The sequence below is a fragment of the Streptomyces sp. NPDC001415 genome, from assembly GCF_053597395.1.
In genome coordinates, this window is sequence record NZ_JBSFIE010000009.1 from 223,275 (window position 1) to 280,076 (window position 56,802).

Genomic DNA, 56,802 nt, shown 5'->3' on the forward strand with positions numbered 1-56,802 from the left:
CGGGTGGATGTACAAGGACCGGGAGCCCTCGTAGATGCAGTCGACCGGGCACTCTTCGATACACGCCTTGTCCTTGACGTCGACACAAGGCTGCGCGATGACGTAGGTCACGCTGTCGTTCCTCCTCGGTAGGGCGCGGCGGGCCGATCTGCGGCTCCGTCCACGTGGCGCGCGGGAGCGCGGCGTCGTCGATGCCCACACCTAGTATCTCCGGTTCGGGGCACGATCCGAACAGGAGGGGCGGAGAGACCTGTGGAATTCACCACCGGCGGACGGCTTGAGGTCCGGATTACGGCCGCCGATACGGGCAAACGCGTATCAGTCCGGCGCCTGAGCTCCAGCGGAACTCCGGGCTCCGTGTACACGGACACGGTCGGCGTCCTCACATCCTGGGACGACGGTGTGTTGTCGATCACACGAAAGAGCGGTGAGACGGTACGCATCGACGAGTCCACGCTGGTCGCGGGCAAGGTCGTGCCCGCGGCGCCGGCCCGTCGTCGCGGTCCGGCCGCCTCCTTCGAGGAGCTGGCGCCGGTCCTGGCGCGCGCCTGGCAGCCGGTGGAGAGCGAGCCTCTCGGCGAGTGGACGCTGCGGGCCGCGGCCGGTTTCACCCGCCGGGCGAACTCGGTCCTGCCACTGGGCGACCCGGGCCTCCCCCTGCCGGACGCCCTGTCCTGCGTACGCGACTGGTACGCGGCCCGCGGTCTCCCCGCGTACATCCAGGCCGCGACGGGCGCCGAGGGCACCCAGGAGCGGCTCTGCGCGGATCTTGAACTGGCGGGCTGGGAGCGGGAGGTGAGCGTCGAGGTGCGGATCGCGGCGCTCGCGCCGATCGGCGACCTGGACGCGGACGTGTCCCGGGTGCGCCTGGACCGTGCGGTCGACGAGCCGTGGCTGAGCCGCTACCAGCGCTCGGTGACCCCGGGCGAGCACGTCCTGAAGGTCCTGAACAGCGGCCCCTCGGTGTGGTTCGCCACGGTCCCCGGCGACGGGGCGGTGCCCGCGGCGATCGGGCGCTGCGTGGTGGACGGGCGCTGGGCGGGATTCATGGCGGTCGAGGTGGACCCGGCGCTGCGCCGCCAGGGCCTCGCGACGGCCGTGATGACCGCGCTGGCCCGCCGGGCCCTGGACGAGGGCGCCTCGGCCGCCTGGCTCCAGGTGGAGGCCGACAACGACGGCGCCCGCGCGCTCTACGAGGGCCAGGGTTTCGCGACGCACCACAGCTACCACCACTTCCGATCTCGCTGACCGGGTACGAGGCTGACATGAATCCGGAAGTCACCGACTGGCGGCGGGAGTTCGCCGAGGAGGCCCGCTCGGAGCGCCCCGACGTGGTGACGCTCTGCCTCCTGCTCGGCGCGGTCGCCGACCCCGCACTCGGCCAACGGGGCATCGACGCCGCCCACATCGAGCTCGACCGGCTCGCCGGGCTGCTCCCCTACGGCCTCGCGGGCTCGCGCCCCTGGGCCCTTGCGACGGCCGAGCTCCTCGGCGGCACCTGCGGCTTCCGGGGCAGCCCGGCCGACTACCAGCGCCTGGAGTCGTCCCTGCTGCCCGAGGTGCTTCGGCGCCGGCGGGGCCTGCCCATCCTGCTGTCGGTGGTCTGGATCGAGGTGGCGCGGCGGGCCGGGGCGCCGGTGTACGGGGTCGCGCTGCCCGGCCACTTCGTAGTGGGCTTCGGGCCCCGGCGGGACCGGGTCCTCGCCGACCCGTTCGACGGGGGCCGGCTGCTGACCGGCGCCGACGCGGAGCTCCTGGTGGCCGGGGCGACGGGCGCGCCGCTGGAGGAGTCGATGCTGACCCCGGCCGCCCCGCTGGACGTCATCCTGCGCATCCTGAACAACATCCGCGCCTGGGCCGCGGCCCGCCCGGAGCGCAGCGACGTCGCCCTGTGGGCGGTGGAGCTCTCCCTCCTACTGCCCTCACACCCGGCCCGCCTGCGCTTCGAGCGGGCGCAACTTCTGGTGCAGCGGGGTGACTTCCTCGCGGGGGCGGCCGAGCTCGACCGGTACGCGGACGTGGTGGAGCCGGTGGAGCCGACCACCGCGGAAACGATCCGACGCCGGGCTCGGGCGGCTCGGGCCATGCTCAATTAGCTGCGCTGGGGTGGGGCTTGTTTGGGCGCGGGCTCCCCGCTGTGGCTGTTTGCGCAGTTCCCCGCGCCCCTTAACCCTCTTTCGACCGCGGACCGTACGTGGTGCTCGCGCAGTTCCCCGCGCCCCTAGCAGCATGCGGCACAGGCATCTTCAGCCCATCCGGCGTTTACGGGGTCTGGGGCGGAGCCCCAGGAAAGCGCGGCACGCTTAGGGTCCCCCCATGAGCGACCGCCACCCCCGCACCATCCATCCCGTCCCCTACCACTCCCAATGGGCCTCCCCCGAGCTCGTGGAGGGCATCGTCACGGGGGACCTGGACGCGGCCCAGGATCCGTTGTGGCGGAAGTACGGGGCCCAGACCCCCGAGGAGTACGCCTGGTGGTCCTGGCGGCTGTGCGGAGTCGCCTGTCTGCGGATGGCACTGGAGTACTGGCAGGGCTCGGCGCCGACGCCTATGGAGCTCGCCGAGGAGTGCCTCGCGGCGGGCGCGTACGTCCGCCGAGGCGACGGCCTCGACGGGTTGATCTACGCCCCGTTCGCCGCGTACGCCCACGAGCGATGGGGACTGAAGGCGGCGGCCCGACCTCATCTGCCGACGGCCGAGATCCCTCAACTCATCACATCCGGGCATCTGTTGATGCTGTCCGTCCACCCCTCGATCCGTGAGCTCGCGCCGGCCCCGGAACGCCGGGGCGGGCATCTCGTGCTGGCGGTGGGGGCGACCGACGACGCCCTGGTCTTCCACAATCCGTCCGGATTCCAGGGCCGCTCCCAGGAGTTCGCCCATGTCCAGTGGGCCGACCTTGAGCGGTTCTACGCGGGGCGAGGGGTCGCCGTGGGGCCGGGGAGCGGGCGGCCCGGGCGCTGAACCCGCCGCATCCGGCCAACATCCGCGCCCGGCGGGAAAACCCTGCCGGAACGGAGATCAGCGGTCACAATCTGGTGACGCACCCTCAACTAGGCGTTCGCAACGGCCTGTTGGGGACGGCGCAGCCATGTCACCCCGACCTCGCCAGGAGTCACCTTGTCACGCCTCAGACCCATAGCCGCCCGCCTCGCCCCCGCGCTGCTCCTCCCCCTCCTCGCCACGCTCGGCCTCGCCGCCCCGGCCGGCGCCGACCCCGCGCAGGCCGACCTCTCCGTGACCCTGGACGCCTCCCCGAAGGGGCTCGGCATCAACGCGGCGACGTTCACCGCGAGTGTCACCAACGCCGGGCCCTCGGCCGTCAGCGCCGCCCGGGTGTGGTTCAGCTATCCGGCCGGGTTCACGGCTCCCTCCGCGTCCGGCTGCACGCTCGACAAGGCGAACCGGACCGCCGTCTGCGCGCTGGGCGCGATCCCGTCCGGCGCCACCGTCTCGAAGAAGCTGACGCTGCACGCCGGCCTCCTGGCGAGCGGCAGCCTCCCGGTCACGGCCGCCCTGGTCGACCTGACCCCCGCCGACCCGGACCCGGGCAACAATTCGGCGGTCCACGTCTGCTCGGCCCTGACCCTGCTCCTGGTCAGCTGCTGAACCCGCGGACCCCCGAGGTCCGGGTCGTGGATCACGGGGGTCCCACCGTGCACGATGGGTGTGGCGGATCTTCACCCCCGACGCGGGACGGGCTGGTACATGCAGACCAACACGGCCATGGCCGGGCTCCTGGCCCGCACCGATGTGTCCGGACTCGGGCCCGACGACGTCCCGGAGCTCTTCCGCGACGTCGTACGCCAGGGCTGGACGACGAGTGCCGGCGGGGCCCGGCTCCTCACGGCGCTGGTCGCCACGACCCACGGCACCTACGTCGACGCCGTACAGGAGGAGTACTCCGTCAACGGGCGCGGAATGAGCGACGAGGGCCTTCCCGCGGCCGGCCCCGAGCGCGCCCAGGGCCTGCTGCGCAGGTGCCTCGCCTATGCCCGCCTCGCCCTGCGCCGCGCGCACGACCAGTTCGGGGACACGCGCGTGAAGGGGTACGTCTCGCTGTCCACGGGCGGGTTCTACGAGGACACCGTCACCGCGTACGTCACCTTCTGCGCCGAGCACCCCGGCCTTCCGCGCTACCTCGGCCCCATCGAGGGCTACGAGGAAGAGGCCGTCGCCGAGCTCGCGTTGAGCGACTTCGAGAAGTGAGAGCCTGTGTCTGAACGGGCTGCGCTACAACCAGCCCTTCTCGCGGGCGATGCGGACCGCCTCCGCCCGGTTGCGGGCCGCCAGTTTCTGGATGGCCATGGACAGGTAGTTGCGGACCGTGCCCTGCGAGAGGCAGAGGGCGGCGGCGAGTTCGGCGTTGGTGGCGCCGTCCTGCGCGGCCCGCAGCACGTCGCGCTCACGGTCGGTCAGGGGGTTGGCCCCCTCGGCGAGGGCGGCCGCCGCCAGGGTCGGGTCGATGACCCGCTCGCCGTCGAGTACCTTCCGTACGGCCGTGGCCAGTTGGGCCGCCGGGGCGTCCTTGACGAGGAAGGCGGCCGCGCCCGATTCCATGGCGCTGCGCAGATATCCGGGGCGCCCGAAGGTGGTCAGGATGACGATCTTCACGTCCGGCAGCTCGCGGTGCAGTTGCGCCGCCGCCTCGATGCCCGTCATGCCGGGCATCTCGATGTCGAGCAGGGCCACGTCCACGGCGTGCTCGCGGGCCGCCGCGAGCACCTCGTCGCCCCGGGCCGCCTGCGCCACCACCTCCATGTCCGGCTCAAGGCCGAGCAGCGCGGCCAGGGCCTCGCGGACCATCGACTGGTCTTCGGCCAGCAGGAGTCGGATCATGATCCGGATACTAGAGGGGTCGTGGCCGGCTCCGGAATCAAGGGGATGCGGGCGACCAGCGTGAACCCCTTGCGGCCGGGTTCCGTATCCAGGACGCCGGACACCTTCTCCAGGCGTTCCGCGAGGCCGGTCAGGCCGTTGCCGGGGACCGGGGCCGCCGAGCCGGGGCCGGGCTTGCCGTCGTCCTGGACGCGCAGTTCGAGGAACCGGCCGTCAAGGGTCTGGCGTTCACCGATGGTGACCGCGCAGTGCCGGGCGCCGCTGTGGCGTACGACATTGGTGACGGCCTCGCGGAGCACCCAGGCGAGCACCTCCTCCTCGGCGGCGGGCAGGCCCTCGGGCGCGTCGGCCGGCACCTCGGCCTGGATGCCCGCGGCGCTCAACGCGGTGCGGGCGCCCGCGAGTTCGGCGGGCAGCGTGGCCCGCCGGTAGCCGCTCACGGCGGCCCGTACGTCGACGAGGGCCTGCCGGCTCACCTGCTCGATGTCGGCCACCTGCTGGGCCGCCTGGTCGGGGTGGCCGGGCAGCATCCGCCCGGCCAGTTCGCTCTTGAGCGTGATGAGGGACAGCGAGTGGCCGAGCAGGTCGTGCAGATCGCGCGCCATCCTCAACCGCTCCTCGTTGGCGGCCAGTTGGGCCACGGTGGCCCTGGCCTCGCGGAGTTCCACCGACGTACGGATCAGATGGCGTACGCCCGTCATCGCGAAGCCGCCCAGGATCGCGGGGATGACCAGACCCGGCACGACGTCGCCGACGTGGGTGGCGCGTACCCCGATCGCGGTCATCGTGGCGGTCGCCACCAGGATCGACCACGTGGCGAGCGCCATCGGCAGCGTGGCCCCGCACGACACCGACACGTACACGAAGAGCACGAGCCAGGACGAGCCGAGCGTGAGGGAGAGTACGACCGCCAGGGCCGCCAGGAAGCCGAGGAGGCTGTAGACCGTCGCGCGGGCCGGCGGGCGGGCGGTGTGGCGCAGGACCAGGGCCAGGTAGACCGTCACGAAGGTGGCGAGGCCCAGCCAGCCGAGGACGGTCGGCGCGGTGGTGTGGTTGCCGTCGAGCAGGTCGCCGATCGGGGCGCCCATGAAGGCCAGCCAGATGCCGACCCACATCAGCTTCTGCAGCGCCTGGCGGCGCGTCTCGGGGCTCAGCCCGATCCGCACCGCCGGGGCCTTGTGGCCCTGGTTCACGGGACTCACGCCTTCAGGGTGTCCTTCCGGTACAGCCATGCCGCGCCGCCCGCGAAGAGCAGGAAGTAGACGACGAGGATGGCGAGGTCCTTGCCGTGCGGGGCGTTGCCCAGCTCGATGGCCTGTCCAAGGGCAGCGTACGCGTGCGTGGGCAGCCACTCCGCGATGTTCTGCAGCCACTGCGGGAAGACGGTGCTGGGCATCCACAGGCCGCCCAGGATCGACATGCCGAAGTAGATGATCATCGTGATCGGGCGGACCGCGTCACCACTGGCGATGTAGCCGATCGCGACACCGAGGGCCGCGAAGCAGAGCGAACCCGCCCAGATGGCGACGGTCAGCGCGCCCCACTGCCAGGCCTCGAAACGCACGCCCTTGGCACCGGCCGCGACGAGGAACACCACCACGATGCACGGCAGGGTCACCACGGCCGCACTGGCGATCTTCGCCAGGACGTAGCCGCGGCCCGGCAGGGTGGTCAGCCGCAGCTGGCGCACCCAGCCCTTCTCGCGCTCCTTGGCGATCTTCTCGCTGTTGCCCATGAGGACGGCGGTGATCGCGCCGAAGGACGCCATCGAGACCATGTACAGGGCGGGGAAGGTGAGATCGGTTCCCTTGACCTTGTCGGTGCTGTTCTGCGAGGCCGCGAAGAGCAGGTAGAGCGCCGAGGGGTAGATCACCGAGAAGAACATGAACTTCTTGTTCCGCAGGGTGCGGGTGATTTCGAGCTTGATGAGGGTGTTCATGCGTTGGCCTCCTCGGCCGAGGTGATGGCGACGAAGGCCTGCTCAAGGCCGAGACCCGCGACTTCCAGGTTGCGCGGGTAGAGGCCGAGCCCGTACACCGCGTGCATCGTCGCGTCGGCGTCGTGCGACTGGATGCGGACGGTGCGGCCCGAGATGTCGATGGTGGAGAGGAAGGGGAGCTCTCGCAGGGAGGCCTCGTCGATGGCGCCTTCCAGGTCGAAGCTGACCCGGCGGGCACCCGCCTTGGCCTTGATCTCGGCCGCGGTGCCGTCGGCGAGGAGCTTGCCCTTGTGCAGGACGAGCACCCGGTCGGCGATCGCGTCGGCCTCTTCCAGGTAGTGCGTGGCGAACAGGACCGTACGGCCCTGGGCCGCCTGCTCGCGCATGGTCGCCCAGAACGCCTGGCGGGCGGTGACGTCCATGCCGGTGGTCGGCTCGTCCAGGACGATCAGGTCATTGGCCCCGGCGGTCGCGAGGGCGAAGCGGACGCGCTGCTCCTGGCCGCCGGAGAGCTTGTTGACCTTGCGGTCGGCGATCCCCGCGATCCCGGCGCGGTCCATGACCTCGGCCACCGGATAGGGCTTGGGGTGCAGGTCGCAGCCGAGCTTGACCAGCTCCCGTACGGTCACGTCCTCCATCAGGCCGCCGCTCTGCAGCATGGCGCCGACCTTGCCGGCGTTGATGGCCTGCGAGGGCGTCATCCCGAAGAGGCTGACCGTGCCGGAGTCGGCGTTGCGGAGCCCGAGCAGCAGGTCGAGGGTGGAGGACTTGCCGGCGCCGTTGGGGCCGAGCAGGGCGACCGTCTCACCGGGGTGCAGCCGCAGCGACAGGTCGGCCACGGCACGGACCTGGCCGTAGCTCTTGCTCACGTTCTCGAAGCTCACCACGGACTGTGCGGTCCGCTCGGCGGCAGGTGCTGTCTGCGTCATGCCCCAAGGTTCGCCCAGCCCCGGGGCACGTCGGCAGTGGCGAGCGTCGTGACTCCGGCATGACGAATGTCATGGCCCGCGGCGTGACACCCGGTGAGAACCCGGTGAGCCCCAGCGCCGCCGAGGGGCGCGGGGAACTGCGCGAGCAACCACGACGGCCCGCACCCGAAAGAGGGGTTGGGGGCGCGGGGAACTGCGTGACCAGCCACAGCCGGCCCGCAGTCGAACCCCCGCACCCCGCGGAGCCAACCGTACGAAGCGGAGCGCCTAGCTCGGGTTCAGATCGACCGTCGCCGTCCGCTCGGCCGGAGTCTTGCCGAGCAGCGCGGTCTTCATCGCGTTGGCCACGTCGTCCGCGGACACCTCGTGCTTCTGACCGCCCTGCGTGACCATGATCCCCTTGAACGTGGAGCCGATCAGCTCGGTGATGGCGGCCTTGTCGTAGACCTCCACCAGCTTCCCCCCGCTCGCCTTCATCGAGAGGATCTTGGGGAGCGACTTGGAGGGGCCGAAGGGGAGCGACTTCCCGCCCGCCTTGATCGTGACGATCCCGGACATCGCGGGCTGCGCGAACTCCTTCATCGCCCGGTCGATCTCGGCCTGGGTGATGGCGGGCTGACGGACCGCGACCGGCAGCGCGACCGGGTCCGCCTTGCCGGTCTGCACCATCGTCCGGTACGCGTCCTTCACCGAGATCATCGAGCGGTTCACGTCGAGCGACTTGCCCGCCTTGCCCGGCACGGCGACGGCCTTGCCCGGCACGAACTTGATCGTGCCCTCGGTCGCCGAGCCCGAGGCCCCGGCGAGGTCGGTCAGCGCGACCCCGAGCTTCTCCTCGTCGACCGGGATGACCGGTTCGGCGATCCGCTTGCCGCCGAACAGCGAGCCGATGACGGACACCGGGTTGTAGTCGCTGCCCGCGGCGGCCCGCACGGTGGCCTGGCTGTCCAGCGAGAGCCCCGCGATCTCGGGCTTCAGCTGCGCCTGCTTGCCGTCGACCGTGAGGTTCAGGGGCTGGTTGGAGCGCTTGCCGAGGGTCTGGTCGAGCTTGGAGACGGCCGCCTCCTTGGTACCGCCGCCGATGTCGACGCCGAGCACGGTCGTGCCCTTGGGGACCTCGGAGTGGTTCAGGACGAGGCCGGCGCCGTACGCGACACCGACCAGGGCGACCAGGCCGCCGCCGAGCAGGGCCAGCTTGGAGCGGCCCTTCTTCTTGGCGGGCGCCGGGGGCGTACTGGTGCGCTGCGGCGGGGCCGGAGGCTCGGCCTCGTCGAAGTCGAAGTCGGAGCCGGGGGGCGGCGTGAGGTTCGGGCCGCCGGGGCCGGGCGGGAACGAGGCGCCCCGGTGCTCCGGCGGGACGACCGGGATGCCGCTGGTCAGGGTGTCGCCGGAGACATGGCCGCCGGACGCGGGCGCCGCCGGGTTGACGGCCGGGTTCGCGAGCGGGTTGCCCACGGTGTGCGTGAGCGGGCTCGGCGCCGGGGGCTGCGGGGTGAGGATCGCCGTGTCGTCGGACAGGGCGGGGGCGGGGCTCTGCCCGCCGGGGGCGAAGGGGCCGCCGCCCGCACCGGGACCCTGCGCCGGGTTCCGGCCGAAGTCCTGGCCGGGACGTACGCCGTCGCCGCCGGGACGCGGTCCGTCGCCGAACCCCCTGTCGGGGCCCGGCCCTTCGCCGGGCCCACGGCCCAACTCCGGCCCCTGGCCCGGGAGTTGATCGGAGCCCGCGCCGAAGACCGAGCCCTCGGCGGTCCGGGAGTTCAGCTCCGCGCCCTGGCCCATGCCCGTGCGGTTGCCGACGGGCCGGACGGGCAGCGCGGCGTTCCCGGTGACGGGCCCGGTGGTCGGGCCGGACGGCGGACCGGGACGCGCCCCGTCCGAGCCGTCGACGCGGCCGGGTCCATCGGCGCTCGGGGTTCCGCCGACCGAACTGCCCGAACCGCCCGAACCATCCGAGAAGTACGGAAGGTCCGGCCGCGGGGTGCCGGCCGGCGGGGTCGCCGAAGGGGCGGGTGCCGCCGGGGCCTTGCGCGGGGCGAACCAGTTGCTGGGGGGCCGCTCTTCGGCGCCCGGCTCCTCGGGCTCCGGCTCGGGCGCCTTGGGCCTGGGCACCGAACCGGTGCGCTCGCTCACGCCTTCCGCGTCCGCCGGCTTGGCGGTGTCGCTCATCGGCGTACGCACCACGACCGGCGGGATCGGCCGCGAGCCCGGGATGTTGATCCGGATCCGCGTCGTCAGCGTGGTCTCGGTCTTCGGCTCGTCCGGCTCGGCAGCGGCTTCAGGAGCGCCCTGGCCCGCGGCCGACGGGGTTCCGTACGGCGGCGTGCCCGAGGGGTACCCGGTTGCGCCGCGCCCCTTGGGGCCGGAGGACGAACTCTCAGTTTCACGACTCAAGGCTGGTTCTCTCCCGATTGGCTCCGCCACCCGGTCTCGTTCTTGTGATGCCTCTGTACGGGCGGCTCGGCGGCGCGCACCACCATACTGGCCGCCGTCGTTCCGAACGGGGCGGGCCGGAGAGGGCGCGCCCCGTCACCTTCTACTGCGTCGTCGCGACTGCGCACGTCACTCGCCAAGTCGGGCGGCCGGACCGCCGGGTTGCTGGAATCCACCGATCGTGGCGCAGATCACAGCTGCAACCATCCCGCCGAGCAGGAAGACGTACGAGCCGGCTCCGGCGCCGAACACGAAGTCGCCTTCGGGGCGCGAGGCGGTCAGCAGGATGACGGCGACCAGCCAGCCGGCCGCGGGCGCCCCCACCCCGCCCCGGCCGCCCATGAGTTGCGTACCGGAGTAGAAGAGCCCGACGGCTCCGGCGAGGGACAGCGCGAGGCCGCCCGGGAACCAGGCCGTCTGCACGAGCGCCCCGGCGACGCCGACGAGTGCGCCGAGGGCGACGAGCAGCAGGTACAGCGCGATGCGCGCGGCGCCGCCGCCCGTTCTCGTGTCATCCATGGCGGTACGTTTACTCACTTGCCCACACCTTCAAACAGGTCGTGTTCGCGCCGCCCGGCCGGAACTCCCGGGGCGCCCGCCGCCAATTGGTAGTACTCGGTGGTGAAGATCGGCTGGCCCAGGTCGTTGGAGAGCGCGAAGTAGGGCCCCTGGACGACGATCTGGGTCTCGTGCGCGCGCATCGCGGCGCTCTTGGCGGCGGCGAACGCGGTGCCGTCGATCTCGGCCGTGATGTCCGGCTCGTCCACGACACCCGGTACGTCGTCAATGGCGGCGATGCCGGGGAAGTCCGTCTTCGCGGCGCGCAGCTCGGCGAAGGCGGCCTCGGCGACCGCGCGGGGCACGCGGTTCCAGTAGATCTTCGCGACGGTGTGCGGCTCGCCCAGGTCGCGGCGGTAGCCGGACTCGGCGGCGAGTTCGGCGGCGCGCATCGCGACCCGGTGGGCCTGGATGTGGTCGGGGTGCCCGTAGCCGCCGTCGGGGTCGTAGGTGACGAGGACCTGGGGACGCACGGAGCGGATCACCTCTACGAGGTACGCGGCCGCGTCGTCCACGTCGGTGTTCCAGAACGCGCCGGCGCGGCGGTTCTGTTCGACGCCCATCATCCCGGAGTCGCGGAAGCGGCCGGGGCCGCCGAGGAAGCGGTGGTCGGTGACGCCCAGTTCCTTCATCGCGGCGGCGAGTTCGCCGATCCGGTGGGCGCCGAGGCCGCCCTCCTGGTCGGGCGCGAGATGGGCGAGCTCCGGCGGGATGACCTCGCCCTCCTCGCCCAGGGTGCAGGTCACCAGGGTGACGTGCGCGCCTTCGGCGGCGTACTTGGCCATGGTGGCGCCGTTGTTGATCGACTCGTCGTCCGGGTGCGCGTGCACCAGGAGAAGACGGCGGGCGGGGAGTTCCGACATGGCCCCAGCCTACGAGGCCGGGGCCGGACCGCGCCCCCGCCGCCGGACCTCCGGCGGCGTTCGGGACGGGCTACGGGCGCTCGGGGGACGGCTAGAACTTGATCCCGCCGATCATCCCCGCCACGTTGCTGGTGACTTGGCTGATGGTCGGGGCGATGGACGAACTCGCCAGATAGAAGCCGAGCAGCATGCAGACCGCCGCGTGTCCGGCCTTCAGCCCGGATTTCCGGACCAGCAGGAAGACGACGATCGCCAGCAGCACCACCGCCGAAATCGAGAGTGCCACGGCGGTTCACCTCCATCTGTTCCGGTGGTCGGACGGACCCATCAGCGCGCATACAGCCAGCAGGTTCATACCCACTGAGCGCTACGGATCATAACTTTCCGTGGGAACGCATTGATCGGGGCACGGGCGCACGAGGGGCGCACGCGGCTCGTACCTGGGCGGGCCGCGCCGTGGCGGCTAGGTTCCCCTCATGACGACGACCGCATCCAGGCATCCCGAGGACCCCGGGCAGCTCTCGTTCCCCCGGCACTCAGCACGGACCCAGCGCTTCACCCTCGGTGCGCCCCGCGCCTTCACCGTGTCGCCGGACGGGGAGCGGATCGTCTTCCTGCGCTCGCCGTCCGGCACCGACCGCAGCAACGGGCTCTGGGTACTCGACCTGGTGCGCGGTGGTACGGAGCGGATCGCGGCGGACCCCGGCGCACTGCTCGGCGGTCAGGGTGAGCGGCTCTCCGCGCAGGAGCGGGCGCGGCGCGAGCGCAGCAGGGAGGGTTCGGCCGGAATCGTCGGGTATGCCACTGACGCGGCCGTCGAGCTCGCCGCCTTCGCGCTGTCCGGGCGGCTGTTCACCGCCGAACTGCGCGCCGGGACCGCCCGCGAACTGCCGGTGCCGGGCCCGGTGCTCGACCCCCGCCCCTCCCCCGACGGGCGCCATGTGGCCTATGTGGCGCGGGGCGCGCTGCGGGTCGTGGGGGCCGAGGGCGACGACGACCGGGCGCTCGCCGAGCCCGAGTCGCCCGAAGTGACGTACGGGCTGGCCGAGTTCATCGCCGCGGAGGAGATGTCCCGCTCGCGCGGCCACTGGTGGAGCCCCGAATCGGACCGCCTGCTCGTCGCCCGCGCGGACGACTCGCCCGTGCGGCGCTGGTGGATCGCCGACCCGGCCAACCCCGAACGGGAGCCCGTGCGGGTCGCCTATCCGGCGGCCGGCACGCCCAACGCCGAGGTGCGGCTCTTCCTGTACGCGCTGGACGGCACGCGTACCGAGGTCGTCTGGGACCGGGTCCGCCACCCCTATCTCGCCCGGGTCCACTGGTCCTCGGACGGGGCGCCGCTGCTGCTCGTGCAGTCCCGGGACCAGCGCACCCAGCTCCACCTGGCCGTCGACCCCGGCTCGGGCGCGACCCGGACCGTGCACGTCGACGAGGACGCGGACTGGCTCGAACTCCTGCCGGGCGTCCCGGCCTGGGCGCCCGACGGGCGGCTCGTCCGGATCGCCGACGAGGGCGGGGCGCGCGTCCTCGCCGTGGGCGACCGGGCCCTGACCGGCGGGCGGTTGCACGTCAGGGCGGTGCTCGACATCGGCGCGAGCGACGTCCTGATCTCCGCGTCCGCAGGCGTGAAGGCTCCGTCGGCCGCCGGTGCTCCCGAGATCGGCGAGATCCATGTGTACCGGGTCAATGAGCTGGGTACGGAACGCGTCTCGGACGGCGCCGGCGTCCACTCGGCCGTGCGGTGCGGGGCGATCACGGTGCTCAGCTCCGCCCGGCCCGACCGCCCGGGGACGGACGTCAGGGTGCTGCGGGACGGCAAGGAACTGGCCAAGATCGTCTCGTATGCCGCAACTCCCGGGCCCCCGGTGCGACTTCGGCTGACCGAAGGGGGCGCACGGCGGATCCCGTGCGCCGTACTGCTCCCGTCCCACTATCGCGAATCGGACGGACCGCTGCCCGTACTCATGGATCCGTACGGCGGACCGCACGGACAGCGGGTGGTGGCCGCGCACAACGCTCACCTCGCCTCGCAGTGGTTCGCCGACCAGGGCTTCGCGGTGGTCGTCGCCGACGGCCGGGGCACCCCCGGCCGCTCCCCCGCCTGGGAGAAGGCGGTCAAGAACGACTTCACGCTGGTCCTGGACGACCAGATCGAGGCGCTGCACGGCCTCGCGGGCACCTACCCCCTGGACCTCGGCCGGGTGGCGATGCGGGGCTGGTCCTTCGGCGGCTATCTGTCGGCGCTCGCCGTGCTGCGGCGGCCCGATGTCTTCCACGCGGGCATCGCGGGGGCACCGGTGACGGACCTGGAGCTGTACGACACGCACTACACGGAGCGGTACTTGGGGCTCCCGTCCGAGAACCCCGGGGTGTATGACGCCAACTCCCTTGTCAGGAACGGCGAGTTGACCCACCGGGCGAATCCCGCCCGCCCCCTGATGGTCATCCACGGCATGGCGGACGACAACGTGGTGGTGGCGCACTCCCTGCGGCTGTCCTCCGCGCTCCTGGCGGCGGGCCACCCCCATGAGGTGCTCCCGCTCACGGGCGTGACGCACATGACCCCGCAGGAGCAGGTCGCGGAGAACCTGCTGCTGCTCCAAGTCGACTTCCTGCGCAGGTCGTTGGGGCTCAAATAGTCCCGAGTGACGGCCGGCCGGGCCACGAAAGCGACCCGGCCGGCCCACGGCACCCGCACGGCCGTACGGTGCTCACCGTGCCATGTCCGTATATCGGCGCCGCGACCGGCATGTTGCCCTCGTGTTACGGAAATTGATGGCCATTTAGCATGAGATTCCGGATAAGCCGGGAGGCTGTCAAGCACGCGGCCGCACCGAAGAATGAAATCTTCGACCAAGTAAGGCGATGAGTTCACCTCGGCCTGCACCAACCTCTTGACTCGCACCGCCGCACGCATGAATGTTCCGGTCAACAAATGACGCGACAGCGCTGCTGAATCCTTCCTGTGCGGAGGGCAATGCGAAATGACGAGTTCCACAAGAGCTGCCATGGAGCCATCCGATCCACTTCCCGGAGAGGGTGACGCCCCCGGCCCGGCCGACGGTACCGAAGCGAAGTCAAGCGAACTTGTCGGACGCTCACCCGGGCGTCTCGCGTGGATCCGGTTCAAACGCGACAAGGTCGGAATCCTGTGTGCCCTTACGGTTCTCGGATTCATCCTGGTCGCCGTGGCCGCTCCACTCATATCCAAGGTGTACGGAAAAGATCCCTACCAGCTGTACGGGCAGGACCGCGGGCTCCTGAACAGCTACGGCATTCCGCTCAAGCCCAACGGCGGGATCGACGGCGACTTCTGGTTCGGCATCGAACCGAAGCTCGGCCGCGACGTGTTCACGCTTTTGATCTACGGCATTCGCACCTCGCTGCTCATCGCCCTCGCGGTCACCATGATCGCGGTGGTCATCGGCGTCCTCATCGGCCTGGTGCAGGGGTATCTGGGCGGCCGGGCCGACTACTTCCTCGGCCGGTTCTCGGACCTGATGCTGTCGTTCCCGCAGCAGCTGTTCTTCATCGCCTTCACCCCGGTGATCGTGGCCCTGTTCGTCTCGCCCACCGAGGAGGAGCCCGCCTACGTGCGGGTCGTGGCGCTGATCCTGGTGCAGCTGGTCCTCGGCTGGATGACGATCGGCCGGCTCATCCGTGCCCAGGTGCTCTCGCTGCGCGAGCGCGAGTTCATCGAGGCGGCGCGGCTCAGCGGGGCCTCGGGCGCGCGGATCATCCGCAAGGAGCTGCTGCCCAACATCTGGTCGACCGTGCTCGTACAGGCGACCCTGCTGCTCCCGGTCAACGTCACGGCCGAGGCGGGGCTTTCCTACCTCGGCGTCGGGGTCCACAGCCCCACGCCCGACTGGGGCCTGCTCTTCCAGTCCGGGGCCACGTACTACGACTCCGATCTCACCTTCATGTTCTTCCCGGGCATCGCGATGATCGTCTTCGTCGTCGCGTTCAACCTGCTCGGGGATTCGGTCCGGGACGCTCTCGACCCCAAGACCGTGCGCTGAAGCCGATCATCCTGACAGGCAGGAACTCATGAGAATAGACAAGGCGCGCCAGGTTTCCGCGGTGTTCGCGGTGGGGGCACTGGCGCTGACGGCCGCGTGCAGCAGCGGCGGGGCGAGCGACGGCGGCAAGAGCCCGGGCACGGGCAAACAGGCCACGGTGCAGAACTTCGGCGTGGGCACCAAGGCCGACTCCACCGGCCCCGCCGTCGCGGTCGACGGCGCGAAATCCGGCGGCACCGCCTACAGCCTCGACCAGGCCGGCTTCGACTACCTCGACCCGGGCCAGCAGTACGTGAGCGACCAGCTGTCGGTGCAGCTGCTCTACAACCGCTCGCTCACCGGCTACAAGATCGACCCGAAGAACGGCAAGACGATCGTGGTCGGCGACCTCGCCACCGACACCGGCACGCCCTCCGACGGGTCGAAGACCTGGACGTACACCCTCAAGGACGGGGTGAAGTTCGAGGACGGCACGCCGGTCACCAGCAAGGACGTCAAGTACGGCATCGAGCGGCTCTTCGCCGACTACGAGACGCAGGGGCCGCAGTACGTCCAGAAGTGGATCTACGGCACCGACTACCGCAAGAAGTACGCCGGTCCTTATGACGGCAAGGAGATCCCGGACTCGCTGATCTCCACGCCCGACGACAAGACGATCGTCTTCCACTTCCTGGAGCCGCACGCGGACACCCCGTACGCGATGGCGATGCCCAACATCTCGCCGGTCCCCAAGGCCAAGGACGACAAGCAGAAGTACAACAACCACCCGGTCTCCACCGGCCCGTACAAGATCGCGAGCTATCAGCCGGGCAAGTCGCTGTCCTTCGTGCGCAACACCAACTGGGACCCGAAGACCGACCCGATCCGCAACGCCTACCCCGACAAGTGGGAGTTCCAGCTCGGCATCCAGGAGCCGGGGCTCACCAACCGGCTCGCCGCGGACACCGGCACCGACAAGTACGCCATCAACATGGCGCAGTCGGCGGACCCCTCGAAGATGCAGACGCTGACCTCGGACCCGCAGTACAAGAGCCGGACGGTGAACGAGTACCAGCCCTACGTCGAGGTGTTCAACCTCAACACCAAGCGGATCACCAACCCGAAGGTCCGCCAGGCGCTGCAGTACGCCTTCCCGCTGCAGCAGGTCCAGCAGGCCATGGGCGGCGGCGCGCAGGGCGACCTCGGCACCTCGCTGCTCAGCCCGACGGTGGCCGGCTACAAGAAGTTCGACCCGTTCGGCAAGCTCGCCAAGCCCATGGGCGACCCCGACAAGTCCCTCCAGATCCTGAAGGACGCCGGCGTCACCACCCCGTACAAGATCTCGCTGGCCTACGCGAACACCCCGAAGTGGGACACCGTCACGCTGACCATCCAGAAGGCCCTTGAGAAGGCCGGCTTCCAGGTCGACCGCAAGGCCATCGACACGACCTCGTACTACACGGTGGTCGGCAAGGTGAACACGCAGTACGACATGTACCGCGCGAGCTGGGGCGCGGACTGGCCCAACGGGTCGACGGTCGTGCCGCCCACCATGGACGGCCGCAACCTCGTGGACGGCACCAACAACTACTCGTTCCTGAACGACCCGAAGATCAATTCCGAGATCGACCGCATCAACCAGATCACGGACCTGCCCAAGCAGGCGGCCGCGTGGGAGCAGCTCGCCGAGTACGCGCTCCAGACCGACGCGTCGCAGATTCCGTTCATGTTCGACAAGTACTACAACCTGTACGGTTCCGGCCTCGGCGGCGTCACCTACAACCAGGTCTATGGGACGATCAACCCGAACTCGATCTACGTGAAGCAGTAGCACGTGCGGCTCGGTTTCCCCGGCCCCGAACCCGGGCCGGGGAAACCGCATAGCGACGGAAGAGTCAGCCGATGTTCCGTTTCCTGGTGCGCCGTGTGCTCGGTGCCATGGTCATTCTGGTTCTGATCAGCATGATCACGTATTTCCTCTTCTTCTTCCTGCCGTCCGATCCGGCGCTGCTCTCCTGCGGAAAGCAGTGTGATCCGCAGAATGTCGCCCTGATCCGCAAGAACCTCGGGCTCGATCTGCCGATCTGGACGCAGTACTGGCACTACATGGTGGGCATATTCGCCGGCCGTCATATGCCGATCGGCGATTGCCCCGCGCCCTGTTTCGGCTATTCCTTCGCCAATCAGCAGCCGGTCTGGGGCACGATCGCCGACAGCTATCCGACGACGCTGACCCTGGCGGTCGGCGGCGCCGCGGTCTTCCTCACCGTCGGCGTCTCGCTCGGCCTGATCTCGGCCTGGCGCCAGGGCACCGTCTTCGACCGGATCGCCAGCGCCACCTCGCTGCTCGGGCAGTCGGTGCAGATCTACTTCATCGGACCGCTCGCGATCCTCTTCTTCTCCACCAAGCTGGGCTGGCTCGACCGGGGCCACGACGTGGACTGGGCGCACGACGTCTGGGGTTCGGTCAGCGGGATGATCCTGCCCTGCCTGGTCCTCTCGGTGATCTTCTGGTCCAACTACAGCCGCCAGACGCGGTCGTTGATGGTCGAGCAGCTCTCCGAGGACCACATCAGGGCGGCCCGCGCCAAGGGCATGTCGTCCCGCTACGTCTTCCTGCGGTACGCGCTGCGGGGCGCGATGGCCACCATCATCACCATCTTCGGGGTGGACCTGAGCGCGGTGCTCGGCGGCGCGATCATCACCGAGGTCACCTTCGGCCTGCACGGCCTCGGGCTGCTCTCGGTGGAGGCGGTGCTCCGCAGCGACCTGCCCCTGGAGATGGCCGTGATGCTCATCGGCGCCTCCCTCATCGTCGTCTGCAACATCGTCGTGGACCTGGCGTACGCCTTCATCGACCCCCGGATCAGGCTCGCCTGACGCCCGCAGACCTTCAGGAGAACCACCTGTGTCCACCCTGAGCCAGCCCCTCGCCGAACCGGCGTCCACACCGACGTCCTCGTTCCTCTCGGTCCGCGACCTGTACGTCCACTTCGCCACCGAGGACGGCACCGTCAAGGCCGTCGACGGCCTCTCCTTCGATCTGGAACGCGGCTCCACGCTGGGCATCGTCGGCGAGTCGGGCTCCGGCAAGTCGGTGACCAACCTCGCGATCCTGGGGCTGCACAATCCGCGCAACACCACGATCCAGGGCGAGATCCTCCTTGACGGGCAGGAGCTGACCGGCGCCACCGAGCGGCAGCTGAACCGGCTGCGCGGCAAGAAGATGGCGATGATCTTCCAGGACTCGCTGGCCGCGCTCTCGCCGTTCTACACGGTGGGCCGGCAGATCGCCGAGCCGTTCATGAAGCACACCGGAGCCTCCCGCCGCGAGGCGCGGGCGCGGGCCGTGGACATGCTGCGCAAGGTCGGCATCCCCCAGCCCGAGCTGCGCGTCGACGACTATCCGCACCAGTTCTCCGGCGGCATGCGGCAGCGCGCCATGATCGCGATGGCGCTGGTCTGCGACCCGGAGCTGGTGATCGCCGACGAGCCCACCACCGCGCTCGACGTGACGGTCCAGGCGCAGATCCTCGACCTCCTCAAGGACCTCCAGCAGGAGACCGGCGCCGCGATCATCATCATCACCCACGACCTCGGGGTGATCGCCAAGACCGCCGACCAGGTGATGGTGATGTACGCCGGCCGGTGCGTGGAGCGCGGCACCGTCAAGGAGGTCATGCACCGGCCCCAGCACCCCTACAGCTGGGGGCTCCTCGGCTCCGTACCGCGTCTGGACTCCTCGGTGGAGACCCCGCTGATGCCGATCCCCGGCGCCCCGCCGAGCCTGCTCTCACCACCGCCGGGCTGCCCCTTCCACCCCCGGTGCGGCTTCACCGGCGAGGTGGCGGAGGGGACCTGCGGCACCGTCCGGCCCGACCTGCCGGAGGACCAACGACGCGGCGCCGCCTGTCACTTGACGGTCCATCAGAAAGAGACCATCTTCACCGAACAGATCCGCCCGAGGCTGCGTTGACAAGGATGGCTGACAAGGATGCGGGACATCGCCATGAGTGAGAAGGCCACCAGTCTCGTCAAGCAGCGGGGCGGCGCGTCCGGCTCCGGCGGCACGGGCCCGTTGCTCGAAGTGACCGGGCTCGTCAAGTACTTCCCGATCAACATGGGCTTCCTCTTCAAGCGGCACGTCGGCGATGTGCGCGCCGTGGACGGGATCGACTTCAGCATCGGACGGGGCGAGACCCTCGGCCTGGTCGGCGAGTCCGGCTGCGGCAAGTCGACCACCGGCCGCCTGGTCACCCGGCTCCTGGAGCCCACCGCCGGAAAGGTCGTCTACGCCGGGCGGGACATCACCCACGCCTCCCGCCGGGACCTCGCGCCGATCAGGTCCGAGATCCAGATGATCTTCCAGGACCCGTACGCCTCGCTCAACCCGCGCCAGACGGTCGGCGACATCATCGCCAACCCGATGCGGGTCAACGCCATCAAGCCGCCGGGCGGCGTGGAGCGGCGGGTCCGCGAGCTCCTGGAGACCGTCGGCCTGAACCCGGAGCACTACAACCGCTTCCCGCACGAGTTCTCCGGAGGCCAGCGTCAACGCATCGGTGTGGCACGGGCGTTGGGCCTTGAGCCCAAGCTGATCGTGGCCGACGAGCCGGTCTCGGCGCTCGACGTGTCGATCCAGGCGCAGGTGGTCAACCTGCTCCAGGACCTCCAGCGGGAGCTGGACATCGCCTTCCTCTTCATCGCGCACGACCTGGCGATCGTGCGGCACTTCTCGCAGCGGGTCGCGGTCATGTACCTGGGCCGGATCGTCGAGGTCGGCGACCGCGAGTCGATCTACCGGCGCCCGCGCCACCCGTACACGCACGCCCTGCTCTCGGCGGTGCCCGAGGCCGTCGTGGACGAGGAGGGCGAGGGCCGCGAACGCATCCGGCTCGCCGGGGACGTGCCCTCGCCAGTCGACCCGCCGTCCGGCTGCCGGTTCCGCACCCGCTGCTGGAAGGCACGGGAGCGCTGCGCCACGGAGACGCCGCCGCTGACACGCATCGAGGGCAACCGGGAGGGGCACTTGACGGCGTGCCACTTCCCCGAGGAACCGACGATCACGGCACGGGACGAGGACGTGGTCCTCGACCCGGCGCTCGCCGCGATCGAGGAGGCGACGGACACCACCCCTTGACCGGAGCCTGAGCCTCCGCTCGGAGCGGGGCCCGTGGCCCGCGCACCCCAGTCACACCGCAGGCGCGGGGCCTTGATGTTCGGGTGCGGACCGTGCGTGGTTGCTCGCGCAGTTCCCCGCGCCCCTAGAGTGCTCGGCTTCGCCGTCGCCTCAAGGGGCATGCCGCCAAGGGGCGCGGGGAACTGCGCGACCAGCCCCCACCGGCCCGCGGTCGAAGGCGGGTCCAGGGGCGCGGGGAACTGCGCAAAAAGCCCCTACTCTCGGTCGGCATCCGTCGGAACCACCCGCTTCTCCTCCGCGAAGTGGCACGCCGAAGGGTGATGGGCCGGCCCCGCCGCCAGGCGGAACTCGGCCGGTACCACGAGCAGCGGCACCTCCAGGGCGCACCGCTCCCGCGCCTTCCAGCAGCGCGTACGGAAAGGACAGCCCGACGGCGGGTTCGCGGGCGAGGGCACGTCCCCGGTCAGAATGATCCGCTCGCGGTGCTCGCGCGCGGACGGGTCGGGGACCGGCACCGCGGAGAGCAGGGCCTGGGTGTAGGGGTGAGTGGGGTGGTCGTAGATCTGCTCGTCGCGGCCGATCTCGACGATCCGGCCGAGGTACATCACGCCGACCCGGTCGGAGATGTGCCGCACGATGGACAGGTCGTGGGCGATGAAGACGTACGACAAGGAGAATTCGTTCTGGAGGCGGTCCAGGAGGTTGACGACCTGGGCCTGCACCGAGACGTCGAGCGCCGAGACCGGCTCGTCCGCGACGATGATCTCGGGCTGGAGCGCCAACCCCCGTGCGATGCCGATGCGTTGGCGCTGGCCGCCGCTGAACTGGTGGGGGTAGCGGTTGATGTACTCCGGGTTGAGCCCCACCACGTCCAGGAGGTCCTGGACCTTCTGGCGGCGGTTGCCCTTCGGGGCGACCTCGGGGTGGATCTCGTACGGCTCCCCGATGATGTCGCCGACCGTCATGCGCGGATTGAGGGAGGTGTACGGGTCCTGGAAGACCATCTGGATGTTGCGGCGCACGGCCTTCAGGGCCCGCCCGGACATCTGGGTGATGTCCTCGCCCTTGTACTTGATCTGCCCGGCGGTCGGACGTTCCAGGTTGACCAGCATCTTGGCGACCGTCGACTTGCCGCAGCCGGACTCGCCGACGATGCCGAGCGTCTCGCCGGCCGCGAGGTCGAAGGAGACGCCGTCGACCGCCTTGACCGCGCCGACCTGCTTCTTGAAGAGGATGCCCTGGGTCAGCGGATAGTGCTTGACCAGGTCCCTGACCTCCAGAATGGCCTCAGCCATCGAGGGTCTCCTTCCAGAAGAAGCACGCGCTCTGCCGGCCGGCGGCCACGTCGAACAGGGGCGGCACGTCGGTGCGGCAGACGTCCTGGGCCATCGGGCAGCGCGGGTTGAAGGCGCAGCCCGGCGGGATGTGCATCAGGTTCGGCGGCAGGCCCTTGATCGCGTACAGCTCCTGGCCCTTCTGGTCCAGGCGCGGGATCGATTCGAGCAGTCCCTTGGTGTACGGGTGCGCGGGCTTCTTGTAGATCTCGTGCACCGGGGCCTGCTCGACGATGCGGCCCGCGTACATGACCGCGATCTTGTCCGCGACGTCGGCGACGACACCCAGGTCGTGGGTGATCAGGATGAGCCCCATGTTCAGCTCGCGCCGCAACTCGGCGAGCAGGTCCATGACTTGGGCCTGGACGGTGACGTCGAGGGCGGTGGTCGGCTCGTCGGCGATGATCAGCGACGGTTCGAGGGCCATCGCCATCGCGATCATGATGCGCTGGCGCATGCCGCCGGAGAACTGGTGGGGGTACTGGCCGACCCGCTCCTTGGCGGCCGGGATGCGCACCCGGTCCATCAGCTCGACGGCCTTGGCCTTGCCGTCCTTCCTGGACATGCCGCGGTGGACGGTGAACATCTCCGAGAGCTGGTCGCCGACGCTGAGCACCGGGTTCAGGGAGGACAGCGCGTCCTGGAAGATCATCGCCATCTCGGAGCCGCGGATCTTGCGCCGCTCGTCCTCCTTGAGCTTCAGGAGGTCCCTGCCCTGGAAGAGGATCTCGCCGCCGGCGATCCGCCCGGGCGGCATGTCGAGGATGCCCATCACGGCCTGCGCGGTGACGGACTTGCCGGAGCCCGACTCGCCGAGCACGGCCAGGGTCTCGCCCGCGTCCACCGAGTAGTTGACCCCGTTGACGGCCTTGGCGACCCCGTCCCGCGTCTTGAACTCCACCTGGAGGTCCCGTACTTCGAGCAGCATGGTCTGGCTCCTCAACGCAGCTTGGGGTCGAGGGCGTCGCGCACCGCGTCGCCGAGCATGATGAACGCGAGCACCGTGACCGCCAGCGCCCCGGCCGGCCACAGCAGCATGTGCGGGGCGTTGCGGATGTACTGGGAGGCGGCCGAGATGTCGATGCCCCAGGACACGGTGGGCGGCTTGAGGCCGACACCGAGGTAGGACAGCGTCGCTTCGAGCGCGATGTACGTACCGAGTGCGATGGTCGCCACGACGATGACCGGGGCCACCGCGTTGGGCGCGATGTGGCGGAGCAGCATGCGGGAGTTGGAGGCGCCGAGCGCGCGGGCCGCCTGGACGTAGTCGTTCTGTTTGGCGGTGATGACGGAGCCGCGGGCGATGCGGGCGATCTGCGGCCAGCCGAGCAGGATCATGAAGCCGATGACCGGCCAGACGGTGGCGGAGGTGACCACCGACAGGAAGACCAGGCCGCCGAGGACGACGGGGATGCCGAAGAAGATGTCGGTGACGCGGGAGAGGAGCGCGTCCCAGCCGCCGCCGAAGAACCCGGCGAGCCCGCCGACGAACGAGCCGAACAGGGCGACGCCGAGGGTGGTGCACACGCCGACGGTGACCGAGGTGCGGGCGCCGTAGACGGTCCGCGTGTAGACGTCGCAGCCCTGCCCGTTGTAGCCGAAGGGATGGCCGGGCTGGGAGCCCTGCTGCGCCTTGGCGAGGTCGCACTGGAGCGGGTTGCCGTCGGCGATCAGGGAGGGCCACAGCGAGATGACGACCAGGAAGAGGATGACCAGGCCCGAGATGATGAAGACGGGGTTGCGGCGCAGGTCGCGCCAGGCGTCCGACCACAGCGAGCGGGGTTTCTCGGACGGTCCTGTGCCGAGCGGGCCCCCAGGGGTCTTCTCAAGAGTCGCGGCCTCGCTCGCCGCGAGGTCCATCGCCCCGCCGGCCCCCGTCCCGGCGATCGCTCCGTCGTCGTACGGCTCAGGCATAGCGGATCCTCGGGTCGAGTACGGCGTACAGAAGGTCGACGATGAGGTTGGCGATCAGGAAGACCAGGACGAGCACGGTCACGAAGCCGACCACGGTCTGGGTGCTCTGGCGCAGGATGCCCTGGTAGAGCTGGTAGCCGACGCCGTGGATGTTGAAGATCCGCTCGGTGACGATCGCGCCGCCCATCAGGGCGCCGACGTCGGTGCCGATGAAGGTGACGACGGGGATCAGCGAATTGCGCAGCAGGTGCTTGGTGATCACCCGCCGCCGTGGCAGCCCCTTGGCGACGGCGGTACGGACGTAGTCGGCGCGCGAGTTCTCGGCGATCGAGGTGCGGGTGAGCCGGGTGACGTACGCCAGTGAGACGGACGCCAGCACGAGGCCGGGGATGAGGAGTTCGTTGAACGGGGCCTCGGGCTGGACCGTGGGTTTGATGACCCCCCATTCGACGCCGAGCAGCAGTTGGAGCAGCAGGCCCGTGACGAAGACGGGGATGGCGATGACGATGAGGGTCAGCATCAGGACGACGGTGTCGACGGGCCGGCCGCGCCGGAGCCCGGTGACCACGCCGAGGCTGATGCCGATGACGATCTCGAAGAGGATCGCCACGACGGTCAGCCGGATGGTGACGGGGAAGGCGGTGGACATCAGCTCGGTGACCTTCTGGCCGTTGAACGCGGTCCCGAAGTCGCCGGTGAACACGTTCCCCATGTAGGTCAGGTATTGCTGCCACACCGGCTTGTCGAGGCCGAACTCCTTCTTGAGCTGGGCGGCGGTGGCGGGATCGCAGGCCTTGTCGCCGCACAGGCCCGCGATCGGGTCCCCCATCACGTTCACCATCAGGAAGATCAGCAGCGTGGCCCCGAAGAAGACCGGGATCATCTGGAGCAGACGCCGGATCACATACCGTCCCATGAGGCCCTCCGCGGGTCGTCGGAACTCTCAACGGGCTTGGCCCGGCGCCTGGTTGAGCGCGCCGGGCGGAGTGCCCCGCAGCGTCAGCCGACCTTGATCTGGTCGTAGACCGGGACGCTGAACGGGTTCAGCGAGACGTTGGAGACGCGCGTCGAGTAGCCGGCGCTGCCGTTCTGATACCAGAGCGGGATGGCGCCCATCTGGTCCCTGAGGACCCCTTCGGCCTGCTGGAAGGTGGCGACCGCCTTCGCCTTGTCGGTCTCGGCGTTGGCCTCGTCGACCAGCTTGTCGAACTCGGCGTTGGTCCACTTGCCGTCGTTGGAGGAGGCGCCGGTGTAGTACAGCGGCTGGAGGAAGTTCTGGATCAGCGGGTAGTCCATCTGCCAGCCCGCCCGGAAGGGGCCGGACATCTTGGACTGGGTGATCTGGCTGCGGAAGTCGGCGAAGGTGCCGACCGGCCCGCCGACGCACGCCTTGTCGTTGCCCATGGCGTTGTTGATGCTGTTGCAGACGGCGTCGACCCATTCCTTGTGCGAGCCGGTGTCCGCGTTGTACGCGATCTTCAGCTGCCCGCCGGGGAAGCCGCCGCCCTCCGTGATGAGCTTCTTCGCCTCGGCGGGGTTGTAGCTGCACGCGTCCCCGCAGAGCCCGGCCTTGTAGCCGCCGGCCTCGCCGAGCACCGGCGAGGTCCAGTCGGTGGCGGGGGTGCGGGTCTTCTGGAAGATGGTGTCGGTGATCTGCTGCCGGTTGATCGCCATGGAGATGCCCTTGCGGACCTTGGCCGCGTTCGGGGTGTTCCAGGCGGCGTCGTAGTACGGGAAGGCGAGCGTCTGGATGATGCCGGCCGGGGTGTTGATGTACCGGTCGCCGAGGTCGGCCTTCACGTTCTTGAGCTGGGAGGCGGGCACGTCGTCGACGAGGTCGAGGTTGCCGGCCGTCAGATCGGTGTAGGCGGTGTTGTTGTCGGTGTAGACCTTGAGGTCGATGCCGCCGTTCTGCGCCTTGTCCTCGCCCATGTACCCGGCCCACTTGCGCATCGACAGCTTGGAGCCCTTGGTGTACGAGTCCACCGTGTACGGGCCGTTGCCGACGGGCTTGGACAGCCAGGCCGCGTGGTTGTCGAAGAAGGCCTTCGGCAGCGGCGCGAACGCGGGGTAGCCGAGGGTGTCGGGCCAGGTGGAGAACTTCTGGTTGAGCTTGACCGTGAACGTCTTGTCGTCGACGACCTTGAGGCCGGACATAGTGTCACTGGCCGGCGCGCCGCTCTTGGGGTGGATCTGGTCGTAGCCGTCGATGTAGGAGAACATCGAGGCGTTCTTCTGATTGTTCTTCAGGTTCGCGCCGTAGTTCCAGGCGTCCACGAAGGACTTGGCGGTGACCTTCTCGCCGTTGGAGAACGTCCAGCCGTCCTTGAGGGTGATCTTGAAGTTCTCCGAGTCCGAGGTCTCGATCTTGTCGGCGAGCATGTTCTTGGCCTCGCCGGTCTTCGGGTCGTACCGCTTGAGACCGCGCGTCAGCATGTCGAGGACCTTGCCGCCCTGGACCTCATTGGTGTTGGCGGGCTCCAGCGGATTCTGCGGGTCGCCCCAGGAGGAGCTGACGATCCCTTCGGCGCCACCGCCGCCGCTGCTCCCTCCCCCGCCGCAGGCCGTCGCCGCGAGGGCGACGACCACCGCACCTGCGGCCCACTTGGCGTGCGTGGCTCCGCGCATGGAGTCCTCCTAGAGTCCCATTCAAGTCCCAAGTCTCACTTAGGCCCAAATATCACCCCAGAAGTGGAGGTAGCGCACTTTTACCAGCGCCGTACGGGCGCAGAAACGGGTGGGCCCGCGGTTCCGGTGAGGAACCGCGGGCCCACCCGTGGGTGCTCGGTACTACTGAGCCGCGCCGACTACGTCCTTCTCCTCGGCGAAGTGGCACGCCGACTCGTGCGCCACCGGGCTGTCCAGACCCTGGAAGCGCTCCGGGATCGCGAGCAGCGGGACCTCGGTGGAGCAGCGGTCCTCCGCCTTCCAGCAGCGGGTGCGGAAGCGGCAGCCCGACGGCGGGTTGGCGGGCGAGGGGACGTCACCGGTGAGGATGATCCGCTCGCGGTGCTCGCGCGCGTCCGGGTCGGGGACCGGGACGGCCGAGAGCAGCGCCTGGGTGTAGGGGTGCGTCGGGTGCTCGTAGATCTGCTCGTCGGTGCCGATCTCGGCCATCTTGCCGAGGTACATGACGCCGACCCGGTCGGAGATGTGCCGGACGATCGACAGGTCGTGCGCGATGAACACGTACGACAGGTTGAACTCGTTCTGCAGCTTCTCCATCAGGTTGATGACCTGGGCCTGGACGGACACGTCCAGGGCGGAGACCGGCTCGTCGCAGATGATGATCTCGGGGTTCAGCGCGAGGCCGCGGGCGATGCCGATGCGCTGGCGCTGACCGCCGGAGAACTGGTGCGGGTACCGGTTGATGTACTCGGGGTTGAGACCCACGACGTCCAGGAGCTCCTGGACCTTGCGCCGCCGGTCGCCCTTGGGAGCCACCTCGGGGTGGATCTCGTACGGCTCCCCGATGATGTCGCCGACCGTCATGCGCGGGTTCAGCGAGGTGTACGGGTCCTGGAACACCATCTGGATGTTGCGGCGGACCGCCTTCAGGGCGCGCCCGGACAGCTTGGTGATGTCCTGGCCCTTGAAGAAGACCTCGCCGGCGGTCGCCCGCTCCAGCGTCATCAGGAGCCTGGCGACGGTGGACTTGCCACAGCCGGACTCGCCGACGATGCCCAGGGTCTCGCCCTGGTAGAGGTCGAAGGAGACCCCGTCGACGGCCTTGACGGCGCCGACCTGCTTGCGGAACAGGATGCCGCTGGTCAGCGGGAAGTGCTTGACCAGATTGCGGACCTGGAGGATCGGCTCGCCCCGGTCGACCGGAGCGTCGAGGATCGCCTCGACCTCGGTGGTCGTGGAGGCGTCCGCCTTGACGACGTCGGTGACGTTGGGAGTGGCGTCCACAGCCTCGTCCTTCTTGGCGAGCTCAGCCATGGATCGTCTCCTTCCAGAAGTGGCAGGCGCTGCCGCGGCCGACCAGGTCGGTGCCGTCCTTCTCGGTCACCGGCAGCAGGGCCGGGACCTCGGTACGGCAGATGTCCTGCGCCTGGGGGCAGCGCGGGTTGAACGCGCAACCGGCCGGGATCTTCAGGAGGTTGGGCGGCAGGCCCTTGATCGCGTAGAGGTCCTGGCCCTTCTGGTCCAGGCGCGGGATCGAGGCGAGAAGGCCCTTGGTGTAGGGGTGCGCGGGGCGCTTGTAGATCTCGTGCACCGGGGCCTGCTCGACGATGCGGCCCGCGTACATGACCGCGATCTTGTCCGCGACGTCGGCGACCACGCCGAGGTCGTGGGTGATCAGGATCAGGCCCATGTTGTACTCGCGCTGCAGCTCCGCGAGCAGGTCCATGACCTGGGCCTGGACGGTCACGTCGAGCGCGGTGGTCGGCTCGTCCGCGATGATCAGGTCCGGCTCCAGGGCGAGCGCCATGGCGATCATGATGCGCTGGCGCATACCGCCGGAGAACTGGTGGGGGTAGTCGGTGACCCGGGCCTTGGCGGCCGGGATCTTGACCTTGTCCATCAGCTCGATGGCCTTGAGCTTGGCGTCCTTGCGGGACAGGCCCTGGTGCACCTGGAACATCTCGCCGAGCTGGTAGCCGACGTTGAGCACCGGGTTGAGCGCGGAGAGCGCGTCCTGGAAGATCATCGCGATCTTCTGGCCACGGATCTTGCGGCGCTCCTCGTTGGACATCTTGAGCATGTCCTGGCCGTGGAAGAGGATCTCGCCCTGCGGGATCCTCCCCGGCGGCATGTCGAGGATGCCCATGATCGCCTGCGCGGTCACGGACTTGCCGGAGCCGGACTCACCGAGCACGGCGAGCGTCTCGCCCGCGTTCACCGAGTAGTTGACACCGTTGACCGCCTTGGCCACACCCTCGCGGGTGTGGAACTCCACGTGCAGATCACGGACTTCGAGCAGCGCGCCGGACTCGTCTCCGGAGGGACGCTGTGCCGGGACGTTGAGGGTCTTGTCGATAGTGGTCACGTCGTACGCCCTCCTCAGCGCAGCTTGGGGTCGAGGGCGTCGCGCACCGCGTCGCCGAGCATGATGAACGCGAGAACGGTGAGGCTCAGCATGCCCGCGGGGAAGAACAGTGCGTGCGGGGCCGTACGGATCACGCGCTGGGCCGACGAGATGTCGATGCCCCAGCTGATCGTCGGGTCCTGCAGACCGATACCGAGGTAGCTCAGTGTCGCCTCGGCGCCGATGTAGCCGCCGAGCGCGATCGTGGCGACCACGATCACCGGGGCGACCGCGTTCGGCAGGATGTGCCGGAGCATGATCCGGAACGTGCCGGCGCCGAGCGCCCGGGCCGCGGTGACGTAGTCGGCGGCCTTGGCGGTGATGACGGCGCCGCGCATGACACGGGTCATCTGCGTCCAGCCGAGCACCGCGAGCGCGAACACCACGGTCCACACGGTGCGGTTGGTGAACGCGCTGAGCAGCACCAGCGAGCCGAGCAGCAGCGGGATGCCGAAGAAGATGTCGGTGATCCGGGAGAGCAGGGTGTCGACCCAGCCGCCGAAGTAGCCGGCGACCATGCCGGTGATGCCGCCGACGATGGTGACCGCGGCGGTGACACAGATGCCGACTGTGATCGAGGCCCTGGCGCCGTAGAGCGTACGGGCGTAGATGCTGCGGCCCTGACCGTCGTAGCCGAACCAGTCGGGCTGGAACACGTGGCCCCAGTTGGGGGTGGTCAGGTAGTGGGTACGCAGATCACCGGCGCGCGGGTCCACCGAGGTGAACAGGCTGGGCGCGATGGAGATCGCGATCAGCAGCAGGATGAGCAGCGCGGAGATGACGAAGACCGGGCGGCGGCGCAGATCGCCCCACGCGTCCGACCAGAGGCTGCGCGGCTTGTCGACCTGGTCGGCCGGGGCGTTTACGGCCGCCGATCCGGGGACCGAGGTCTTCTCGATGGTGTCAGGCATACCGGATCCTCGGGTCCAGGACCGCGTAGAGCAGGTCGACGATCAGGCTGGAGAGGAGGTAGACGACGACCAGGACGGTCACGAAACCGACCACCGTCGCACCTTCCTTGCCGTTGATGGCGCGGTAGAGCGCGTTTCCGACACCCTGCACGTTGAAGATTCCCTCGGTGACGATCGCGCCGCCCATCAGGGCGCCGAGGTCGGTTCCGAGGAAGGTCACCACCGGGATCAGCGAGTTGCGCAGCAGGTGGCGGGTGATGATGCGGCGCTTGGGCAGACCCTTGGCGACGGCGGTGCGGATGTAGTCCGCGCGCAGGTTCTCGACGATCGAGGTGCGCGAGAGCCGTGCCACATAGGCGAGCGACAGCGAGCCGAGCACGATGGCCGGCAGCAGCAACTGGCTCAGGTCCATGGAGTCCTGGACGGTCGGCTTGACCCATCCGAGGCCGTCCGAGAAGACCGCCTGGAAGACGTAGGCGAGGACGAAGATCGGCACGGAGATCACCAGGAGGGTGACGACCAGGACGAGCTTGTCCATGAGCTTGTTGCGGCGCAGACCGGAGAGCACGCCGAGCAGGACGCCGAGGACGAGCTCGATGGTGAACGCCATGAGCGCGAGCCGGATCGTGACCGGCAGGGCCTGGCCCATCACGTCGGTGACCTTGCGGCCCGACATGGTCATGCCGAAGTCGAAGTGGGCCAGGTTGGAGATGTAGTCCCAGTACTGCTTCCACAGCGGCTGGTCCAGGCCCAGTTGGTGCTTGATGGCGGCGAGCTGGGCGGGGTCTGCCGCTTTGTCGCCCCACATGGCTTTGACGGGGTCGCCCGGCAGGGCGTACACCATCAGGAAGATGAGCAGGGTCGTCCCGAGGAATACCGGGATCATCTGGAGCAGTCGCCTCGCGACATAACGCCCCATGGTGCCTCCATAGATGGGTCGGCGCGACAGCGGCCGGATCGCTCCCCCAAAGAGTAGGGGGGAGTGTCCGGCCGCGTCTTCACTGTGCCTGCCCCGCGATTGCGGAGCTTGGGGGTGGGCCGGATGCCGACCTGGTTACTTCTTCTTGACCTCGACCTGGGTGAACACCGGGTCGCCGAAGGAGTCGTACTTGACGTTCTGGACGTTGTTCGACCAGCCCGCGTTGGTCTTGTAGTACCAGAGCGGGATGGACGGCATGTCCTTCGCCAGCACGGCCTCGGCCTGCTGGTACAGCGCGGTGGTCTGCTCGACGTTGGTCGCCTTGTCGGCGTCCTTCGAGAACTTGTCGAACTCCGGGCTGGAGTACAGCGAGTCGTTCGCCGAGGCGCCCGTGCCGTAGATGTCGCGCAGGAAGTTGGCGTTCAGCGGGTAGTCCTGCTGCCACGCCGACCGCATGATGCTGGTGACCTTGTGACCGTCGATCAGGTCACGGGCGGTCTTGAAGTCGGGCTTCGGGTCGCCGGTGCACTCGACGCCGGTGGCCTGGCGGATGGAGTTGCAGACCGCGTCCACCCACTCCTTGTGACCGCCGTCGGCGTTGTAGAGGATGGTGACCTTGTTGTTCGGGACGCCACCGCCCGCGGCGATGAGCTCCTTGGCCTTGGCCGGGTTGTACTTGCAGGCCTCGCCGCAGGTGTCCTGCTTGTAGCCGGCGACACCCGGGGCGACCCAGCCGTCGGCGGGCTGACGCGAACCCTGGAGCACCGTCTTGGTGATGGTGTCGCGGTCGATGGCCATCGACAGACCCTGGCGGACCTTGGCCTTCTCCGGGGCCTTCCAGCCCGCGTCGTACATGGCGAAGGCGATGGAGGTGATGCCACCCTGCGGCTGGTCGACGGCGCGGTCGCCGAGGTCGCCCTTGTACTTCGGCAGGTCGGTCGGGTCGACCTGGTCGAGCACGTCCAGGGTGTCCGAGGTGAGCTCCTTGTAGGCAGCCTCGGCCTGGGTGTAGTTCTTGAAGACGATGCCGCCGTTCTTCGGCTTGTCCTCGCCCTTGTAGCCCTCGTACGCCTTCAGCGTGACAGCCTTGTTGTGCTCCCAGCTGACGAACTTGTACGGGCCGTTGCCGACCGGGTTCTCGCCGTACTTCTTCGGGTCGGTGAAGAAGGCCTTCGGCAGCGGCGAGAAGGCGGTGTAGCCGAGCTTGTACGGGAAGTACGAGACCGGCGCGGTCAGGTCGACCTGGATCGTCTTGTCGTCGATCGCCTTCAGACCGGACATCTTGTCGGTCGTCGGGTCGCCCTTGCCCTTCTCGGGGTGGACGTCGGTGTAACCGGCGATGTCCGAGAACCAGTTGGAGTTGATCTGGTTGTTCTTGGTGTTGGCCGACCAGTTCCACGAGTCCACGAAGGACGAGGCGGTCACCGGGGTGCCGTCGTGGAAGGTCCAGCCGGTCTTGATGGTGATCTTGTAGTGCTGGGAGTCAGTGGTCTCGATCTTCTCGGCCATCTGGTTCCGCAGCTTGCCCGTCGCCGGGTCGTAGTCCGTCAGCCCGCGGAACAGGTTCTTGACGATGCGGCCGCCGCCGACCTCCATCGCGTTGGCAGGCTGCAGCGGGTGCTGCGGCTCGCTGCTCTGGTAGCTGTAGACGCCATTGGCGTCCACGGCTGCCGAGCCGGATCCCTTGCCGTCGCCACCGCCGCAAGCGGTGGCGCCCAGGGCGATGATTGCCGCTCCCGCGACCCACTTGGCGCTCGTAGCACCACGCATGGGTTTCCTCCTCATGAGTCCACTTGTCACTACAAGAGGGGTACTTCTACGCGCGCTGACACCCCTGACAGCGCTGTGACGTCAAGTACCCCGAGTGTGCTCGTGAGTCGGCACTCCCCACAGTGCGTGACCCATTGACCCGAGCTCAATGGAGCCAACTATTAAGTACGGCCGGGCTGTAAACCACACTTAAAGGGTCTCGTTTTGACAACATCAGTACCGGTCATCAGCCCGAAATCCGGACAAAATGAGCACAGACAGACACGCCCGAAACGGACCGTTAACACATCTTCCGGAGAGCGACGGTCGATATCCGAACAGCGTGCTCGTTAAAACAACTTGACCGTAGAGGGCTCCGGTCACCGTTCACGAGGCTCTTTGACAGTCCTTTGAACTTGATCGCCCGTGCGTGTGTACGCGCCCGCCCAAACCCGGCCGGCGACGCCGAAGGCCCGGCTCCGCGGCATACGCGAAACCGGGCCTTCGGGACGTGCGGGGTACGTCAGTTGCGCTTGGCGCGGGACGCGGTGCGGCCGCGCTCCTTGGCGTCCAGGACGACCTTGCGGATGCGCACGGCCTCCGGGGTCACCTCGACGCACTCGTCGTCGCGGCAGAACTCCAGGGACTGCTCCAGGGAGAGCTTGCGCGCCGGCACCACGTTCTCGGTGTTGTCGGCGGAAGCGGCACGCATGTTGGTGAGCTTCTTCTCCTTGGTGATGTTCACGTCCATGTCGTCGGCGCGCGAGTTCTCACCGACGATCATGCCCTCGTAGACCTCGGTGCCGGGCTCGGTGAACAGCACACCGCGCTCCTGCAGGTTGATCATGGCGAAGGGGGTGACCGAACCGGACCGGTCGGCGACGAGCGAGCCGTTGTTACGGGTCGTCAGCGTGCCGAACCACGGCTCGTGGCCCTCGTGGATCGAGTGGGCGATACCGGTGCCGCGGGTGTTCGTCAGGAACTCCGTACGGAAGCCGATGAGGCCGCGGGACGGGACGACGAACTCCATGCGGACCCAGCCGGAGCCGTGGTTGGACATGTTGTCCATGCGGCCCTTGCGGACGCCCATGAGCTGCGTGACCGCGCCCATGTGCTCCTCGGGGACGTCCACCGTGAGGCGCTCGACGGGTTCGTGGACCTTGCCGTCGACGAGCTTGGTGACGACCTGCGGCTTGCCGATGGTCAGCTCGAAGCCCTCGCGGCGCATCTGCTCGACGAGGATCGCGAGCGCGAGCTCACCGCGGCCCTGGACCTCCCAGGCGTCGGGGCGCTCGGTGTCCAGGACGCGCAGCGAGACGTTGCCGATGAGCTCGCGGTCCAGGCGGTCCTTGACCTGACGGGCCGTCACCTTGCGGTCCTTGACGGTCGCCTTGGCGTCCGCGCCCTTGCCGGAGCCACCGCGGCCGACCAGCGGCGAGGTGTTCGTGCCGATGGTCATGGAGATCGCCGGCTGGTCGACCGTGATCAGCGGCAGCGCGATCGGGTTCTCCGGGTCGGCCAGGGTCTCGCCGATCATGATGTCGGGGATGCCCGCGACCGCGCAGATGTCGCCGGGGCCGGCCATCTCGGCCGGCTTGCGGGTGAGCGCCTCGGTCATCATCAGCTCGGTGATGCGGACGTTGGAGATCGTGCCGTCCCGCTTGATCCACGCGACGGTCTGGCCCTTGCGCAGCTCGCCCTGCTCGACGCGGAGCAGCGCGATGCGGCCGAGGAAGTTGTCGGCGTCGAGGTTGGTGACGTGCGCCTGGAGGGGGGCGGCCTCGTCGTACTCGGGGGCCGGGACGTGCGACAGGATCGTCGAGAAGAACGGCTCCAGGTTGTCGCTGTCGGCCGGGACGGTGCCGTTCTCCGGCTTGGTCAGCGACGCGACGCCGTCACGGGCGCAGGCGTAGACGATCGGGAACTCGATCTGGTCCTCGTCCGCGTCCAGGTCCAGGAACAGGTCGTACGTCTCGTTGACGACCTCGTCGATCCGGGAGTCCGGGCGGTCCGTCTTGTTGATGCAGAGGATGACGGGCAGACGCTGCTGGAGAGCCTTGCGGAGCACGAAGCGGGTCTGCGGCAGCGGGCCCTCGGAGGCGTCGACGAGCAGGACGACCGCGTCCACCATCGACAGACCGCGCTCGACCTCGCCACCGAAGTCGGCGTGGCCCGGGGTGTCGATGATGTTGATGGTGATGACGTCGCCGCCATCCTTGGGGTGGTACTTGACGGCGGTGTTCTTCGCCAGGATCGTGATGCCCTTCTCACGCTCCAGATCGTTGCTGTCCATCATGCGGTCGTCGAGCGACTCGGCGGCGTGCGCGGCGAAGGCACCGGCCTGCTTGAGCATGGCGTCGACCAGGGTGGTCTTGCCGTGGTCGACGTGGGCGACGATGGCGACGTTACGGATGTCGTGGCGCGTGGGCATGCTGGCTAGCGCTTCTCTCGATCGTGGGATCAGGCGTCTGACGCGGTCGAGTCCTCGTCCGCCCGCCGGGCAGACAGGCCACGGCTGCCTCCCATGGTACGGGGCCGCCGCGCCGACGGCCTCCCGGGCCGATTCTGGCGATCTTGAGCAAGTAGCTACGTCGTGATTGAGCCTGGGTCAGGGGCGTACACGACCTTGCCCGCCGACAGGGTCGGCGGGCAAGTGACTTGAGCAGGTTCTGAGCTTGGGGCCGATCTGGCCTTCCGCCTCTGACCTGCTGGTTTCCTCTTCTGCTTCTTATTGTTTCTCGATTACTTCTTATTGTTCTTCGATCCGTCGTGCGCCGTTTCCGGCTTCTTGAACCCGATGTCCTGAAAGTGCGGGGCGGCGAAGCCGAAGGCACCGGCGTTGGCCACGTTCGGCTTCACGGCGACCAGCTGCGGACGCTGGAAGAGCGGAATCGAGCCGGCCGCCGCCCAGATCCTGGCGTCGGCCTTCTGCACGAGATCGCGGGCCTCGTCCTCGTCGAGCTCGGCGGCCGCCTGGTCGAAGAGCTGGTCGATGTGGTCGGTGCCGACCCGGCTGTAGTTCTGTTCGACGAGCAGCGAGCCGTCCGCGGCCGGCTCCGGCTTGGCGAAGATCGGCCGGTCGTCGGTGGCCGGGTAGGCGGTGCCGGGCCACGAGTACAGGGCCAGATCGAAGTTGCCGGACGCGATGTGGTCCTTGAAGTAGCTGTCGTCGGCGACCTTGACGATCTCGGTGTTGATGCCGACGGACTTCAGCTCGGCCGCGATTCTGTCGCCGACACTGCGCAGCGCCTGCGAGCCGGGGCCCGAGGGCAGCACGAAGCGCAGGGTGAGCGGCTTGCCGTCCTTGCCGAGGGGGCCGCCCTGCGGCGCCGGGGCCGCGGTGCCCTTCGGGGCGTACGCGCCGGGGGCGCCGCCCTTGGGCCGGGCCTCCGTCTTGGTGTCCTTGTCGGCCTTCTTGCCCTGCTCCGCGGGCTCGGTGTCGAAGACGCGGGCCTGGCGCAGCAGCACGGCCTTCTGGAAGGCCGCGGCGCGGGCCGGGGCGAGCACGTACGAACCGGACCCGGCGCCGGCTCCGGAGCCGCCGGGCTTGTCGTCGCCGACGATGTAGGTGCCCTCGTCGTCGGGGTGGTTCCCGGCCGTCTGGCGCTTGCCGTCGTCGGAGTCCTCGCTGTCGGCCTGGCTGCCCGCCTTGGCGGGCTCCTGCTTCGGCTTCTGCCGGGCGCCGCCGGTCGTCCAGCCCGCGTCGGCGAGCAGCGCCCGCGCCTCCTTCTCGTCGTGGCTGCCGAGGGCGTCGCTGCTGTCGGCGTACGCGTCCTGGCCGGCGAGGGCGAGGTGGCTGCCGGGGGGCTGGGCGGGCAGGCCGAGCGGCTTGAGGACCTCCTCGGCGATCTCCTGGCGGTTCAGCGCGCGGGCCACCGCACGCCGGACCCGCTCGTCGGCCAGCGGCCCGGAGGCGCCGTTGAGGGAGAGCTGGGTGTAGGCGGGCTCCAGGGTCTTGCGGATGGCGAGGCCGCGCAGCCCGGCCTGTTCCTTGGCGTACTTCTCGACGGCGGCCCGTTTCTCCTTGCGGGCCTCCTGCTCCGCCTCGGCCTTGTCCTCCTCGCCGCTGTGGGCGATCGCCCAGGAGCGCAGCGCGGAGGCGGGCGTGATGGCGGCGGCCGGGCCGTGGGTGACGGCCTGGCCCTTGTCGCGTTCGGCGAGCGTGATGCGGTCGGCGTCCGCGCGGTCGATCTCGGCCATGTCGACGGTGCCCGCGGCGAGCGCCGCGGCCCGCTTGTCGCGCGGCACGGCCTGGAGGACCAGGGTGTCGAGCTTGGCCGGGTGGCCCCACCAGCGCGGGTTGCGCTCCAGGGTGACGGCGCCCTTGGCCCGGTCGGCCTCCTTGAGGCGGAAGGCCCCCGCGGTCACCTTCAGCTTCGTACGGGCGCCGTCGTTGAAGGCGTCGGGGGTGCCGGTGACGTCCTTCGGGTAGAGCGGGCTGAACAGGGAGCGCCAGTCCGCGTACGGCTTGGCGAAGGTGACCTTGACCTCCAGGTCGTTGGCACCCTTCTCGATCTTCTCGATGCGCTCGTACCCGGCGTTGCGTGCGGTCCAGTACGCGGAGTCCTTGCCGCTGAGCGCGCGCCACTGGGCGACGAAGTCGGGGGCGCCGATCTCGCGGCCGTCGCTCCACACCGCCTTCTGGTTGAGCTTGTAGAGCACGACCTGCTTGGGCTCGCGCTGGACGACGTCGGCGGACTCCAGGTAGTCGGCGTTGCGCTGCGGCCGGCCGCGCTCGTCCAGGGTGAACATCGCGGGCAGCACCGCCTGGGCGACCCGCTGGGTCGCGGCGTCGGCGTCGGCCTGGAACGTGTTGAGCGTCTCGGGCATCGCGTCGACGGCCCACTTCAGGGTGCCCCCGTCGGCGACCTGCGGCCGGGCCGCGACCCCGATGTCCTGGGGCGCGACGCCGGTCGTGGTCCCGCGGTCGGCGGAGCCGCAGCCGGTCAGCACGGGCAGCGCGAGCACCCCGGTGGTCAGGAGCGCGACGGAGCGCGACCGGACGGAGGCCGCGGTCCGGGTCGCCGCGACGATCCGGGGCGCCCTCCCGTTCGGGTCACCGACGTGGGACATGGCTTGTACCTCTTCGTCAGATTTGTGGAACTTGATGCCATTTCGCGATGATCACACGTATCCCAGCCACTGAAGAGGACGGGCCCGCCGCCCGGGCGGCGACACGGCGCAGCGGGCCCCGAACCCCACCCGTGCGGCGGAACGCACCCGCGAACGCGGCCGCCCCGGCCGGGGAACCGACCCCGTAGGGGGCGCGCCCGGATTCCGCAACCCCACAACGTCATGCACGCACCCTTCACAACCGCGCACGTGAGGCGCGACACTCTCAGGCGCATGAACATTGCCACCCGCTCCGGCGAAAGGCGGGCAAGTCATGTCCCTGCAGGACGAGTTGACGGCGGCTCAGCGCTGCCTGGACGACCTCGTGAAGAGCGTCGGCCGACTGGAGAAACAGGTCGGGCACGGCCTGGAGATCAGGCGGGTGCGGACCGACGCCGACCATCTGCGCGAGAGCCTCGCACTGCTCCGCGAGGCGGCGCCCGGTACCCCGGCGGCCCGGCCCGACCTGGTCACCATCCCCGACACCCCGTACGACACCTCGCTCTGGACCGACGCGGACGACGAAGGGCTCGGGAGCACTCGGGCCCGCGGTCGACGCGCACCCTGACCTCCACTGGAGCCACTCTTGGCCACAGGCACGGAACCCTCTCCCCCGGCGGGGACCGGCACGGGCGTCCACGACGCCTCGCGCGCCGCCATCGCGCCCCGCCATCTGCGCACCGACCGCTGGTGGCTGGCGCCGGCCGTGACCGCCGCGGGGCTGCTCGCCTTCATCGTGTACTCGACCTGGCGGGCGTTCGCGAACGCGGACTACTACCAGGCGCCCTACGTCTCGCCGTTCTACTCCCCGTGCCTCGCCGACAACTGCGCACCCATGCGGCACGGCCCGAACGCGGAGATCTTCGGGAGCTGGTGGGGCCTGTCCCCGGCGCTCCTCATCCTGATCTTCCCGCTCGGCTTCCGGCTGACCTGCTACTACTACCGCAAGGCGTACTACCGGGGCTTCTGGGCCTCGCCGCCCGCCTGCGCGGTGGCCGAGCCGCACAAGAAGTACTCGGGCGAGACCCGCTTCCCGCTCATCCTGCAGAACGTCCACCGGTACTTCTTCTACTTCGCGGTGCTGGTCGCAGGGGTCCTGACGTACGACACGGTGCTCTCGTTCCGCGACGAGCACTACCGGTGGGGCCACATGGGGCTCGGCAGCCTGGTGTTCCTGGTCAACATCGCGCTGATCTGGACGTACACCCTGTCCTGCCACTCCTGCCGTCACATCATCGGCGGCCGGCTGCGGCACTTCTCCAAACACCCGGTGCGCTACCGGCTCTGGGGCTGGGTCGGAAAGCTGAATGAGCGTCACATGCTGTTGGCCTGGGCGTCGTTGATCAGCGTCGCGCTCGCCGACTTCTACGTGTACCTGCTCGCCACCGGTGCGTTCGACGATCCGAGGTTCTTCTAGACATGACACAACTCGAACGGCAGCAGTGGGACGTCGTCGTGGTGGGCGCGGGCGGGGCGGGCCTGCGGGCCGCCATCGAGGCGCGCGAGCGGGGCGCCCGTACGGCGGTGATCTGCAAGTCCCTCTTCGGCAAGGCGCACACCGTCATGGCCGAGGGCGGCATCGCGGCCTCCATGGGCAACGTCAACTCCGGCGACAACTGGCAGGTCCACTTCCGCGACACCATGCGCGGGGGAAAGTTCCTCAACCAGTGGCGCATGGCGGAACTGCACGCCCGCGAAGCCCCGGAGCGCGTATGGGAGTTGGAGACCTGGGGCGCCCTGTTCGACCGCACCGCGGACGGCCGGATCTCGCAGCGCAACTTCGGCGGCCACGAGTACCCGCGCCTGGCCCACGTCGGCGACCGTACGGGCCTGGAACTCATCCGCACCCTCCAGCAGAAGATCGTCAGTCTTCAGCAGGAGGACAAGAAGGAGTTCGGGGACTACGAGGCGCGCCTGAAGGTCTTTCAGGAGTGCACCGTCACCCGGGTGTTGAAGGAGGGGGACCGGGTCTCGGGCGCGTTCTGCTACGAGCGCGAGAGCGGGCGCTTCTTCGTCCTTGAGGCCCCCGCGGTCGTGCTCGCGACCGGCGGCATCGGCAAGTCGTTCAAGGTGACGTCCAACTCGTGGGAGTACACCGGCGACGGGCACGCGCTCGCGCTGCTCGCCGGGGCGCCGCTCCTGAACATGGAGTTCGTGCAGTTCCACCCCACGGGCATGGTCTGGCCGCCGTCGGTCAAGGGCATCCTGGTCACCGAGTCGGTGCGGGGCGACGGCGGGGTGCTCAGGAATTCCGACGGCAAGCGCTTCATGTTCGACTACGTGCCGGATGTCTTCAAGGAGAAGTACGCGGAGTCCGAGGAGGAGGGCGACCGCTGGTACGAGGACCCGGACCACAACCGCCGCCCGCCCGAGCTGCTCCCCCGCGACGAGGTCGCCCGGGCCATCAACGCCGAGGTCAAGGCGGGCCGGGGCACCCCGCACGGTGGCGTCTTCCTGGATGTCTCCACGCGGATGCCCGCCGAGGTGATCCGGCGCCGACTGCCGTCCATGTACCACCAGTTCAAGGAGCTGGCGGACGTGGACATCACGGCCGAGGCGATGGAGGTCGGGCCCACCTGTCACTACGTGATGGGCGGCATCGCGGTCGAGTCCGACACCGCGGCGGCCCGCGGCGTGCCCGGGCTCTTCGCGGCCGGCGAGGTCGCGGGCGGCATGCACGGCTCCAACCGGCTCGGCGGAAACTCGCTCTCCGACCTCCTGGTGTTCGGCCGGCGGGCCGGGCTGCACGCCGCCGAGTACGCGACCTCGCTCGCCGCGCGCCCCGCCGTGGACGAGATCCAGATCGACACGGCGGCCGCGGAGGCCCTGCGCCCCTTCAGCGCCGAGGCCCCCGAGGACGGCTCGCCCGTCGAGAACCCGTACACCCTGCACCAGGAGCTCCAGCAGGCCATGAACGACCTGGTCGGCATCATCCGCCGGGAGGGCGAGATGCGGCAGGCGCTGCTCAAGCTCGGCGAGCTGCGGACGCGGGCCCGGCGGGCCGGGGTCGAGGGGCACCGCCAGTTCAACCCGGGCTGGCATCTCGCGCTCGACCTGCGCAACATGCTGCTCGTGAGCGAGTGCGTGGCGCGGGCCGCGCTTGAGCGCACCGAGAGCCGGGGCGGGCACACCCGCGAGGACTGGCCCGGCATGGACCGCGCCTGGCGCCGGGTGAACCTGCTGTGCCACCTCGCCGACCCCACCGAGGGCCTCGCGCCACCCGACGCCGAGCGCGGCCAGATCAGGCTCGTGCGCGAGGAGACCGACCCCATCCGTGCCGATCTGCTCTCCCTCTTCGAGAAGGACGAGCTGGTCAAGTACCTCGCCGAAGAGGAGCTGTACGAGTGAGTACGTACGATGCGAGCTTCCGGGTCTGGCGGGGCGACACCGGCGGCGGTGAGCTCACCGACTTCAAGGTCGAAGTGAACGACGGCGAGGTGGTCCTCGACATCATCCACCGCCTCCAGGCCACCCAGGCCCCCGACCTCGCGGTCCGCTGGAACTGCAAGGCGGGCAAGTGCGGTTCGTGCAGCGCGGAGATCAACGGGCGGCCGCGGCTGATGTGCATGACGCGGATGTCGGTGTTCGACCCCGGGGACGTCATCACCGTAACCCCCTTGCGGGCCTTCCCCGTTGTACGGGACCTGGTCACGGACGTGTCCTTCAACTACGCCAAGGCGCGGGAGGTCCCGGCGTTCGTGCCGCCCGAGGGGGTGGCGCCGGGCGAGTACCGGATGCAGCAGATCGACGTGGAGCGCTCGCAGGAGTTCCGCAAGTGCATCGAGTGCTTCCTGTGCCAGGACACCTGCCATGTGGTGCGCGACCACGAGGAGAACAAGGGCGCCTTCGCGGGCCCGCGCTTCCTGATGCGCGTCGCCGAGCTCGACATGCACCCGCTGGACGCGGCGTCCGAGGCGGGCCTGGACCGCAAGACGACCGCCCAGGACGAGCACGGGCTCGGCTACTGCAACATCACCAAGTGCTGTACGGAGGTCTGCCCCGAGCACATCAAGATCACCGACAATGCGCTGATCCCGCTGAAGGAGCGGGCGGCGGACCGCAAGTACGACCCGCTGGTGTGGCTGGGCAGCAGGATCCGGCGCCGCGATTCCTGACGGCCCGTCAGCTCTGTTGAGGACTCCAGCCCTTTCGATAGGCGGCCCAGTCCCGGTCGCGCTCGGCGAAGTCGACGTACAGGGCGAGGCCGAAGTGCTGGCGGTGGCGGTCGGTGCGGGCCAGGCCCAGACGGGCGCCGCGCACGGCCGCCTCCACCGTCTCGGCGGAGCCGTGGTGGGACATGCTCTCGGCGTCGTAGAACGGCAGCCCGATCAGCAAGTCGGTCTGTTTCGGGGTGACTTGGAGGGCGAGCGCGGTCTGGCGGGCCACGTAGCCGCCGTACAGGCTCTGCACGGGCATCGCCGTGTCGTACGACATGACGGCGATCTGGTCGACGCGGCGTGCCACCTGTGCGAAGTAGGCCTGTGCCCACCACTTGCCGTGGCCGGTGAGGCCTTCGGCCGCCGAGTGCAGCGCGGGCAGCGGGTCTATCTGGTGCGCGGCCACCGAGAGCAGGGCGCCGCGGGGCCGGGTGAGCGCGTGCAGCGAGTCGAGCAGGGCGAGGTAGTCCTTGTCGCCCGAGGGCAGCGGCTCCAGATCGAAGTGGACGCCGTCGAAGCGGGCGCCGTCCAGGACCTGGCGGGCGGTGGTGACGACGGCCGTGCGGGTCGTGGCGTTCTTGAGGCGCAGCCCGACCGGGCCCTCGCTGGCCAGCCGGTCGCCCAGCCAGGCCTGTACGCGCACGTCCGGCAGCCTGCGGTGCACGCCCTCCACGAGCCAGCGGGCCTTGGGGTAGCGGGTGGCGGGCAGGGTGCCGTCGTGGTCGAGCGGGCCGGTGTGCACGAAGAGGTCCTTGATGCCGCTGCCGCGCAGCTTGGCCGCGAAGGCGTCCAGGTCCTTGTCGTTCTTGCGGCCGTCGACCCAGGCGTGCCCCATCCAGTACGCGTCCCGGCCGCGCGTCCGGGTGTCCTCGCCGGGGGCGCCGGCGTACTGGGCGCGTAGCGCCACTCCGGCGGCGGCGAGCGTGACGACGACGACCAGCGCCGCCGCGAGCAGGGTGCGCCGTGTCCAGCGCCCTCCGCGGCCGCCCCACCAGCTCCGTATCCTGCCCACGCGTGCGTCTCCCCCTTGAAGTGCCCTGCGCCCCAGATTAGCGGCCCCGCACAGGGGCGCTTTCCGGTCGCCAGGGTGCTGTTCCGGCCATACGCTCGGACCGTGATGCCGCCCGTCGGAAGAGCCCGGCGCCGTGCCGCCCTCGGCACGCTCGCCGCCCTGTCCTTGATCCTGGTCTCCGCCGCCCCCGCGCTCGCCGACAGCACCCACGACTCGGGGAGTTCGGCCAGCGATCTGGTGCTGCCGGTGGTCGTGGTCGTCGTGGCGGTGGCATCGGCCGCGTACGCCTACCTCAAGAGGAAGCGCCGAACCCACACCCGCACCACCCCTGGCCAGGGTCGGCATCCGCCCCGGACACCCCCGGCGGGCTAGGGGCGGTCAGAACATGCTCAGGATCTGTTCCTCCGTCAGCTCCGGCGGGGTCGACTCCCCGTCCGGCAGGGCGAGTTCGAACCAGACCGTCTTGCCGCGCGGGGTGCGGCGGGCGCCCCAGGCCGCGCTGAGGAGGCCGACCAGCTGGAGGCCGCGGCCGCCCTCGTCCGTGTCGCGGGCCCGGCGGCGCCGGGGCTGGACCAGGCCCGCGTCCCACACCTCGCACACGAGCGTACGGTCGCGGAGGAGCCGGAGCCGGATCTCCCCGTCGCCGTAGCGCAGCGCGTTGGTGACCAGCTCGCTGACCAGGAGCTCCGTGGTGTCGACGAGGTCGTCGAGGTCCCAGGCGAGCAGCTGCGTGCGGGCGAGTTCGCGGGCGCGGCCCACCGAGCGCGGCTCACGCGGCAGGCGCCAGTCGCCGACCGCGTCCGCGGGCAGGCCCTGGATGCGGGCGAGGAGGAGCGCGATGTCGTCCTCGCCGTGCCGGGTGTCGAGCGAGCCGAGGACCTGGTCGCAGACGTCCTCCAGGGGCCGGTCCGGGTCGGTGAGGGTCTTGCGGAAGGCGTTGAGCCCCTCGTCGAGCGGATGGTCGCGGGACTCGACGAGGCCGTCGGTGTAGAGGGCGAGAAGCGCGCCCTCGGGCAGGTCGACCTCGACCTCCTCGAAGGGCTCGCCGCCGACGCCGAGCGGCAGCCCGGGCGGCACGTCCAGAAGCATCGCGGGCTCGCCCGGGTCGTCGCCGGGTTCGACCAGGACGGGCGGCAGGTGCCCGGCGTTGGCGAACGTACAGCGCCGGGTGACCGGGTCGTAGACCGCGTACACGCAGGTCGCGAGGTAGACCTCGGAGAGGTCGGCGTCGCGGGACTTGTGGGAGACGCGGGAGGCCTGCTGGCTGCCGCCCGGCGCGCCGAGGCCGCGGGCGATCTCGTCGAGGTGGGACAGGACCTCGGCCGGTTCGAGGTCGAGCAGCGCCAACGTCCGTACGGCGGTGCGCAGTTCACCCATGGCGACAGCCGCGCGCAGGCCGCGGCCCATCACGTCGCCGATGACGAGCGCGGTGCGATGCCCGGGCAGTTCGATGACGTCGAACCAGTCGCCGCCGACCTCGGACTCGGCGCTGCCGGGCAGGTAGCGGCAGGCGATGTCGAGCCCGGCGGCCTCGGGGTCGCCGGGCGGGAGCAGGGAGCGCTGGAGGATCAGCGCCCGCTCGTGCTCCCTTCGGTAGAGGCGGGCGTTGTCGATGCAGACGGCGGCGCGCGAGGCGAGCTCGGTGGCGAGCGCCCGGTCGCGCTCGCCGAACGGCTCGCTGCCCTTGGCGCGGGCGAACTGCACGAGGCCGACGACGGTGTCGTGGGCCACCATCGGGACGGCGAGGGTGGTGTGCACGAGGCCGCCGTCGGCGCCTCTGACGGTGTGCACGCGGGCGGTGCGCAGCGCGCTCGCGTACGGGGAGTGGAACCGGTAGCGGTGTACGTCGCCCACGCCCACCTCCCCGTCGCCGCCCTCGCCGCTGGCCAGCGGGCCGTCGGAGACGGCGCTCGCGAAGGCGACCCGGCGCAGTTCGCCGCGCCCGTCACAGGGGCCGGAGCCGGGGTCGTCACCGGCGAGCAGGGTCTGGTAGAGGTCGACGGAGGCGAGGTCGCAGAAGCCGGGGACGGTGATGTCGAGGAGTTCGCGGGCGGTGGTCTCCAGGTCGAGGGAGTTGCCCATGCGGGCGCCCGCCTCGTTCAGGAGGGCCAGGTTGCGGCGGGCGTCGGCGGCCTCGCGGGCCGCGTTGTGGCGGCGGGTCACATCGATGCCGAGACCCGCGACGCCGATCGGGCGCCCGGTGCCGCTGTGCACCCGGTACAGGTTGACGGCCCAGTGCCTGCGGTCGGAGCCGCCGGGCGCGGAGCCCACTATCTCCAGGTCGGTGACGGACTCCCCGGTGTCCAGGACCCGTTGCAGCGCGGCGGACATCCGGTCGGCCTCGGGGCGGCTGAGGTAGTCGTGAACGGTGTGGCCGCGGTGCTCCTCGGGGGCCCCGCCGAAGACGGTGGCGAACCGCCGGTTGGCGCGCAGCACGGTGAGATCCGTACCGAACAGCAGGAAGCCGTAGGGAGATTGACCAAAAATGGCCTGCGAGGCGGCCAGGTCGGTTTCGATGCCGCGCAGGGCGCGTACGTCGACGACGATACAAAGGGCCGCCCGTTCGTCGGCGGCCGTGCGGCTCGGCATGACGTAGAGCTCGGCGAGACCCTGGGCGCGTTCGCCTCCGTCGGGCGAGGGCATGCGGAAGGGGACGATGCCGGTCCATTCCTTGCCGTCCAGGATCTCCGCGACCCGGCGGTGCCCGCGCGGACGCAGCTCGGGGGGCATGAAGGCCTCGACGGGATCGCGGCCGATCACGGTGGCCGCGGCCAGGCCGAACTGCTCCTCGGCCCGCAGGCTCCACTGCTCGATCAGCCCGTCGGGCCCGATCGAGAACGAGGCGACGCGGATGTAGTCATAGATCGAGCCAGGTGGGCTGCTCTGCCACACGACATCGCCAGCCGTCTCAGGTATCTCGCTCACGCGACCGTCCCCTCCAGCTCACCGCACCGGACCGGCCTTGACCGCAGTATTCAGCACTACGGCCCCAGCCGACACGGCGTTCACGATCACATCCCGGTCTCGTTCTTTTCCAGCCGTTGTCGGCCGGTTCTCATCCGGGGCCTGTGATCGTCCGTCCCTCCCTCCTTCTAACCATGCAGAGCCAGCTCGAACCACACGGTCTTGCCCGTTCTGCCGTGGCGGGTCCCCCAGCGCCGGGCGGAGCAGGCCACGAGCTGCATGCCGCGGCCCCCTTCGTCGTCCGTTCCGGCGGCGCGTTCGACCGGCGGATCCGGAAGCGGATCGGACACCTCCACCAGCAGGGTGGTGCTGTCGAGCCGGTCGAGCCGGACCCCGATGGGCCCCGACGCGTAGCGCAGGGAGTTGGTCACCAGCTCGCTGACCAGGAGCACCGCCACGTCCACGGTCGCGGCGTCGAGGGCCCAGCCGCGCAGGGCGTCCCGGACGGCGTGCCTGGCGGTCCGTACGGCTCCTGGTTCAGCAGGGAAGGTCCACTCGGCGCACTCGCCCGAGGTGTCGATCACGCCGATCACCCGCATCCGATGGTTCGGGGGGTTTAGAAACGATTAATAGGCACATACCCGATATTTGGTACGTCCTATCCCCAAGTGGGGCGTATGGCGGCGTCTCGCTCCGCGGGGAGGGGGAAGGGTGGCTCAGGGGGCGCATTCAACCGCGGACCGTCGGGGCTGGTCGTGCAGTTCCTCGCGCCCCTTCAGGGCGCAGCGCCGGGCCCCGAACGGCTCAAAGCCCCCAGGATGCGCATCGCTTCCGCCACCGCCGGGAGGTCCTGGGGCAGCCACTCGACGGCGTCGGCCTCCTCGGGGGCGAGCCACCGCAGTTCGTCGTGGTCCTGGAGCGGGCGGGGCCGGCCGTCGAGCAGCCGGGCGGTCCACGCGTGCAGGACGAGGCCGGGCTTGAGGGGCCACTCCCCCGCGATGCGTTCCAGCGGCTCGGTCTCGATGCCGAGTTCCTCGCGGAGTTCGCGCACGAGGGCCTGTTGTGGGCTCTCGCCCGGTTCCACCTTGCCGCCGGGCAGTTCCCAGCGGCCGGCCAGCTCGGGCGGGGCGCTGCGGCGGGCGGCGAGCAGGCGCCCCCGGTCGTACACGGCTCCGGCCACCACCACGGTCTCGTTCATGCGCCGGAGCGTAACGCGCGCCCTTCGGACGTCCCGCGTCCTGCCTGCGGGGAGGGCTGCCGCGGGAAGGGCTACTGCTGGGCGGGGGCGCCGATCCGCTCGACCCAGTAGAGCTGCTTGTGCCCGCGGACGCCGAGGCGGTCGGCCATCTGCTCGGCCTCGGCGCGCGTGGCGTACTTGCCGACGCGGTACTGGTTGCCGTTGTCGTCCTGACGTATCACCTGCCAGGCGAGCACAGCCCCACTGTCGTTCATCGCACCTCTCCCGGCGTCGGCGTGCAGGTCAGTAAGCATCCCCAGGAAACCGCAATCCGCATATGCCCGAGCCTACGCCTGACCTTTACTCAGCGGATACGGCTTTACACAAAGAGATACGAATTCGGTCATCGGCGGCACACGGAGAAGGGGGCGCACCTGTTGGGTGCGCCCCCTGCTGCCGTACGGGGCCCGGATGTACCGGGGCCGCTATTTCACGGGCAAGTGGTACGCGATCCGGTAGCGGTCGGCCGGGACGACGACGTCGGCCGTCTCGACCGCGAGCCCCGATGCGTAGTACGTCCGCTCGATGACCAGGACGACATGGCCGGGGACCCCGCCGAGCGCGAGGAGCTCCTCCGCGAGCCCCGGGCGCGCACCGACCTCCTCGACCACGTTGTCCACCACCACGTCGATCGCGCCCATCCGCTCGACCACCCCGCAGCCGCCGAGCGGCCCCTCCTCGGGCAGCATCACCGGAGTGCGGCCCGTGACGGAAAGGGGCTCCCACGACGTGGACAGCATCATCTGCTCGCCCGCGTCACGGAAGACGTACCGCGTGCGCATGACGCGGTCGCCGGGGCGGATGCCGAGCCGCTTGGCGATCTCCGCGGTCGCCTCCTCCTGCTCGCTGCGCGACTCCCAGGTCCCGCGCGCCGCCTCCTCGGCCTGCTCCTGACGGAACGGGCTCGCACCCTTCGTGGGCCGGTAGCCGGAGCGGGCGACCCGGCGCGGCACCGGTCGCTCGCGCACATACGTACCCGACCCCGAGCGGCCCTCGACCAGGCCCTCGGCCATCAGGACCTTGCGGGCTTCGAGGGCCACGGTGTCCGAAACCCCGTACTCCTCACGGATCCTGGCCTGCGACGGGAGCCGGGTGTGCGGCGGCAGCGAACCGTCCACGATCTTCTGCCTCAGATCGCCGGCTACGCGCAGATAGGCGGGCTGCTCACCGAATGTCACGGGCCACTCCCATCAGGTTGACAGACTGCAACAGCGTGGCAACCGTGGGTTGGCGACCGCAAGCAAAGGCCAGACATTCACTCGAAGTGATGACGCGCCTTCATCCAGGGCGTACCCGCGGTACAGCGGGTACGTTCTGCCCTCCCCGAGACCTCCTCAGACGCTTTTGGAACCACCGGTTCCGGAACCGGTCCCGCTGCCGCCGGTCCCGCCGCCGCTTCCGCCCGTGCCGCCGCCGGAGTGGTTGTCGCTGGACGGCGGGGTCGTCGCGAGGCCGAGGGCAGCGCGCGCGGCGATCTCATCAGCCTGCTTCATCGCCTTGTCGGCCGCCCCGGAGTGCAGATAGAAGGCGTCCGCGTCCCGGGCGCCCGCCGCCTGCACCCACTCCATCTGCGCGGTCTTCATGCCGTTGATGTACGCCTGCACGGACGCGAGCTTCCCGGCCGACCAGTTGTGCGCGCCCAGATCCTCGGCGTCCAGGCCCAGTGCGCCGGTCATCTCGCCCGCCCACTTCTTGAACCCGGGCAGGTCGTCCTCGACCCGGTCCTCGTCGGGCGCCTTGGCCAGGGTGCGCTCCACGTCGTTGGCGGCCTTCAGGAACGCGACCTGGTCGGCGTCGAGCGTGGTCGCGTCATTGCGCACCGACCCTTCGAGCTTGCCGCCCTCCGAGGCGAACGCGCACGTCACGGTGTGGTCGCCGAGCCCCCAGCTCTTCCGGCTCGGCGTGTAGTAGTACGGCCCCGCGCCGGCCGGGATCTTCCAGCTGTCCATGGCGTACGCCTGCTCCACCTCCCAGCACCGCGCCTCGGCCTGCGCGGAGATGGTCCCGGCGCCCGGGTAGACGCCGTTGTTGGTCAGCACGAACGAGCCGGAGACCTCGGCGTCGTGCTTCCCCTGGCACGGCACGATCCGTACGGAGGCGACCTCGCGCTCCAGCTTGCCGCCGGGCACGTCGAAGCAGTCGCCCTTGCGCAGGTCGAGGGTGTTGCGTGTGGAGGCGGAGCTGTTCCAGCCGTCCTTGAAGTTCCGCCAGCCGTCGGTGAGTCCGCCCGTCGCGATCGAGACGATCAGCAGGAGCGTGCTGATCGTCGAGAGCACGACCCCGGTGACGGCCATACCCTTGCCCCGCAGCCCCTTCTTCTTGATCTGCCCGAGCGCGACGGCGCCCAGGATCAGACCGAGCGGGGGTATGCAGCACAGGATGCCCGTGATGAGGGAGCCGATGGCCAGACCGCTCGTGGGCGGCTGCTGCGGCGCCTGCGGATACGGGTACCAGGGCCCGCCGTTCATCGGCTGCCCCAAGTACGAACCCGGGGCCGGAGCCGGGCCCGGCTGTCCCCCCGGCGCCTGAGGCGGCGCCGGCCAGCCGTACCCCTGCCCCGGTTGCGGCTGCTGAGGCTGCCCGGGTGCGGGCGGCGGCGGTATCTCCACGGGTACGGTGCTCCTCATAGGACTGGGGCGAACTCTTGCGCGAATGCGCATCGTACGCGGGCGACCACGGGGGAATGAGGCGCGGGATGGCATCCAGGGCGGCCGCGATCGAAGCGGCCAACGCGCTGACGGCACGGTGGGGAAGCACCCACGCGGGCACGGCCGGCACCGTCTTCTCGGCGGCCGGCGTCTGGCCGCTGCTCGCCCTCCTCGCGGCCGGCGCGCACGGCCCGGCGCGCGGCGAGCTGGCGGACGCCGTGGGCCTGCGGCCCGAGGACGCGGCCGCCTGCGCCCGGGAGTTCCTGGCCCACGTCGGCGGGATCCCCGGGGTGCACGCCGCGACCGGTCTGTGGACCAGGCGGACGCTGCCGCTGCGCCCCGAGTGGTCGGCCGAACTGCCGCCGGGCGCGCACGGGGTGCTGACCTCGGACCCCGCGACGGACCGCAAGACCCTGGACGCCTGGGCGTCGGAGCACACGGGCGGGCTGATCGAGGCCATGCCGGTGGCGGTGGACGAGGGCACCGAGCTGATCCTCGCTGCGGCCCAGGCGGTACGGACGCGGTGGATCCAGCCCTTCCGGTCGTTCCCCGTCCGGCCCGGGTCCGGACCCTGGGCCGGTCGCGAACTGGCCGGCCTCGGCCGCAGCACCTCGCTGCTCGACCGGGTGGCGGTGGCGGAGACCGCGCACGGCCCGCTGACCGTGCTCAAGGTGCTCGGCGACACCGGTGTCGACGTCCATCTCCTGCTGGGGGACGAGGAGTTGACGGCAGGTCATGTCCTGGCGGGCGGTGTCGACGTCCTCGCGGGGCGCTGTCCGGTCGTGCCCGGCGACCGGCTGCTCCATGGCGCGGTGGGCCCGGGCCTGACCGTGCAGAACGTGCGCAGCCGCACCCGGGATCCCCAACTCGCCGTCACCACCGTGCCGTTCGACCTCTCCGCCGAGCACGACCTGCTGGCCTCGGCGCGCCTGTTCGGCCTGGCGACGGCGAGCGACCTGTCGCGCGGCCACTTCGACGGCATCAGCGCGGACCCGCTGGCCGTCGGCTCGGCCCGGCAGGCGGCCAGGGCAACCTTCGGTGAACTCGGCTTCCGCGCCGGCACGGTGACCGCCGTCGCGATGGCCCCGGGCGGCGTCCCCGCTCCCCCGCCCTATGTGGTGAGGCGGATCGAGGCGGCCTACGACCGCCCCTTCGGCTTCCTCGCCGTACACCGCACCTCACGCCTGGCCCTCACCGCGGGCTGGGTGACGGAACCCACCCCGTGGACCTGGTGAGCCCGGCGCATCCCGCCCGGGACGCGCGGCCCTGGCCCGCCGGAGCCGCGCGTCCTAGGGCCTGTCCGGCCGGCGGATCTTGTCTGGGACGCGTGGCCCTAGTCCGTCCAGTACGTGTCGTGCTTCAGGAAGAACTCCGTGCGCTCCTGCGGGCTCAGCCGCGCGACCTCGCCCACCTTCTCGAAGTACTCCTCGCGCGGGGCGCCCGGTGCGAAGAGCAGCAGCATCGAGGCGGCCTCGTCCGAGTCGTTGCGGAAGCCGTGCAGGCCGCCCGTCGGGACGTACAGGAAGTCGCCCTTCTCGGCCTCGATCCACTGCTCGCCGTTGTAGAGGCGGACCGTGCCGTCGAGGATGAAGAAGGTCTCCGAGATCGTGCGGTGAAAGTGGGTGCTGGGGCCGCCGGCCCGGGCCGCCATGTCGAGCCGGTAGAGCCCGAACTCGCCCTGCGTGGACTCGGTGGTGGCCAGGTAGTGCGTGCGGCTCCCGTTCGGCGCGGACAGCTCCGCGGGGGTGTCCGCCGGCCGGAACACCGCGTTGACCTCGCCCTTCTCGCCAAAGTACCTGGGTTCCGGATACGACATGGCACAGCTCCTCGCGATCGGGTTCGCCACCACTCTGGCGCACGGCGGGCGCGTCCACCAGCCGTTCAGCGGGCCGGGTCCGCCCCCAGGGCGGTGCGCGGTTCGGCGTCCGTGTCATGCAGGTCGCGCAGCATCGGCTCCGCCTCGCGGGCCGCGCGCAACCGCTCCGGGAGAAGGTCGGCGAAGACGAGTTCCTCGTCCGCGGGGCTGCCCTCGGCGACGAGGCGGCCGTCAGGGCCCCACACCGCGCTGCTCCCGCAGGCGCGCCAGCCCCCGGTCACCCCGACGTGGTTGGCGAGCACCGCGTACACGGTGTTGTCGAAGGCCCGGGCCGGGAACCAGATCCGGGACTCGTGGTGGCCGTTGCCCTCGCCGAACAGGGCGCCCACGACATATGCGTGGCAGCCGTCGAGCGCGGCGGCGCGGGCGTGTTCGGGGAACCCGGAGTCGTAGCAGACCCCCAACCCCAGCCGCCAGCCCCCCACTTGGAGGGTGGCTCCGGCACGGCCCTGGCGGTAGACGGCCCGCTCGTGCTTGAACAGGGTCTGCTTGTCGTAGCGGCCGACGACGCCGGTCGCGTCGAAGGCGAGGGCGGACACGTACAGCTCCCCGCCGTCCTGTACGGCGGCCCCGACCACGGCGGTGACCCCGCTCGCCCGGCAGGCCTCGGCGATCGGGGCGAGCCGGGGGTCGGCGGGGCGTACCGCGCAGCGCCGGGGGTCGGTGCGGATCAGCTCGATCTCGTATCCGCTGAGGAACTTCTCGGGAAAGACGACCACGCGCGCCCCGCCGTCCCCGGCCTCCCGGATCAGCCGCGCCACGGCGGCCGCGTTGGCCTCGACCTCCCCGGGAACGGCCTGCGCCTGTGCGGCGGCGATACGGAGAGGGGCGTCGGGAAGCTCGAATGCGCTCACGGACCTCGACCCTACCGCGCGCTTCCCCGGAGGCCGGCGCGAGCCCTGAGCACGGTCCGTGACTGCCGGACATGCGTGGAATGTCCGTGCGTGCCAGGCTGGTCGAGGCCCGGGGGAGCCGTGGGAACGGCCCCGGCCCCCCGCCCCCTCACACCCCTGTAGGAGTGAAGCCAGATGGGCATCAAGGACCAGTTCGACGACAAGGCGCAGGAGCTCAAGGACAAGGCCAAGCAGGCGATGGGCGAGAAGAAGGACCAGGCGCAGGAGCGGGCACGCCAGGCGCAGGACAAGGGCCAGGACGAGACCCGGCGCGCCCAGCAGGAGGCCCAGGACCGCTTCGACCAGGACTACGACGTCTGACGCGAGCGGTCCTCCCGGCAGGAGCGGCGCACCCGCGGCACCGGGTGCGCCGCATTCGCGCCCGCCGCGAGATGTCAGCTACCCGTCAGCCACCTGTCAGTCCCTCGTCAGCCCCCCGCCGGATCATGGACCGCGCGTATGCGGAGCCACGCGGTACCGGTCTTGGGGGCAACAAATGGTCTGGATACAACGCGTCGCGCCTCGGCCGTTCGCGACTCGGCGGGTGGTCTGCTTCCCGCATGCCGGGGGGTCGCCCTACTTCTTCCGGGGCTGGGCCAAGGCGCTCGGCGATTTCGACGTGCGTGCGGTGTGTTATCCGGGGCGTGCGGAGCGGATTGCCGAGAAGCCCGCTGATGACCTCATTGCCATGGCTCGTCAAATCGCCCAGGAAGCGGTGCGGTTGATGGCCGAGGACGGGCTGCCCACCGCGTTCTTCGGACACAGCATGGGCGCCATCGTCGCGTACGAGACTGCCATGGAGCTGGCGAGCCGGGGAATCGATCTCGATCACTTCTTCGCCTCGGGGGCGCGGGCCCCCCACCTGATGCGGCCCGATCCCGGCGCCCGGTGGGACGACGAATCCATCGCGGCCACTCTCGTGGAACTCGGCGGCACCGATGCCGAACTTCTGCACAACCCCGCTTTCGTCGAACTCGTCTTGCCCTACATCGGGGCCGATTTCCGCATGCTCGCCTCCTACGACGCGCCGCCGCGCACCCCGTTGGGCTGCGCGGTCACCGCACTGGTCGGGGCCGACGACCCGCGGGTGACCCTCCAACAGGCGTCCGCCTGGCGGGAGTCGACCCGGGGTGCGTTCGAGGTGCGGACGCTGCCCGGGGACCACTTCTATCTGGCCCAGAACCCGCCGTTCGACATCATCGAAGGCTCCGCGGCCGGGCGTTGACCCGGCCGCGCTCGCGGTACATCCGGGCCAGCTGGAAGGCCAGGTCCAGGGACTGGGTGTGGTTGAGCCGGGGGTCGCACGCCGTCTCGTAGCGGTGGTGCAGTTCCTCGGCGAGCACCGCGTTGCCGCCGCCCACGCACTCGGTGACGTCGTCGCCGGTGAGCTCCACATGGATGCCGCCCGGGTGGCTGCCCAGCGCGTCGTGCACCTCGACGAAGCCGCGCACCTCGTCCAGGATCGCGTCGAACCGGCGGGTCTTGTGCCCGCTCGCCGCGGTGATCGTGTTGCCGTGCATCGGGTCGCTGACCCAGCAGACCTGCGCCCCCTCCGCGTTGACTTTCTCCACCAGCGTGGGCAGCAGGTCGCGGATGCGTTCGGCACCGGCCCGCACCACGAAGGTCAGCCGGCCGGGATCGCGGTCCGGGTCGAGCCGGTCGAGCAGCCCGAGGACGGTGTCGGGGCTGGTGGTCGGGCCGAGTTTGACCGCGATGGGGTTGTCGATGCGCGAGAAGTACTCGACGTGCGCCCCGTCCAGATCGCGGGTCCGCTCGCCGATCCACAGCAGGTGGGCGCTGGTGGCGTACGTGCGTCCGGACTCGGCCTCGGTGCGGGTCAGGGCCGCCTCGTAGTCGAGCAGCAGGCCCTCGTGGCCGACGAAGAACTCGGCGGTGCCCAGCTCCCGCGTGTCCACGCCGCACGCCTTCATGAAGGCGAGGCTGCGGTCGATCTCGTCGGCGAGCTCCTCGTACTGCTCGCCCACGTGCGAGTCGGCCACGAACCCCCGGTTCCAGGCGTGCACTTGGCTGAGGTCCGCGAAGCCGCCGGTGGTCAGGGCCCGCACCAGGTTGAGCGTGGTGGTCGAGGCCTCGTACATCGTGCGCAGCCGCTGCGGGTCGGGCCTGCGGGAGGCGGCGGTGAACTCCACGCCGTTGACCGCGTCACCCCGGTAGGACGGCAGGGTCACGCCGTCGCGGTGCTCCTGGTTCTGGGAGCGCGGCTTGGCGTACTGCCCGGCCATGCGGCCGATCTTGACGACCGGCAGGGCCGCGGCGTGGGTGAGCACGGCGGCCATCTGAAGGAGCGTCTTGAGCTTGCCGTGGATGCCGTCGGTCGTCGTGCCCGCGAACGTCTCGGCGCAGTCGCCGCCCTGCAGCAGTACGGCCTCGCCGCGGGCGACCGCGGCCATGCGCCGGCGCAGCAGATCGCATTCGGCGGCGAAGACCAGGGGCGGCGCCTTCTCCAACCTCGCGGTGACGGACCGCAGTTCGTCCAGGTCCGGCCACTCGGGCTGCTGGGCGGCGGGACGGGCCCGCCAGGATTCGGTGGCGCTTTCGGTGGAAGTGATCACTTCGGTGTCCCAGATGCTGTTTCTCATTACTGCCTCCGGTGCGGCTGGCGGGGAGGAGGAGCGGCATAGCAAAAGTGGGGGGATAAAAGTGTTCGGGGGCGGTCCCTGACAGGCGTGCGTCGGACCGGGTCGGTAACAGGTCAGCGCAATCGGACCGCCGGGGTCAAGTGAATCGCGAGTGGACCGTATCGGGCGCCGCGAATTGGTCTGGCACCGATGGTGTGCCCGCTGATTTGCTTCGCATGGCCGAGTGGTCCGCGTCGGCAGAAATCACCGACCGTCCTTTATGTACGAGGAGTTCACCATGCCGGGAATCAGCACGATCGGTGTGCGGGTCACCGATACGGCGCTGCCGCACCACGACCCTCTCGATTTGTACGTCCGGCTGCGCGAAAGCCTCGCCGCCGACGACGTATTCCTCTTCGAAAGCGTGGACGGCGCCGACCAGGACCGCCGCTGGGCCGTCGTCGGGTTCGGCCGGCTCGCCGAGATCCGGGTCCACGACGGGTATCTGGAGATCGACGGGGCCGCGCGGATCGCCGAGGCGCTGGCCGGCCGGGCCGCCGCGGCCGGGCTCGGGGACCACACGGTCGAGGCCGGGGTGCACCGGCTGACGTTCGGCGCCGCCGAGCGGATGTGGGACGTACTGGCCGGGGCGCAGGCCCTGTTCGACGTCGCGACGGACATCCCGTCGACGGCGTACGCCTTCGGGTTCCTGACGACCTTCGCGTACGAGTCGGCCTGGCACATGGAGACGCTGCCGCCGCGCACCAAGGCGCCGGGCGGCCCGGACATCACGCTCACCCTCTTCCGCGACACCGTCTGGTACGACCTGGTCGACGGCGGGGTGCGCCAACTCAGCGCGGAGAGCCCGGCGTTCGCCGACCGGCCGAGGCTCGCGGACGCGGTCCTCGCCGCCGGGGCCGCCTGGGGCGCGGTCAAGGACGAGCCGGCGCCCGAGGCGCCGGCGCCGCTCTCGGTGCGCGACAGCGTGAGCCGCGAGACGTTCCTCGGCTGGGCCGACCGGTGTCTCGAACACATCCGGGTCGGCGACATCTACCAGATCCAGATCGGCCACCGCATCGACGTGCGGACCGAGTTGGAGCCGGTGGACGTCTACCGGCGGCTGCGCGGGCGCAACCCGTCGCCGTACATGTACCTGATGCCGCGCGCCGGACGGACACTCATCGGGGCCAGCCCCGAGCTGTTCTACCGGATCGAGGGCGACGAGCTCACGATGCGGCCCATCGCGGGCACCGCCCGGCGCTGCGCGGACGCGGAGGAGAACGAGCGCCGCGTCAAGGAGATGCGCGAGAGCACCAAGGAGCAGGCCGAGCACATCATGCTGGTCGACCTGTGCCGCAACGACATCGGGCGGGTGACCCGGCCCAGCACCCAGCCGGTGGACCGGCTGATGGCGGTGGAGACGTACTCGCACGTCTTCCATCTCGTCTCGACGGTCTCGGGCCGCCTGGAGCCGGACGTCGACACCTGGCGGGCGCTGCGCGCCACCTTCCCGGCCGGCACGATGACGGGCGCGCCCAAGGTCCGTGCCATGGAGATCATCGACACTCTGGAGCAGGAGCGGCGCGGCAGCTACGCGGGCGCGGTCGGCCTGGTCGACGTGCGCGGCTGGAGCGAGCTTGCGCTGACCATCCGCACCATCGAGTACGACGGCGAGACGTACTCCACGCAGAGCTCGGCGGGCATGGTCGCGCAGTCGGAGCCCGAGTCGGAGTGGCGCGAGACGCTGGCGAAGATGGGGGCCGCCTACTGGGCGCTCACCGGTCAGGAGCTGTCGTCGTGACCCGAACCGCACACGCCGAAGGAGA

Annotated in this window: 51 protein-coding genes (1 of these 51 cut by a window edge); 20 read left to right on the forward strand and 31 right to left on the reverse strand. The window is 70.1% G+C overall.

What is annotated here, in order from left to right; translation table 11 throughout:
- On the reverse strand, positions 1-111 hold the beginning of the coding sequence (gene fdxA / locus ACWC2B_RS15330) for a ferredoxin (protein ID WP_018845645.1). It extends 210 nt beyond the left edge of the window; only the first 111 of its 321 coding nucleotides appear in the window; the start codon lies at positions 109-111; its stop codon lies beyond the left edge, outside the window.
- Positions 112-252: 141 nt separating this feature from the next.
- Between fdxA and ACWC2B_RS15335 the strand changes: the two genes are divergently transcribed.
- The 5 genes from ACWC2B_RS15335 to ACWC2B_RS15355 all read left to right on the forward strand — a co-directional run bounded on the left by ACWC2B_RS15335 (position 253) and on the right by ACWC2B_RS15355 (position 4,209).
- Positions 253-1,248 carry a GNAT family N-acetyltransferase gene (locus tag ACWC2B_RS15335; protein WP_450716928.1) on the forward strand — a complete coding sequence of 332 codons (996 nt, stop codon included), beginning with the start codon at positions 253-255 and terminating at the stop codon, positions 1,246-1,248.
- 17 nt (positions 1,249-1,265) lie between these two features.
- Positions 1,266-2,096: a transglutaminase family protein gene (locus ACWC2B_RS15340; RefSeq protein WP_450716929.1), complete on the forward strand. Its 831-nt coding sequence runs from the start codon at positions 1,266-1,268 to the stop codon at positions 2,094-2,096.
- 220 nt (positions 2,097-2,316) lie between these two features.
- Entirely contained in the window at positions 2,317-2,964 is a 648-nt protein-coding gene (locus ACWC2B_RS15345; protein ID WP_450716930.1) for a C39 family peptidase, read from the forward strand.
- A 156-nt stretch (positions 2,965-3,120) separates the two neighbouring features.
- Positions 3,121-3,609, forward strand: a complete 489-nt coding sequence (locus tag ACWC2B_RS15350; protein ID WP_450716931.1) for a hypothetical protein — start codon at positions 3,121-3,123, stop codon at positions 3,607-3,609.
- Positions 3,610-3,708: 99 nt separating this feature from the next.
- Entirely contained in the window at positions 3,709-4,209 is a 501-nt protein-coding gene (locus ACWC2B_RS15355; RefSeq protein ID WP_450716932.1) for a hypothetical protein, read from the forward strand.
- Between the two features lie 24 nt (positions 4,210-4,233).
- Here ACWC2B_RS15355 and ACWC2B_RS15360 read toward each other — a convergent pair whose 3' ends face one another.
- From ACWC2B_RS15360 to ACWC2B_RS15395, 8 genes are all read right to left on the reverse strand, one after another.
- Positions 4,234-4,839, reverse strand: a complete 606-nt coding sequence (locus tag ACWC2B_RS15360) for a response regulator (RefSeq protein WP_450716933.1) — start codon at positions 4,837-4,839, stop codon at positions 4,234-4,236.
- Complete coding sequence (locus ACWC2B_RS15365) at positions 4,836-5,954, reverse strand: sensor histidine kinase (protein WP_450716993.1); 1,119 nt, start codon at positions 5,952-5,954, stop codon at positions 4,836-4,838. The genes ACWC2B_RS15360 and ACWC2B_RS15365 overlap by 4 nt, the downstream gene beginning before the upstream one ends.
- A gap of 83 nt (positions 5,955-6,037) precedes the next feature.
- Entirely contained in the window at positions 6,038-6,778 is a 741-nt protein-coding gene (locus ACWC2B_RS15370) for an ABC transporter permease (protein ID WP_450716934.1), read from the reverse strand.
- Positions 6,775-7,707 (reverse strand): ABC transporter ATP-binding protein, encoded by a 933-nt coding sequence (locus ACWC2B_RS15375; protein WP_450716935.1) that lies wholly within the window; start codon positions 7,705-7,707, stop codon positions 6,775-6,777. Before ACWC2B_RS15375 ends, ACWC2B_RS15370 begins: the two co-directional genes overlap by 4 nt.
- Positions 7,708-7,974: 267 nt before the next feature.
- Positions 7,975-10,098: a hypothetical protein gene (locus tag ACWC2B_RS15380; RefSeq protein WP_450716936.1), complete on the reverse strand. Its 2,124-nt coding sequence runs from the start codon at positions 10,096-10,098 to the stop codon at positions 7,975-7,977.
- 168 nt (positions 10,099-10,266) lie between these two features.
- On the reverse strand, positions 10,267-10,656 hold the full coding sequence (locus ACWC2B_RS15385) for a DUF6113 family protein (RefSeq protein ID WP_450716937.1): 390 nt from the start codon (positions 10,654-10,656) through the stop codon (positions 10,267-10,269).
- 14 nt (positions 10,657-10,670) lie between these two features.
- Positions 10,671-11,558 (reverse strand): N-acetyl-1-D-myo-inositol-2-amino-2-deoxy-alpha-D-glucopyranoside deacetylase, encoded by an 888-nt coding sequence (mshB, locus tag ACWC2B_RS15390; protein ID WP_450716938.1) that lies wholly within the window; start codon positions 11,556-11,558, stop codon positions 10,671-10,673.
- Between the two features lie 91 nt (positions 11,559-11,649).
- Positions 11,650-11,844: a DUF2304 family protein gene (locus tag ACWC2B_RS15395; protein WP_053729969.1), complete on the reverse strand. Its 195-nt coding sequence runs from the start codon at positions 11,842-11,844 to the stop codon at positions 11,650-11,652.
- A gap of 190 nt (positions 11,845-12,034) precedes the next feature.
- On the opposite strand from ACWC2B_RS15395, the gene ACWC2B_RS15400 reads away from it, so the two are divergent.
- The 6 genes from ACWC2B_RS15400 to ACWC2B_RS15425 all read left to right on the forward strand — a co-directional run bounded on the left by ACWC2B_RS15400 (position 12,035) and on the right by ACWC2B_RS15425 (position 20,699).
- A complete protein-coding gene (locus ACWC2B_RS15400) occupies positions 12,035-14,197 on the forward strand; it encodes a prolyl oligopeptidase family serine peptidase (RefSeq protein ID WP_450716939.1) in 2,163 nt (720 codons plus the stop codon).
- A gap of 345 nt (positions 14,198-14,542) precedes the next feature.
- Positions 14,543-15,580, forward strand: coding sequence for an ABC transporter permease (locus ACWC2B_RS15405; RefSeq protein ID WP_450716940.1), 1,038 nt, complete (start codon positions 14,543-14,545; stop codon positions 15,578-15,580).
- A 28-nt stretch (positions 15,581-15,608) separates the two neighbouring features.
- Positions 15,609-17,390, forward strand: coding sequence for an ABC transporter substrate-binding protein (locus ACWC2B_RS15410; RefSeq protein ID WP_450716941.1), 1,782 nt, complete (start codon positions 15,609-15,611; stop codon positions 17,388-17,390).
- 71 nt (positions 17,391-17,461) lie between these two features.
- The gene (locus ACWC2B_RS15415) at positions 17,462-18,439 is read left to right on the forward strand and encodes an ABC transporter permease (RefSeq protein WP_450716942.1); all 978 of its coding nucleotides are present in this window, start codon (positions 17,462-17,464) and stop codon (positions 18,437-18,439) included.
- A gap of 28 nt (positions 18,440-18,467) precedes the next feature.
- Positions 18,468-19,535 carry an ABC transporter ATP-binding protein gene (locus ACWC2B_RS15420; protein WP_450716943.1) on the forward strand — a complete coding sequence of 356 codons (1,068 nt, stop codon included), beginning with the start codon at positions 18,468-18,470 and terminating at the stop codon, positions 19,533-19,535.
- Positions 19,536-19,568: 33 nt separating this feature from the next.
- The gene (locus tag ACWC2B_RS15425; protein ID WP_450716944.1) at positions 19,569-20,699 is read left to right on the forward strand and encodes an ABC transporter ATP-binding protein; all 1,131 of its coding nucleotides are present in this window, start codon (positions 19,569-19,571) and stop codon (positions 20,697-20,699) included.
- Between the two features lie 254 nt (positions 20,700-20,953).
- Here ACWC2B_RS15425 and ACWC2B_RS15430 read toward each other — a convergent pair whose 3' ends face one another.
- The 12 genes from ACWC2B_RS15430 to ACWC2B_RS15485 all read right to left on the reverse strand — a co-directional run bounded on the left by ACWC2B_RS15430 (position 20,954) and on the right by ACWC2B_RS15485 (position 37,631).
- Positions 20,954-21,994, reverse strand: a complete 1,041-nt coding sequence (locus ACWC2B_RS15430; protein WP_450716945.1) for an ABC transporter ATP-binding protein — start codon at positions 21,992-21,994, stop codon at positions 20,954-20,956.
- Complete coding sequence (locus ACWC2B_RS15435) at positions 21,987-22,961, reverse strand: ABC transporter ATP-binding protein (RefSeq protein WP_450716946.1); 975 nt, start codon at positions 22,959-22,961, stop codon at positions 21,987-21,989. Before ACWC2B_RS15435 ends, ACWC2B_RS15430 begins: the two co-directional genes overlap by 8 nt.
- A gap of 11 nt (positions 22,962-22,972) precedes the next feature.
- The gene (locus ACWC2B_RS15440; RefSeq protein ID WP_450716947.1) at positions 22,973-23,947 is read right to left on the reverse strand and encodes an ABC transporter permease; all 975 of its coding nucleotides are present in this window, start codon (positions 23,945-23,947) and stop codon (positions 22,973-22,975) included.
- A complete protein-coding gene (locus ACWC2B_RS15445; RefSeq protein ID WP_450716948.1) occupies positions 23,940-24,863 on the reverse strand; it encodes an ABC transporter permease in 924 nt (307 codons plus the stop codon). The genes ACWC2B_RS15440 and ACWC2B_RS15445 overlap by 8 nt, the downstream gene beginning before the upstream one ends.
- Positions 24,864-24,946: 83 nt before the next feature.
- Positions 24,947-26,575, reverse strand: a complete 1,629-nt coding sequence (locus tag ACWC2B_RS15450; RefSeq protein ID WP_450716949.1) for a peptide ABC transporter substrate-binding protein — start codon at positions 26,573-26,575, stop codon at positions 24,947-24,949.
- Positions 26,576-26,737: 162 nt separating this feature from the next.
- On the reverse strand, positions 26,738-27,889 hold the full coding sequence (locus tag ACWC2B_RS15455; RefSeq protein WP_450716950.1) for an ABC transporter ATP-binding protein: 1,152 nt from the start codon (positions 27,887-27,889) through the stop codon (positions 26,738-26,740).
- The gene (locus ACWC2B_RS15460) at positions 27,882-28,940 is read right to left on the reverse strand and encodes an ABC transporter ATP-binding protein (RefSeq protein ID WP_450716951.1); all 1,059 of its coding nucleotides are present in this window, start codon (positions 28,938-28,940) and stop codon (positions 27,882-27,884) included. The genes ACWC2B_RS15455 and ACWC2B_RS15460 overlap by 8 nt, the downstream gene beginning before the upstream one ends.
- 14 nt (positions 28,941-28,954) lie before the next feature.
- Positions 28,955-29,890 carry an ABC transporter permease gene (locus ACWC2B_RS15465; RefSeq protein WP_450716952.1) on the reverse strand — a complete coding sequence of 312 codons (936 nt, stop codon included), beginning with the start codon at positions 29,888-29,890 and terminating at the stop codon, positions 28,955-28,957.
- Entirely contained in the window at positions 29,883-30,809 is a 927-nt protein-coding gene (locus tag ACWC2B_RS15470; protein ID WP_450716953.1) for an ABC transporter permease, read from the reverse strand. The genes ACWC2B_RS15465 and ACWC2B_RS15470 overlap by 8 nt, the downstream gene beginning before the upstream one ends.
- 135 nt (positions 30,810-30,944) lie before the next feature.
- A complete protein-coding gene (locus ACWC2B_RS15475) occupies positions 30,945-32,579 on the reverse strand; it encodes a peptide ABC transporter substrate-binding protein (protein WP_450716954.1) in 1,635 nt (544 codons plus the stop codon).
- 502 nt (positions 32,580-33,081) lie between these two features.
- Positions 33,082-34,989 (reverse strand): translational GTPase TypA, encoded by a 1,908-nt coding sequence (gene typA / locus ACWC2B_RS15480; protein ID WP_450716955.1) that lies wholly within the window; start codon positions 34,987-34,989, stop codon positions 33,082-33,084.
- Positions 34,990-35,300: 311 nt separating this feature from the next.
- Positions 35,301-37,631, reverse strand: coding sequence for an ABC transporter family substrate-binding protein (locus ACWC2B_RS15485; RefSeq protein WP_450716956.1), 2,331 nt, complete (start codon positions 37,629-37,631; stop codon positions 35,301-35,303).
- Positions 37,632-37,944: 313 nt separating this feature from the next.
- Here ACWC2B_RS15485 and ACWC2B_RS15490 point away from each other — a divergent pair, with 313 nt between their 5' ends.
- From ACWC2B_RS15490 to ACWC2B_RS15505, 4 genes are read left to right on the forward strand one after another with little or no spacing between them, the layout of a single operon-like run.
- Entirely contained in the window at positions 37,945-38,238 is a 294-nt protein-coding gene (locus ACWC2B_RS15490; RefSeq protein WP_450716957.1) for a hypothetical protein, read from the forward strand.
- Positions 38,239-38,256: 18 nt separating this feature from the next.
- A complete protein-coding gene (locus ACWC2B_RS15495; RefSeq protein WP_450716958.1) occupies positions 38,257-39,087 on the forward strand; it encodes a hypothetical protein in 831 nt (276 codons plus the stop codon).
- Positions 39,088-39,089: 2 nt separating this feature from the next.
- Positions 39,090-41,018 carry a fumarate reductase/succinate dehydrogenase flavoprotein subunit gene (locus ACWC2B_RS15500; RefSeq protein ID WP_450716959.1) on the forward strand — a complete coding sequence of 643 codons (1,929 nt, stop codon included), beginning with the start codon at positions 39,090-39,092 and terminating at the stop codon, positions 41,016-41,018.
- On the forward strand, positions 41,015-41,785 hold the full coding sequence (locus ACWC2B_RS15505; protein ID WP_450716960.1) for a succinate dehydrogenase/fumarate reductase iron-sulfur subunit: 771 nt from the start codon (positions 41,015-41,017) through the stop codon (positions 41,783-41,785). Before ACWC2B_RS15500 ends, ACWC2B_RS15505 begins: the two co-directional genes overlap by 4 nt.
- Positions 41,786-41,792: 7 nt before the next feature.
- On the opposite strand, the gene ACWC2B_RS15510 is transcribed toward ACWC2B_RS15505, so the two are convergent.
- Complete coding sequence (locus ACWC2B_RS15510) at positions 41,793-42,830, reverse strand: hypothetical protein (protein WP_450716994.1); 1,038 nt, start codon at positions 42,828-42,830, stop codon at positions 41,793-41,795.
- A gap of 111 nt (positions 42,831-42,941) precedes the next feature.
- Between ACWC2B_RS15510 and ACWC2B_RS15515 the strand changes: the two genes are divergently transcribed.
- Complete coding sequence (locus ACWC2B_RS15515) at positions 42,942-43,211, forward strand: hypothetical protein (protein ID WP_450716961.1); 270 nt, start codon at positions 42,942-42,944, stop codon at positions 43,209-43,211.
- A gap of 6 nt (positions 43,212-43,217) precedes the next feature.
- On the opposite strand, the gene ACWC2B_RS15520 is transcribed toward ACWC2B_RS15515, so the two are convergent.
- The 6 genes from ACWC2B_RS15520 to ACWC2B_RS15545 all read right to left on the reverse strand — a co-directional run bounded on the left by ACWC2B_RS15520 (position 43,218) and on the right by ACWC2B_RS15545 (position 49,448).
- Complete coding sequence (locus tag ACWC2B_RS15520; RefSeq protein ID WP_450716962.1) at positions 43,218-45,764, reverse strand: SpoIIE family protein phosphatase; 2,547 nt, start codon at positions 45,762-45,764, stop codon at positions 43,218-43,220.
- Between the two features lie 167 nt (positions 45,765-45,931).
- Positions 45,932-46,336 (reverse strand): ATP-binding protein, encoded by a 405-nt coding sequence (locus ACWC2B_RS15525; protein ID WP_450716963.1) that lies wholly within the window; start codon positions 46,334-46,336, stop codon positions 45,932-45,934.
- Between the two features lie 182 nt (positions 46,337-46,518).
- The gene (locus tag ACWC2B_RS15530) at positions 46,519-46,941 is read right to left on the reverse strand and encodes a (deoxy)nucleoside triphosphate pyrophosphohydrolase (RefSeq protein ID WP_450716964.1); all 423 of its coding nucleotides are present in this window, start codon (positions 46,939-46,941) and stop codon (positions 46,519-46,521) included.
- Between the two features lie 71 nt (positions 46,942-47,012).
- Positions 47,013-47,195 (reverse strand): SPOR domain-containing protein, encoded by a 183-nt coding sequence (locus tag ACWC2B_RS15535; protein WP_450716965.1) that lies wholly within the window; start codon positions 47,193-47,195, stop codon positions 47,013-47,015.
- Between the two features lie 210 nt (positions 47,196-47,405).
- A complete protein-coding gene (locus tag ACWC2B_RS15540; protein WP_053729995.1) occupies positions 47,406-48,158 on the reverse strand; it encodes a GntR family transcriptional regulator in 753 nt (250 codons plus the stop codon).
- Positions 48,159-48,314: 156 nt separating this feature from the next.
- Positions 48,315-49,448, reverse strand: coding sequence for a DUF4190 domain-containing protein (locus ACWC2B_RS15545; protein WP_450716966.1), 1,134 nt, complete (start codon positions 49,446-49,448; stop codon positions 48,315-48,317).
- Positions 49,449-49,675: 227 nt separating this feature from the next.
- Between ACWC2B_RS15545 and ACWC2B_RS15550 the strand changes: the two genes are divergently transcribed.
- Positions 49,676-50,863 carry a serpin family protein gene (locus ACWC2B_RS15550; protein WP_450716967.1) on the forward strand — a complete coding sequence of 396 codons (1,188 nt, stop codon included), beginning with the start codon at positions 49,676-49,678 and terminating at the stop codon, positions 50,861-50,863.
- Positions 50,864-50,961: 98 nt separating this feature from the next.
- Here ACWC2B_RS15550 and ACWC2B_RS15555 read toward each other — a convergent pair whose 3' ends face one another.
- Both ACWC2B_RS15555 and ACWC2B_RS15560 read right to left on the reverse strand, forming a co-directional pair.
- Positions 50,962-51,444: a cupin domain-containing protein gene (locus tag ACWC2B_RS15555; RefSeq protein WP_450716968.1), complete on the reverse strand. Its 483-nt coding sequence runs from the start codon at positions 51,442-51,444 to the stop codon at positions 50,962-50,964.
- Positions 51,445-51,509: 65 nt separating this feature from the next.
- Complete coding sequence (locus ACWC2B_RS15560) at positions 51,510-52,358, reverse strand: carbon-nitrogen hydrolase family protein (RefSeq protein WP_450716969.1); 849 nt, start codon at positions 52,356-52,358, stop codon at positions 51,510-51,512.
- A gap of 174 nt (positions 52,359-52,532) precedes the next feature.
- Between ACWC2B_RS15560 and ACWC2B_RS15565 the strand changes: the two genes are divergently transcribed.
- Together ACWC2B_RS15565 and ACWC2B_RS15570 are read left to right on the forward strand one after the other, a co-directional pair.
- On the forward strand, positions 52,533-52,718 hold the full coding sequence (locus ACWC2B_RS15565; RefSeq protein WP_450716970.1) for a hypothetical protein: 186 nt from the start codon (positions 52,533-52,535) through the stop codon (positions 52,716-52,718).
- A 175-nt stretch (positions 52,719-52,893) separates the two neighbouring features.
- Positions 52,894-53,622: a thioesterase II family protein gene (locus ACWC2B_RS15570; protein WP_450716971.1), complete on the forward strand. Its 729-nt coding sequence runs from the start codon at positions 52,894-52,896 to the stop codon at positions 53,620-53,622.
- On the opposite strand, the gene ACWC2B_RS15575 is transcribed toward ACWC2B_RS15570, so the two are convergent.
- Positions 53,594-54,997, reverse strand: coding sequence for a class II 3-deoxy-7-phosphoheptulonate synthase (locus ACWC2B_RS15575; protein ID WP_450716972.1), 1,404 nt, complete (start codon positions 54,995-54,997; stop codon positions 53,594-53,596). The two genes, ACWC2B_RS15570 and ACWC2B_RS15575, sit on opposite strands and share 29 nt — an antisense overlap.
- A 277-nt stretch (positions 54,998-55,274) precedes the next feature.
- Here ACWC2B_RS15575 and ACWC2B_RS15580 point away from each other — a divergent pair, with 277 nt between their 5' ends.
- Entirely contained in the window at positions 55,275-56,777 is a 1,503-nt protein-coding gene (locus tag ACWC2B_RS15580; RefSeq protein WP_450716973.1) for an anthranilate synthase component I family protein, read from the forward strand.
- Positions 56,778-56,802: the final 25 nt, after the last annotated feature.

Coding starts and splice junctions, on each gene's coding strand:
- ACWC2B_RS15340 (WP_450716929.1), top strand. CDS start 1,266: ATGAATCCGGAAGTCACCGACTGGCGGCGGGAGTTCGCCGAGGAGGCC.
- ACWC2B_RS15345 (WP_450716930.1), top strand. CDS start 2,317: ATGAGCGACCGCCACCCCCGCACCATCCATCCCGTCCCCTACCACTCC.
- ACWC2B_RS15355 (WP_450716932.1), top strand. CDS start 3,709: ATGCAGACCAACACGGCCATGGCCGGGCTCCTGGCCCGCACCGATGTG.
- ACWC2B_RS15360 (WP_450716933.1), bottom strand. CDS start 4,839: ATGATCCGACTCCTGCTGGCCGAAGACCAGTCGATGGTCCGCGAGGCC.
- ACWC2B_RS15365 (WP_450716993.1), bottom strand. CDS start 5,954: ATGTGGGTCGGCATCTGGCTGGCCTTCATGGGCGCCCCGATCGGCGAC.
- ACWC2B_RS15370 (WP_450716934.1), bottom strand. CDS start 6,778: ATGAACACCCTCATCAAGCTCGAAATCACCCGCACCCTGCGGAACAAG.
- ACWC2B_RS15375 (WP_450716935.1), bottom strand. CDS start 7,707: ATGACGCAGACAGCACCTGCCGCCGAGCGGACCGCACAGTCCGTGGTG.
- ACWC2B_RS15385 (WP_450716937.1), bottom strand. CDS start 10,656: ATGGATGACACGAGAACGGGCGGCGGCGCCGCGCGCATCGCGCTGTAC.
- mshB (WP_450716938.1), bottom strand. CDS start 11,558: ATGTCGGAACTCCCCGCCCGCCGTCTTCTCCTGGTGCACGCGCACCCG.
- ACWC2B_RS15400 (WP_450716939.1), top strand. CDS start 12,035: ATGACGACGACCGCATCCAGGCATCCCGAGGACCCCGGGCAGCTCTCG.
- ACWC2B_RS15405 (WP_450716940.1), top strand. CDS start 14,543: ATGACGAGTTCCACAAGAGCTGCCATGGAGCCATCCGATCCACTTCCC.
- ACWC2B_RS15410 (WP_450716941.1), top strand. CDS start 15,609: ATGAGAATAGACAAGGCGCGCCAGGTTTCCGCGGTGTTCGCGGTGGGG.
- ACWC2B_RS15415 (WP_450716942.1), top strand. CDS start 17,462: ATGTTCCGTTTCCTGGTGCGCCGTGTGCTCGGTGCCATGGTCATTCTG.
- ACWC2B_RS15425 (WP_450716944.1), top strand. CDS start 19,569: ATGAGTGAGAAGGCCACCAGTCTCGTCAAGCAGCGGGGCGGCGCGTCC.
- ACWC2B_RS15430 (WP_450716945.1), bottom strand. CDS start 21,994: ATGGCTGAGGCCATTCTGGAGGTCAGGGACCTGGTCAAGCACTATCCG.
- ACWC2B_RS15435 (WP_450716946.1), bottom strand. CDS start 22,961: ATGCTGCTCGAAGTACGGGACCTCCAGGTGGAGTTCAAGACGCGGGAC.
- ACWC2B_RS15440 (WP_450716947.1), bottom strand. CDS start 23,947: ATGCCTGAGCCGTACGACGACGGAGCGATCGCCGGGACGGGGGCCGGC.
- ACWC2B_RS15445 (WP_450716948.1), bottom strand. CDS start 24,863: ATGGGACGGTATGTGATCCGGCGTCTGCTCCAGATGATCCCGGTCTTC.
- ACWC2B_RS15450 (WP_450716949.1), bottom strand. CDS start 26,575: ATGCGCGGAGCCACGCACGCCAAGTGGGCCGCAGGTGCGGTGGTCGTC.
- ACWC2B_RS15455 (WP_450716950.1), bottom strand. CDS start 27,889: ATGGCTGAGCTCGCCAAGAAGGACGAGGCTGTGGACGCCACTCCCAAC.
- ACWC2B_RS15465 (WP_450716952.1), bottom strand. CDS start 29,890: ATGCCTGACACCATCGAGAAGACCTCGGTCCCCGGATCGGCGGCCGTA.
- ACWC2B_RS15470 (WP_450716953.1), bottom strand. CDS start 30,809: ATGGGGCGTTATGTCGCGAGGCGACTGCTCCAGATGATCCCGGTATTC.
- ACWC2B_RS15475 (WP_450716954.1), bottom strand. CDS start 32,579: ATGCGTGGTGCTACGAGCGCCAAGTGGGTCGCGGGAGCGGCAATCATC.
- typA (WP_450716955.1), bottom strand. CDS start 34,989: ATGCCCACGCGCCACGACATCCGTAACGTCGCCATCGTCGCCCACGTC.
- ACWC2B_RS15485 (WP_450716956.1), bottom strand. CDS start 37,631: ATGTCCCACGTCGGTGACCCGAACGGGAGGGCGCCCCGGATCGTCGCG.
- ACWC2B_RS15490 (WP_450716957.1), top strand. CDS start 37,945: ATGTCCCTGCAGGACGAGTTGACGGCGGCTCAGCGCTGCCTGGACGAC.
- ACWC2B_RS15500 (WP_450716959.1), top strand. CDS start 39,090: ATGACACAACTCGAACGGCAGCAGTGGGACGTCGTCGTGGTGGGCGCG.
- ACWC2B_RS15530 (WP_450716964.1), bottom strand. CDS start 46,941: ATGAACGAGACCGTGGTGGTGGCCGGAGCCGTGTACGACCGGGGGCGC.
- ACWC2B_RS15535 (WP_450716965.1), bottom strand. CDS start 47,195: ATGAACGACAGTGGGGCTGTGCTCGCCTGGCAGGTGATACGTCAGGAC.
- ACWC2B_RS15545 (WP_450716966.1), bottom strand. CDS start 49,448: ATGAACGGCGGGCCCTGGTACCCGTATCCGCAGGCGCCGCAGCAGCCG.
- ACWC2B_RS15550 (WP_450716967.1), top strand. CDS start 49,676: ATGGCATCCAGGGCGGCCGCGATCGAAGCGGCCAACGCGCTGACGGCA.
- ACWC2B_RS15555 (WP_450716968.1), bottom strand. CDS start 51,444: ATGTCGTATCCGGAACCCAGGTACTTTGGCGAGAAGGGCGAGGTCAAC.
- ACWC2B_RS15565 (WP_450716970.1), top strand. CDS start 52,533: ATGGGCATCAAGGACCAGTTCGACGACAAGGCGCAGGAGCTCAAGGAC.
- ACWC2B_RS15570 (WP_450716971.1), top strand. CDS start 52,894: ATGGTCTGGATACAACGCGTCGCGCCTCGGCCGTTCGCGACTCGGCGG.
- ACWC2B_RS15575 (WP_450716972.1), bottom strand. CDS start 54,997: ATGAGAAACAGCATCTGGGACACCGAAGTGATCACTTCCACCGAAAGC.
- ACWC2B_RS15580 (WP_450716973.1), top strand. CDS start 55,275: ATGCCGGGAATCAGCACGATCGGTGTGCGGGTCACCGATACGGCGCTG.